Genomic DNA, 56,549 nt, shown 5'->3' on the forward strand with positions numbered 1-56,549 from the left:
GGCTGGGACGAGATCATCGTGTATCCCGCCGGATTCCGCATCCCGCGCAAGCGGATGGACGAGGACGGCGTGATGCACGAATACCTGGAGGACGCCGCCGGCGAGGCCTGGGATGGCGGCCCTCTGGTGCTGTCCTGGGAGGACACCCAGTTGTCCGAAGGCGGCTTCAACGTGGTGATCCACGAATTCGCGCACAAACTCGACCTGCAGGCGGGCGCTGCCGACGGCATGCCATCGCTGGCCGCGCATGGCGATCTCAAGCCGCGCGATTGGCGCCGCATCCTGGACGACAGCCTGGACCGCTTCATCGCCGCTCTGGACGCGGTGGAGGCCTCCATTCCCCACGACGTCGATCCGGAAAGCGCCGAGGCCGACGCCTGGTATGGCCAGTTGCCGCTCGATCCTTACGCCGCCACCGACGAGGCCGAGTTCTTCGCCGTCAGCTCGGAACACTTCTTCGTCGACCCCCGCCCCATGGCCCAGGCCTTGCCCGAGTGGTTCGGCCTGCTGCGGGCCTATTACCGCCAGGACCCGCTGGAGCGCTATCGATGAAACGGCTGCTGATCGTATGGCATTCCCGCACCGGCGCGGCCTGCCAGATGGCAGCGGCCGCCGCGCGGGGCGCGGCCACGGCCGCCGCGCTGCTGGAGCAAGCCGACGATCTGGCCGTGGATCTGCGCCGCGCCGGCGATGTCCAGGCGAACGAGGTCCTGGCCGGCGACGGCTTCCTGTTCTGCGCGCCCGAGAACCTGGCCAGCCTGAGCGGCGAAATGAAGGAATTCTTCGACCGCTGCTATTACGACGTGCTCGACCGCATTCCGGGCCGGCCTTACGCCTGCCTGGTCAGCGCCGGCAGCGATGGCGCCGGCGCGGCGCGCCAGGTGGAACGCATCTGCACCGGTTGGCGCCTGCGGGCCGTGGCGCCGGCGCTGATCGTCAATCTGGGCGCGCAGACGCCGTCGCAGATCGCCGCCCCCAAGACCGTTGCGCCAGCCGACCTGACACGGTGCGAAGAGGCCGGCGGCCTGCTGGCGGGCCTGCTGCTGACGGCAGGTTAGCAGCAGGCCCGGCGGCCAGTACGCAGGACGGGACGCGGCGACCCCAGAAATAAAAAAGCCCTCCGGCAAGCCGGAGGGCTTTCGTCATGCCCGCGCCAATCAGGCGACGGCGGCGGTGACGACGATCTCGACCTTGAAGTCGGGATTGGCCAGGCGGGCCTCGACGGTCGCGCGCGGGGGCGAGTTGCCGTCGGCGACCCAGGCGTCCCAGGCCTTGTTCATGCCATCGAATTCCTTCATGTTGGCCACGTAGATCTGGGCCATCAGGATCTTGGTCTTGTCGCTGCCGGCTTCGGCCAGCAGGCGGTCGATGGTGGCGAGCACTTGCTCGGTCTGGCCGGTGATGTCCAGCGTGGCATCGTCCGGCACCTGGCCCGCCAGGTACGCGACGCCGTTGTAGACGGCCATGTCCGACAGGCGCTTGGCGACGTGGAAGCGCTTGATGCTGCTCATGAATATTCCCCTAATGACGAGTTGACGGGTTGGAACAATATGAAGAATGACGAACTTTACCCTGCCCGGCTTGCGCCAAGCGTCTTTCCGGCGTGACCGGCGCTAGGCGGGCGGTAGCTGGAAGACCTGGCGCAGATAGGCAAGATAAGCCGGATCGTCGCACATGGTCTTTTCGGGCGCATCCGACACCTTGGCCACCGGCTGGCCATTGCAGCGAACCATCTTCATGACGATCTGCAGCGGCTCGTGGCCGAGGTCGTTGGTCAGGTTGGTGCCGATGCCGAATGACACCTTGCAGCGTCCGGCGAACTGGCGCGCCAGTTCGATGGCGCGCGGGAAGGTCAAGGAATCCGAGAACACCAGCGTCTTGGCGCGCGGGTCGACGCGGTTCTTGCGGTAGTGCTCGAGCAGCCGCTCGCCCCAGACGAAGGGATCGCCCGAGTCGTGGCGCGCGCCGTCGAACAGCTTGCAGAAATACATGTCGAAGTCGCGCAGGAAGGCGTCCATGCCATAGACGTCCGACAGCGCGATGCCAAGGTCGCCGCGGTATTCCTTGGCCCACACTTCCAGCGCGAACACCTGCGAATCGCGCAGCCGCGGGCCAAGCGCCTGGCAGGCCTGCAGGTATTCGTGGCCCATGGTGCCCAGCGGCAGCACCTCGTGCTGCTTGGCCAGCAGCACGTTGCTGGTGCCGGCGAAGTGCGGCCCCATCTGCGCCTTCATGGTCGAGACGATCTCTTCGTGCCAGACCTTGGAAAAGCGACGGCGGGTGCCGTATTCGGCCACGCGGAAATCGGCCAGCGCCGGGTCGTCCAGCACCAGGTGCATCTTGGATTGCAGGCGCTTGCGGCCCTCGGCCCAGTCCGGGCTCTTGCGCGTGTTGCGGAAGTAGACCTCGTTGACGATGGCCAGCACCGGGATCTCGAAGAGAATGGTGTGCAGCCAGGGGCCCTTGACCTCGATGCTGATCTCGCCCGGCCCCTCGCCTTCCTGGATGCTGATGCAGCGCTCGGGCAAATGGAACAGTTCCAGGAAGTCGACGAAGTCGCTTTTGATGAAACGCAAGCCGCCCAGATATTTAAGTTCGTCCTCGGTGAAGCGCAGCTGGCATAGCTGGTGCACTTCTTCGCGGATTTCGTCCAGGTAGGGGCGCAAATTGACCCCGGGCGTCCGGCATTTGTAACGGTACTCGACCTGGGCAGCGGGAAACTGATGCAGCACCACCTGCATCATGCTGAATTTGTACAGGTCGGTGTCGAGCAGCGAGGTGATTATCATGATTGCGCGTATCGTTTCGCGACACCATAGCATAGCGGGCCCGGCCCACCCCCCATTGCGCCACGATGTCAACAGGGTATTGGCGGCGTATCGGCCTCGCATTGGGTAAAATCCGCCCAACAAGACACAAATGCCGCCTGCCCGGAGTTCCTCAGAATGACCCACGTAGTCACCGAAAACTGTATCAAGTGCAAATACACCGATTGCGTCGACGTATGCCCGGTGGACTGTTTTCGTGAGGGTCCCAACTTCCTGGTGATCGACCCCGACGAATGCATCGACTGTGCCGTGTGCATCCCCGAATGCCCGGCCAACGCCATCTACGCCGAGGAAGACGTGCCGCAGGACCAGCTCAACTTCATCGCCCTGAACGCCGAGCTGTCGCCCGAGTTCGCCAGCATCAGCCGCGCCAAGAAGCCGCTGCCCGACGCCGACGAATGGAACGGCAAGCAGGACAAGCTGCAATACCTGGAAAAATGATCCGCGAGCGCGCGGCCGTCCCCGGCCCGCGCCGTGCGATGCGCCGATGACAGACGACTCCAAATACACGCGCCAGACCGTCACCCACGTCCATACCTGGGTGCCCAACAAGCTGTTCTCGGTGCGCACCACGCGCGATGATGCGTATGCCTTCCTGCCGGGCCAGTTCGCACGCGTCGGCCTGCCGGATGCCGACGATCCCGCCGGACCGCCCACCCTGTGGCGCGCCTACTCGATGGTCTCGGCCCCGCACCAGCCCTGGCTGGAGTTCTATTCCATCGTCGTGCCCGAGGGGCTGTTCAGCCCGCGCATGGCGCGGCTGCAACCCGGCGACGCCCTGTACGTCGAAAAAGCCCCCTACGGCTTCCTGACGCTGGAACGCTTCGCCCCCGGTGGCGACCTGTGGCTGCTGGCCTCCGGCACGGGGCTGTCGGCCTACCTGTCGATCCTGCGCGACCCGGCCGTGTGGCGCGCCTATCGCCGCATCGTCCTGGTGCACGGCGTGCGCACCGCGGCGGAGCTGGCCTACCGCGAGGAAATCGAAAGCTGGCGCCATGACCCGTCCCTGGCCGAGCTGTTCGCGGCCGAACCGGACAAGCTGACGTACCTGCCGATCGCCACCCGCGAGGCGCTGCCCGGCATGCCGCAGGCGCGCCTGACCACCCTGCTCGCCGACGGCGGCCTGGAACGCCTGGCGGGCCTGCCGCTGGACCCGGAGCAGGCAAAGATCATGCTTTGCGGCAATCCGGACATGCTCGCCGATGCCCGCAAGCTCCTGGGCGAGCGCGGCTTCAAGCCGGGCCGCCGCGGCATCCCCGGCAACCTCGCGGTGGAAAACTACTGGTGATCGCGCGCCGGTCCCGGCCCGCCCCCCGGCCCATCCGGCCTACGGCGAAAATCCCCCTTTTTCACGCTGCCGGCGCCACCCGATTCCGCCCTAAACTGGTGCGCAAGGGATGACGGGTCGCATTTTTGCAACAAAAATTCCGGTTTTCCGACGCTTTCGTCAGACAAATTGGAAATACCGTTACTCCCCGGCGCAATAATCGGGGCACACGCACGACCCAGAAGGACTTCCCCAATGCTGTACCAATTGCACGAAATGCAGCGCGCCTTCCTGACTCCGTTCGCTGCATTCACGGACGCCGGTTCCCAGCTGTTCTCCAGTCCCTACAGCCCGCTCGCCTACACCCCGATCTCGCGCCAGATGGCCGCCGGCTACGAGTTGATGACGCGTATCGGCAAGGAATACCAGAAACCGGCATGGAACCTGCCCGCCACGCAGATCGGCGGCAAGTCGGTCCGAGTCACCGAAACGGTCGTGCTGGACAAGCCCTTTTGCCGCCTGGTGCACTTCCACCGCGACGTGCGCCAGGCCCCGCAGGACGATCCCAAGGTGCTGCTGGTGGCGCCGCTGTCGGGCCATCACGCCACGCTGCTGCGCGACACCGTGCGCGCCTTGCTGCCCGGCCACGACGTCTATGTCACCGACTGGATCGACGCGCGCATGGTGCCACTGTCGGCCGGGCCATTCCACCTGAACGACTATGTGCGCTACGTGCAGGACTTCATCCGCCACCTGGGGCCGGACGTGCACGTCATCTCCGTCTGCCAGCCGACCGTGCCGGTGCTGGCCGCCGTGTCGCTGATGGCCTCGGCCAACGATCCCTGCCAGCCGCGCAGCATGGTCATGATGGGCGGCCCGATCGATCCGCGCCAGTCGCCCACGCAGGTGAACCGCCTGGCCACCACCAAGCCCTATTCGTGGTTCGAAAGCCAGGTCATCCACCCGGTGCCGCCGCGCTACCCGGGGTCGGGCCGCAAGGTCTACCCGGGCTTTCTGCAGCACGCCGGCTTCATGGCCATGAATCCCGACCGCCACATGAAGTCGCACTACGACTTCTACCTGGACCTGCTGCGCGGCGACGACAGCGACGCCGAGGCCCACCGCCGCTTCTACGACGAATACAACGCCGTGCTGGACATGCCGGCCGAGTTCTACCTGGACACCATCCGCATGGTGTTCCAGGAGTTCGCCCTGCCCAACGGCACCTGGGAAGTCGACGGCCAGCTTGTGCGTCCGGCCGACATCAAGAAGGTCGCGCTGTTCACCATCGAAGGCGAGCTGGACGATATCTCCGGCCAGGGCCAGACGCGCGCGGCCATCAAGCTGTGCAAGAACATCCCGGCCGATCGCAAGATGCATTACACCGCCCCCAACTGCGGCCACTACGGGATTTTCTCGGGCCGCCGCTGGCGCGAAATGATCTGTCCTAAAATTGCGGAGTTCATCCGGCAATCGGCTTAGGGCCGCGCGTCCCGCCGAACCGTAGTCCACGGGGCCCGAGCGGCCCCGTTTGTTTTTCCGCCCGCGCGGCCACGCCCGGTTTCGCGCCCGCGCGGCGCCTTACGTTTTTCATTGTTCGCCATGTCCTGTCGTTCTCTCGCCGACCGCGTCGACGCCCTGCTGCCGCAGACGCAATGCACCAAGTGCGGCTATGACGGCTGCCGGCCCTATGCCGACGCCATCGCCGATGGCTCCGCCCCGATCAACCGCTGCCCGCCAGGCGGCGACGAAGGCATCGCCGCGCTGGCCTCGCTGCTGGAGACCGCCGTGTTGCCGCTGGACCGCAGTCGCGGCGAGCCCGGCCCCTTGCTGGTGGCCCGCATCGACGAAGCGCATTGCATCGGTTGCACCCTGTGCATCCAGGCCTGTCCGGTCGATGCCATCGTCGGCGCCAACAAGCACATGCACACCGTGCTGCCCGACTGGTGCACCGGCTGCGACCTGTGCGTGGCGCCCTGTCCGGTCGATTGCATCCAGATGGTGCCCGCCGGCCGCGCCTGGAGCGCCGCGGACGCCAGCGCCGGGCGCCAGCGCCACCAGCGTCATCAGGCGCGCCTGGAACGTCTGGCCGCGGACAACGCCCGCCTGATGGCCCCGGAGGCCGCGGCCCAGCCCGCCCCCCCCCTTACCGCCGACACGCAGAGCGAAGACCGCAAGCGCGCCGCCATCGAATCCGCGCTGGCCCGTGCCCGCGCCCGCCGCACCACGCCGCGCCCATGAACGCCGCCAAACGCCGAGAGATCTTCGCCCGCCTGCAGGCGGCCAATCCCCATCCCACCACCGAACTCGAATACGAGACGCCGTTCCAGTTGTTGATCGCGGTGTTGCTGTCGGCGCAGGCGACCGACAAGTCGGTGAACATCGCCACGCGCAAGTTCTTTCCCCGCTACGGCACGCCACAGGCCTTGCTGGCGCTGGGCGAGGAAGGCCTGGCGGACTACATCAAGACGATCGGCCTGTACCGCACCAAGGCCAAGAACGCGATCGCCACATGCCGCCTCCTGATCGAACGGCACGGCGGCGAAGTGCCGCAAACCCGCGAAGCGCTGGAGGCGCTGCCCGGTGTCGGCCGCAAGACGGCCAACGTGGTTTTGAACACCGCCTTCGGCCAGCCCACCATGGCGGTCGACACACACATTTTCCGCGTCGCCAACCGCACCGGTATCGCCCCGGGCAGGAACGTGCTGGAAGTCGAACTGAAACTGGAGAAATTCGTGCCGCGCGAATATATGCAGGATGCGCACCACTGGCTGATTTTGCAGGGCCGTTATGTGTGCGTGGCGCGCAAACCCAAATGCCCGCAATGCGGCATTTCCGATCTCTGCGAATACAAAGATAAAACCCCGGCGTGAGCTGGGCGTCACGCACGCCGCATTTCTGCGGAATCCTCGTGCGCCGCGGCGGCCAAACCGGGTTTTCCCGATGCCGGCAACGATGACGGATCGATGACGGCCAATATGGATTTGCTGCAACGCGTTGCGTCTGGCCATAGGGTTTTCGCCCAGCCGCCATGCGAATTGTCCGCCATTTGACAATTCACCTTTCCGCACCGCAAAACCTATGACAAACCCTCATGGAATTTTGATTCAGAGGTGCGCATACTCGCCGGCAACTCTTATAGAAAACCGTGCGATTTCGCCGGCTTTCCTTACCCCGCGGGGGGCTCTGCGCATAACGCCGGGCAGGGTCCAAATAAATACAACGCCGGTGCAGCGGACATGGACGACACGATCCTGGAGACAAAAGGCCTCACCAAGGAATTCCGCGGTTTTGTCGCGGTCAATGGGGTCGATTTGCGTATCAAGCGAGGCGAGATTCATGCCTTGATCGGGCCGAACGGCGCGGGCAAGACCACATGCTTCAACCTGCTGACCAAGTTTCTTTCTCCCACCTCGGGAACCATCAAGTTCAATGGCATCGACATCACCGGTGAGCGTCCGGCGCAGATCGCGCGGCGCGGGGTGATCCGTTCGTTCCAGATCTCGGCGGTGTTTCCGCACCTGACCGTGCTCGAGAACGTGCGCATCGGCCTGCAACGCAAGACCGGGCTGTCGTTCCACTTCTGGCAGAGCGACAAGCGCCTGGCCGCGCTGAACGCGCCGGCGCTGGAACTGCTCGAGCAAGTCGACCTGGGCGCGTTCGCCAACGAAACCACGGTCAACCTGCCCTACGGCCGCAAACGCGCGCTCGAAATCGCCACCACGCTGGCGATGGAACCCGAGTTGATGCTGCTGGACGAGCCCACGCAGGGCATGGGCCACGAGGACGTGGACCGCGTCACGCAACTGATCAAGCGCGTCAGCGCCGGCCGCACCATCCTGATGGTGGAACACAACATGAACGTCGTGTCCTCCATCGCCAACACCATCACCGTGCTGGCGCGCGGCGCCGTGCTGGCCGAGGGCACCTATGCCGAAGTGTCCCGCCACCCCGCCGTGATGCAAGCCTACATGGGCACCACCGACGGCGAACTGCAAGGAGCGCACGCATGAGCACCCCGGCACTGGAAATCTCGGGCCTGCAGGCCTGGTACGGGGAATCGCATATCCTGCATGGCGTGGATATGCGCGTGGGCCAGGGCGAGGTCGTCACGCTGCTGGGCCGCAACGGCGCCGGCCGCACCACCACGCTGCGGGCCATTCTTGGCCTGACCGGCTCGCGCAAGGGTTCGGTGCGCATCCATGGCACCGAAGCCATCGACCTGCCCACCTACAAGATCGCCCACCTCGGCGTGGGCTATTGCCCCGAGGAACGCGGCATCTTCGCCAGCCTGTCGTGCGAAGAGAACCTGCTGCTGCCCCCCGTGGTCGGATCGCTCGGCGGCGGCATGTCGCTGGCCGAGATCTACGACATGTTCCCCAATCTGCAGGAACGCCGGCACTCGCCCGGTACGCGTCTGTCGGGCGGCGAACAACAGATGCTGGCCGTGGCGCGCATCCTGCGCACTGGCGCCAACCTGCTGCTGCTGGACGAGATATCCGAGGGCCTGGCGCCGGTCATCGTACAGGCGCTGGCCCGCATGATCACCGCGCTCAAGCAGCGCGGCTACACCATCGTCATGGTGGAACAGAATTTCCGCTTCGCGGCGCCGCTGGCCGATCGCTTCTACGTCATGGAGCACGGCCAGATCGTCGAACATTTCGAAGCCGCAGAACTTTCAGAGAAACAGGACACGCTCAACGAACTGCTGGGCGTCTAAAGCAACCTGTCACCCGCCGGGTTCCCGGCATCCCATACACCAAAGGGAAGAGGAGTCATCCCATGAAGCTGCACACCATCACTGCTGCACTGGCCATGGCGGGCCTGGGATTCGCCGGGGCACCCGCCCAGGCACAAGGAATCTCCGACGATGTCATCCGCATCGGATTCATCACCGACATGTCCGGCGTCTACTCCGACATCGACGGCAAGGCCGGCCTCGAAGCCATCCGCATGGCGATCGAGGATTTCGGCGGCTCGGTCAACGGCAAGAAGATCGAAGTGCTGTCCGCCGACCACCAGAACAAGGCCGACGTGGCCTCGGCCCGCGCCCGTGAATGGTTCGACCAGCAGAAAGTCGACGTGATCATCGGCGGCACCAACTCGGCCACCAGCCTGGCCATGGCCGCGGTGGCGGCGGAAAAGAAAAAGCCCTTCATCGCCATCGGCGCCGGCGCTTCCGACCTGACCAACTCCCAATGCACGCCCTACACCGTGCACTATGCCTACGATACCGTGGCGCTGGCGCGCGGGACCGGCTCGGCGGTGGTGAAGGACGGCGGCAAGACCTGGTTCTTCCTGACCGCGGACTATGCCTTCGGCCACGCGCTCGAGCGCGACACGATGGCGGTGGTCAAGGCGGCCGGCGGCGAAGTCAAGGGCCAGGTGCGCGCTCCGCTGGGCGCCTCCGACTTCTCCTCGTTCCTGCTGCAGGCGCAAGCCTCCAAGGCGCAGATCCTGGGTCTGGCCAATGCCGGCGGCGACACCATCAACTCGATCAAGGCCGCCAACGAATTCGGCGTCACCAAGACGATGAAGATGGCGGGCCTGCTGGTGTTCATCAACGACATCCACTCGCTCGGCCTGGAAGCCACCAAGGGCATGTACCTGACCGACGGCTGGTACTGGGACCAATCCGATGCCTCGCGCGCCTGGTCCAAGAAGTTCGAAGCCAAGGTCGGCCGCAAGCCGTCCATGCTGCAGGCCGCCGATTATTCCTCGGTCACGTTCTACCTGAACGGCGTGAAGGCCACCGGCAGCGACGATGCCGACGCCCTCATGAAGTGGATGAAGTCGAACAAGATCAACGACTTCTTCACCCAGGGCGGCTATGTGCGCGAAGACGGCCGCATGATCCATGACATGTACCTGATGCAGGTCAAGACGCCGGCCGAATCCAAGGCGCCGTGGGACTACTACAAGGTCGTCGCCACGCTGCCGGGCGACGAGGTCTACACCAAGCTGTCCGAGTCGACCTGCAAGCTGGTCAAGAAGTAATTCCCGTCGATGCGACCCATTGATGCGCCCCGGCCCGCGCGGCCGGGTCGCATCCTGAATTTGCCCGCTTCCCTTCGTACGCGCAGGATTTTCACAAGATGACTGATATTTTCGGCATCCCCATACAGGCCTTGTTCGGCCAGTTGCTGCTGGGACTGGTCAATGGTTCCTTCTATGCCATGCTGTCGCTCGGCCTGGCCGTTATCTTCGGACTGCTGAACGTCATCAACTTCGCGCACGGCGCACTCTACATGCTGGGCGCCTTCGTCGCCTGGATGGGGCTGTCGTACCTGGGGTTGAACTACTGGATCATGCTGATCCTGGCGCCGATAGTGGTCGGCCTGTTCGGCATCCTCATCGAGAAGCTGCTGCTCAAGCACCTTTACAAGCTCGACCACCTTTACGGATTGCTGCTGACTTTCGGCCTGACGCTGCTGATCGAAGGCCTGTTCCGCAGTTTTTACGGCGTTTCAGGCCAGCCTTACCCCACCCCCGACGCGCTGCGCGGCGCCACCAACCTGGGCTTCATGGTGCTGCCCAACTATCGCGGCTGGGTGGTGGTGGCATCGGTGATCGTGTGCATGTCGACCTGGTTCGTGATCGAGCGCACACGGCTTGGCGCCCTGCTGCGCGCCGGCACCGAGAACCCCAAGCTGGTCGAGGCCTTCGGCGTCAACGTGCCGCGGATGATTACGCTGACCTACGGCTTCGGGGTGGCGCTGGCCGGTTTTGCCGGCGTGCTGGCGGCCCCCGTGCTGCAGATTTCGCCGCTGATGGGCTCCAACCTCATCATCGTGGTGTTCGCGGTCGTCGTGATCGGCGGCATGGGCTCGATCCTGGGCGCTATTGTCACCGGGCTGGGCCTGGGCGTGATCGAAGGCCTGACCAAGGTGTTCTGGCCCGAGGCGTCCAGCACGGTCGTCTTCATCATCATGGCCATTGTCCTGTTGCTCCGCCCGGCCGGGCTGTTCGGAAAAGAGAAATGAATCGTCAATTCCTGGGCTATGCGGTCCTGGCCGTCGTGGTGGCCATTCTTCCTTTCGTCGGGGTGTATCCGATCTTCGTCATGAAGATCATGTGCTATGCCCTGTTCGCCTGCGCCTTCAACCTGCTGCTGGGCTTCACCGGCCTGCTGTCGTTCGGCCACGCGGCGTTCCTGGGCAGTGCCGCCTATGCCGCCGGGCACGCATTGAAGGTCTGGGGCGTGCCGACGGAGATCGGCCTGTTGTTCGGCGTCGCGGTAGCCGCGCTGCTGGGCCTGGCCATGGGCGCGCTGGCGATCCGCCGCAGCGGCATCTACTTCGCGATGATCACGCTGGCCCTGGCGCAGATGGTGTTTTTCTTCTTCCTGCAAGCCCACTTCACCGGTGGCGAGGACGGCCTGCAGAGCGTGCCGCGCGGCACCCTGCTGGGTATCGTCGACCTGTCCGACGACCTGAACCTGTATTACCTGGTGATGGGTGTGTTCGCGATCGGCTACTTCATCATCTGGCGCACGGTGAATTCGCCGTTCGGCCAAGTGCTGCAGGCGCTGCGCGAAAACGAACCACGCGCAATCTCGCTCGGCTACGACGTGGACCGCTTCAAGCTGCTGGCATTCGTGCTCTCGGCCGCCATCGCCGGCCTGGCCGGCGCCACCAAGACGCTGGTATTCGTTTCGGCCACGCTGTCGGACGCCACCTGGCAGATGTCGGGCCTGGTGATCCTGATGACGCTGATCGGCGGCCTGGGCACGCTGACCGGGCCGATACTGGGCGCCTTCATCGTGGTGCTGCTGGAAAACAAAGTCGGCGACTTCGGCCAGATGATGGCCAGCCTGACCGGCATGGACTGGTTCCTGCGCCTGGGCGAATCGGTCACGATCGTGATCGGCCTGATCTTCGTCATCTGCGTGCTGGCGTTCCGCCGCGGCATCGTCGGCGAGATCGGCGCGCTGATCGAGAAACGGCGCGCCACCGCGCGCGCCTGACGCGCGGCCCGGCGCCGCCTTCCCGACCACAGGGCCGCTCGATGCGGCCCTGCCCACATGGCGCGTGCGCGCCGCGCCCTTACAATGGCCTGCACGCAATCCGAAAGGTGCTCCACCATGCGCATCAAGCCCTTGTCCGCCGCCGTCCATGGCGTCCTGGCGCTGTCCGCCATCCTGTTCGCGCCCACGGCCGCCCATGCCGCCAAGCCCGTCTGTGAAATCGACCGCCCGGTGCGCTTCAGCGGCCTGAACTGGGAATCGAACCTGGTGCTGGCCGGTATCGAACGCTACGTGATGGAGCACGGCTATGGCTGCAAGACCAGCGTCGAAATCGGCGAAACCCTGCCGATGCTGGCCGCGCTGCAGCGCGGCGACGTCGACGTCACGCCCGAGGTCTGGCCCGGCCAGATCGAGGTCGCCTGGAACAAGGCCCTGGCCACCGGCCGCGTGCAGGGCCTGGGCCACGTCTACGATGCCGGCGAAGGCTGGTATGTGCCGCGCTACACGGTGCAGCGCCATCCGGACCTGAAGACGGCCGCGGACCTGGCGCGCTTCAAGCAAGTCTTCGCCGACCCCGAAGAGCCGGGCCGCGGCCGCATCTACGGCTGCCCGGCGGGCTGGGCCTGCGGCACGCTCAACGACAACCTGCTGCGCGCCCTGGGGCTGGAACGCGACTACAGCCTCTTCGCCCCCGGCTCTGGCGCCGCGCAGAAGGCCGCCATCTTGTCGGCCTACAAACGCCAGCGCGACATCGTGTTCTATTACTGGACGCCGACCGCGCTGGTTGGCGCGCTCGACCTGGTCAAGCTGGAACTGCCGGCGTTCGACCAGGCCGCCTACACCTGCCTGACCGACCCCAAATGCGCCAAGCCAGTGGCCACCGCATTCAAGCCCAACCCCGTAGTCACCGGCGTGAGCACCGCCTTCGCCAAGGAAGCGCCGCAGCTGGCGGCGTTCCTGGCCAGGCTAGCCATCCCCAGCGACGCCATCGACGCCACGCTCGGCTGGCTCGAGACCGAAGGCAAGGAACCCGAGGATGCGGCCCGCTACTTCCTCAAGCAGTACGGCCCGGTCTGGCGCCAATGGATGCCGGCCGAGGCGGCCGAACGGGTGCAGGCGGCGCTGGACAAGGAGTGAGGCGGCCCGCGCCTCATGTATCCTGACGTTTCGGCGCCGCTCTCGCGCCCACCCGACACTCCCGAAGGAAAGCCATCATGGATGCCTTGTTCTGGCACAACGGTCACTGGACCACCGAAAACCCCAAACTGCTCGGCCCCGCCGACCACGCCTTCTGGATGGCCAGCATGGTCTTCGACGGCGCGCGTGCGTTCCGCGGCCTGACGCCCGACCTGGACCTGCACTGCCAGCGCGTGGTGCGCTCGGCCGAAAAAATGCTGATGAAGCCGCAGATCACCGGGCAGGAGATCCAGGCGCTGTGCCTGCAGGCCGTGGCCAAATTTCCCGAAGGCAGCGAGCTCTACATCAAGCCGATGTTCTTCTGCGCCGACGGCTTTCTGCTGCCCGACGCCGACAAGACCCAATTCGTGCTGCACGTCTTCAAGGTGCCGATGCCGGGCGAGCAGGGCTTTGCCGCCTGCTTCTCCAGCTTCGCGCGTTCGTGGCCCAACATGGCGCCGACCGACGCCAAGGCCTCGTGCCTGTACCCCAACGGCCAGCGCGCCATCCGCGAGGCGATGGACAAGGGCTTCGACAATGCCATCATGCTGGACGGCGCCGGCAACGTCGCCGAGTTCGCCTCCAGCAACCTGTGGATCGCCAAGGACGGCGTGGTCTCGACCCCGGTGGACAACGGCACCTTCCTGAACGGCATCACGCGCCGCCGCGTGCTGACGCTGCTCAAGGCCGATGGTGTGGAAGTCCAGGAACGCAGCCTGACGCGCGCCGACATCGAAGCCGCCGACGAAGTGTTCTCCTCCGGCAACTATGGCAAGGTGGTGCACGTGAACCGCGTCGAGGACCGCAAGCTGGAATACGGCCCGTTCGCCCGCCGCGCGCACAAGCTGTACATGGACTACGCCGAAAGCACCCGCAAGTAAGCGCGCCCCGCGGCGCATGGAACGCACCGCCCTGGCCGGGGCGGCGCCGCACGGCAAGGACAGACCCAGCATGCAATCCCGACGCGAATTCCTGCGCGGTGGCGCCGCGATCGCAGGCGCCGGCAGCGCCCTGGCGCTGCTGCCCGCCTCGATCCGCCGTGCGCTGGCGATTCCCGCCAGCCGCCGCACCGGCACCATCGAGGATGTCGAGCACATCGTCATCTTCATGCAGGAAAACCGTTCGTTCGACCACTACTTCGGCGGCCTGGCCGGGGTACGCGGCTTCGGCGACCGCTTCCCCATCCCGGTGCCGGCCAGCCCCGACTTCGAGCGCCGCACGGTCTGGGCGCAATACAACGGCCGCCCCGACGAAGGCGGACCACGCAGCGTGCTGCCGTTCCGGCTGGACACCCGCGCGGCCTATGAAGCCATGCGCGTGGCCAGCACCCCGCACACCTGGCCCAACGCCCAGGACGCCTGGGACGCCGGCCGCATGGGCCAATGGCCGGCCGCCAAGAAGAACCATTCGATGGCGTACTACACCGAAGCGGACATGCCGTTCCAGTACGCCATGGCACGCGCCTTCACGGTGTGCGATGCCTATCACTGCTCGTTCACCGGCGGCACCAATACCAACCGCCTGTTCCTCTGGAGCGGCAGCAACGACGGCCTGGGCCGCGGCCATGGCCCGGCGCTGGGCAACACCTACAACAAGCTGGGCGGCGGCGATCCGGCCGGCGCCTACACCTGGACCACCTATCCCGAGCGGCTGGAGCGCGCCGGCATCCGCTGGCGCATCTACCAGGACATGGCGGACAACTACTCGCTCAACCCGACCGCCGGCTTCAAGGCCTACCGCGACGCTTACCATGACCTGCCGGGCTCGCTGGCCGCGCTCAAGGACAAGGCGCTGACCACCCGCGGCCTGGACCTGCTGCGCCGGGACGTGCTGGACGGCACGCTGCCGCAGGTATCGTGGATCTGTGCCACCAAGGCCGGCTCCGAGCATCCCAGCCCCTCCAGCCCGGCACAGGGCGCGGACTACACGGCCCGTGTGCTGGACGCGCTGACCGCCAACCCCGAAGTCTGGAGCAGGACCGTCCTCTTGCTGATGTTCGACGAGAACGACGGCTTCTTCGACCACATGCCGCCGCCTGCCCCGCCTTCGCGCGGCCGCGATGAGCGGCTGGCCGGCGCATCGACGGTGGACACCACCGGCGAATACCACGAGATCGTCACCGGCACCGAAAAGGACGATACGGCCGCGCACCTGCACGGCGTCTACGGTCTGGGCCCGCGCGTGCCGATGTACGTGCTGTCGCCCTGGACCAAGGGCGGCTGGGTCAACTCGGAAGTATTCGACCACACCTCGGTGCTGCGCTTCATCGAGCGCCGCTTCGGCGTCGCCGAACCCAACATTTCGCCGTGGCGCCGCGCGGTCTGCGGCGACCTGACCTCGATCTTCGATTTCGCCACGCCCGATGAGGCCAACCTGATCCGCGGCCTGCCCGACACCGCCGCGCGCGCGGCGCAGGCCGCCGCCCTGCCCGGCACCATCACGCCGCCCGCGCCCGAACGGCCGGCGCTGGCGCGCCAGCAGGCCGGCATCCGGCCGTCGCGCGCGCTGCCCTATGCGCTATCGGTGCAGGCCAGCGCCGGCAAGGAAAGCATCGCGCTGCGCATGGACAACAGCGGCGCCGCCGCGGCCGTTCTGCACGTTTACGACCGCCTGCGCCTGGAGGACGGCCCGCGCCGCTACACCATCGAGGCTGGCAAGCACCTGGAAGACAACTGGCCGGTGATGGGAGACGACGGCCGCCACGACCTGTGGGTGCTTGGCCCCAATGGCTTTCATCGCCACATCGCGGGCCGGCTGCACGCGGATGGCGAGCCGCTGTCGGTCGAGGCCATCTGCGATCCCGCCGGGCCGACCTTGCGCCTGAAGCTGCGCAACCCGGGCGCATTGCCGCGCGGCTTCCAGGTCGAAGCCAACGCCTACGGCTACGCCGGCCACCACGAACCGGCGCTGGCACCCGGCGTCGGCGCCACCCTGGCCTGGGACCTGGCCGCCAGCGGCGGCTGGTACGACTTCAGCGTGCGCGCCGACGACGCGCCCGGCTTCATCCGCCGCCTGGCCGGACGCATCGAAACCGGCGCCCCTTCCACCTCCGACCCCGCGATGGGCCAGGAACTAATTTTGCATTGGACGCTGCCTGCATGAAACCGCCCGCCCCTTATGAAAACGCCGTGACCTTCCAGTTCGGCGATTCGCCCGAACTGGCCGACGAGCTGCTGGCACTGGTGCTGTCCGGCGCCAAGACCGCGACCTGCGGCGCGCTGCGCGACTTCGACGAGAAGGAACCGGTGCCCGAGCCGGGCCGGCGCGACGTGGTGCTGGACGGTCGCGGCCGCCCGGCCTGCGCCATCGAAACCATCAGTATCGTGATCCAGCGCTTCGACGAAGTGGACGAAGCCTTCGCCCTGGCCGAGGGCGAAGGCCCCTACGAGGCCTGGCGGTCCGGACACATCGATTATTTCGACCGCAATGGCGGCTACGCGCCGGACATGCTGCTGGTGTGCGAGCGCTTCCGGGTGATAGACGTGTTTGAACGCGAGGCGGGCTGACGCGCCCGCCTCGCGGCGTGGATCAGGCCTCGACCTGCTCCGCGCCCTTGCCCAGGCCGAGATAGCTCTCGATCACCTTGGGATCGCCGGCCAGCTCGCGCGCCGGGCCGTGCAGGATGACTTCGCCGGTCTCTAGCACGTAGCCGTAGTCGGCCACCTGCAGCGCCGCGCGCGCGTTCTGTTCCACCAGCAGGATCGCCACGCCGGTCTCGCGCAGGCGCGCGATGATGTGGAAGATCTCGCGCACGATGCGCGGCGCCAGGCCCAGGCTGGGCTCGTCCAGCATCAGCAGCGCCGGCTTGGCCATCAGCGCGCGGCCGACCGCCAGCATCTGGCGCTCGCCGCCCGACAGCGTGCCGGCCTGCTGGGCACGGCGCTCGCGCAGGCGCGGGAACAGGTCGAAGACTTCGTCTAGCGTGCCGCGCCAGCCGCTTTCGCGGGCGCGGTAGCGGCGGAAACCGCCCAGCAGCAGGTTGTCTTCGACCGACATGCTGCCGAACAGCTCGCGCCGCTCGGGCACCAGCGACATGCCGGCGGCGACGCGGCGCTCGACCGGCCAGCCCGACACATCGGTGCCCGCGTACTGCACGGAGCCGGCCGCGTGGCCGGTCTGCGGCAGCGCGCCCATCATGGCGTTCAGCATGGTGGACTTGCCGGCGCCGTTGGCGCCGATCACGGTGACGATGCTGCCGGCCGGAACCGTCAGCGTGGCGCCGGCCAGCGCGCCGACCTTGCCGTAACGCGCCGACAGGTTGCTGACTTCGAGAACGGGTCTGGACGTCGTCATTGCACGCCTCCCGTGGCGACCGGCTTGGCCTGGTCGGCTTCGGGCAGATCGTCGTCGATGCCGCCCAGGTAGGCTTCCAGCACCGCCGGGTTCTGTTGCACCTCGGCCGGCACGCCTTCGGCCAGCTTGGTGCCGAAATCCATCACCACCAGGTGGTTGGTCAGGCGCATCACAAAATCCATGTCGTGTTCCACCAGCAGAATGCTCATACCCTCGGCGCGCAACTGTTCCAGCACGCGCGCCAGGTCCTGCTTTTCCTTGTAGCGCAGGCCGGCGGCCGGCTCGTCCAGCAACAGCAGCACCGGATCGCTGGCCAGGGCCCGCGCGATTTCCAGGATGCGTTGCTGGCCCAGCGCCAGGTTGCCCGCCTGCTCGTAGAGATATTCGCCCAGGCCGACGCGCTTGATCTGCTCGGCGGCCTCGTGCAGCAACTGTGCTTCGCGTGCTCGGTCGGTGTGCAGGGCGCCCGCCCACACGCCCACGTCGGAACGCAGGTGCGCGCCCAACGCGACGTTTTCCAGCACTGTCATGCCGGGCAACAATTGCACGTGCTGGAAGGTGCGGCCCACGCCCAGCCGGGCGATCTCGCGCGCCGAACGGCTGTCGATGCGCTCGCCCATGAACGTGACCTGGCCGCGCGTGACCGGCAGCACGCCGCTGATCAGGTTGAATGTCGTGCTCTTGCCAGCGCCATTGGGGCCGATCAGGCCCATGATCTCGCCGGAGCGGACCTTGAAGCTGATGTCGTTGACCGCCACCAGGCCGCCGAATTCCTTGCGGATGGCATCCACCTCCAGCACCACCTGCCCGGCCTGGGGACGCGCGCGCAGCGGCAACGCCGGCGCCGGCTTGGGCGGCGCAAGGTTGCGGCGCGTGCCGTCGGCGCCGGTGAGGTTGCCCCACCAGCCCGCCAGGATCGGCCAGAGGCCGTTGCGGGCGTACTGCAACATCAGGATCAACAGCACGCCGAAGACGATCATCTCGAAGTTGGCGTTGGTGTCCAGCAGCTTGGGCAGCAGGTTCTGCAGTTGGTCTTTCAGCACCAGGATGACGCTGGAACCGAGCAAGGCGCCCCAGACATAGCCGGCGCCGCCGACCACGGCCATGAACAGGTATTCGATGCCATAGTTCAGGCCGAAGGGACTGGGACTGACCGCGCGCTGCATGTGGGCATAGAGCCAGCCCGACACGCAGGCGAGCAAGGCCGCCCAGACGAAGATCACGACCTTGTAGGCCGCCGTGTTCACGCCCATCGACTCGGCCATGCCGGCGCCGCTCTTGAGGGCGCGGATGGCGCGGCCGGGACGCGAATTCAGCAGGTTGCGCGTCGCCCACAACGCCAGCAGCACGAATACCCAGATCAGGTAGTAGATATGGCGGCCGCTGGCCAGCGAGACCCCGAAGATGCTGATGGGCTCGATGCCGGCGATGCCGTCATGCTTGCCCAGCCAGTCGATATTGCCGAACAGGAAATACAGCGACAGTCCCCAGGCGATGGTGCCCAGCGGCAGGTAGTGCCCCGACAGGCGCAGCGTGATCGCGCCCAGCAGATAGGCCACCACCGCGGTCAGGATCAGTCCGGCTGGCAGCGCCAGCCAGGGCGAGACATCGTGCTGCGTGGTCAGGTAGGCCGTGGTGTATGCGCCCAGGCCGACGAACGCCGCCTGGCCGAACGAGGTCAGGCCGCCGACGCCGGTCAACAGCACCAGGCCCAGCACCACCAGGCTGGCCAGCCCGATGTAATTCAATTGCGTCACCCAGAACTCGGGCGTGACCGGCAACAGCGGCAGCCCAGCCAGGACGACGATGAAGATGGCAAGCAGAATGCGGTTCATGGCGGTTACTCCTCTTCGTCCACGTGATGGGTGCTGAACGAACGCCAGACCAGAACCGGGATAATCAGGGTGAAGACGATCACTTCCTTGTAGGCGCTGGCCCAGAAGGACGAGAAAGATTCCAGCACGCCCACCAGCAGCGAACCGGCGGCCGCCACGGGGTAGCTCGCCAGGCCGCCGATGATGGCGCCGACGAAGCCCTTCAGGCCGATCAGGAAGCCGGTGTCGTAGTAGACCGTGGTGATGGGCGCGATCAGCATTCCCGACATGGCGCCGATGGCGGTCGCCAGCGTGAACGTCAGGCTGCCCGACATGGTGGTGCTGATGCCGACCAGGCGGGCGCCGCGGCGGTTGACCGCCGTGGCGCGCAGCGCGCGGCCATACAGCGTCTTGCCGAAGAACAGCCACAGCGCGATGATCAGCAGCGCGCAGGTCGCGACCACGAACAGGCTCTGTGCCGACCAGGTGGTGAAGCCCAGGTCGACCTGGCCGCTCACGAACGCCGGGGTGCGCCAGCCTTCGGCGCCGAAGAACACCAGGGCCAGGCCGGTCAGCGCGAAGTGCACCGCCACCGACACGATCAGCAGCACCAGGACGGTGGCCTCGGCCAGCGGCTGATAGACGATGCGATAGACCATCGGACCCATCGGGATCACCAGCAGCAGCGTCAGCAGCATGTTGAGCCACAGGGAATTGCCGGCGGCGGTGTAGGTGACTGTCAGCCAGAGCAGCGCCAGCGGCACGGCGAAACAGGTCAACACGGCCTTGGGCAGGCCTGCCGCGCTGCGGGTCCGCAGCGCGCGCAGCAATTCGAGCACCAGGCAGACCACGCCCAGCAGCGGCAGGAGATAGGCGGTGCCGGGCACCTTGCCGTCCACCAGCATCGCGAGTGTCAGGGCGCCGAACGCCACGAACTCGCCCTGGGGAATGAAAATGACGCGCGTAACGGCGAACACCAGCACCAGCGCCATGCCCAGCAGGGCATAGATGGCGCCGTTGACGATACCGTCTTGCAGCAGAATCAGCGCAATTGAGGAATCCATCTAACAACCTTATTGATTCTTGGTGTTCCGACCCCGCCCGGAACACTGATACGACACACCGGCCGGAGAGGCCGGTGCGAAGCATGGGGCGCCCTCACGGGCGCCCGTGGATCGGGCAATCCAGGGAAATTACAGGTTGGGCTGGTAGACCCACTTGCCGCCCTCGACCTTGACGATGACGCGCGAACGCTCGTCAAAGCCGGCGTGGTCGGTCGGCGACATGTTGAACACGCCCTGCGACGCGGCCAGGTCCTTGATGTTTTCCAGGGCGTCGCGCATGGCGGCGCGGAACTCCGGCGTGCCCGGCTTGGCGCCGGTCTTCAAGGCCACCGGCAAGGCCGCCACCACCAGTTGGCCGGCGTCCCACATGTGGCCGCCGAAGGTGTTGGTCGAACCGGCGCCATTGGCCTTCTCGTAGGTCGCGACGTAGGCCAGGGCCGACTTCTTGACCGGGTTGCTGTCGGGCAGTTGGGCCGCGACCAGCAGCGGGCCGGCCGGCAGGTACATGCCGTCGCAGTCCTTGCCGCAGACGCGCAGCACGTCGTTGTTGGCGGCGCCGTGGGTCTGGTAGATGGTGCCGCCGTAGTTGCGGGCCTTCAGTTCCTTTTGCGGCAGGGCCGACGGGGTGCCGGCGCCGGCGATCAGGATGGCGTCGGGCTTGGCGCCGATCAGCTTGAGCACCTGGCCCGTCACGCTGGTGTCGGTACGGCTGTATTTCTCGATGGAGACGATCTCGATGCCCTTGGCCTTGGCGGCCTTCTGCATGACGTCGAGCCAGCCGTCGCCGTAGGCGTCGGCGAAGCCGATGAAGCCCAGCGTCTTGATCTTGGACTTGGCCATGGCATCGGCCAGCGCGCCGGCCATCAGGGCGTCGTTCTGTGGCGTCTTGAAGACCCAGCGGCGCTTGTCGTCCACGGGCTCGACGATCTTGGCGCTGGCGGCCACGCTGATCATTGGCACCTTGGCTTCGGCGGCCACGTCCACCATGGCCAGCGAGCCCGGCGTGACCGAGGTGCCGATCAGCACGTCGACCTTGTCGTCCGTCGCCAGCTTGCGCGAATTCTTGACGGCCTGGGTCGTGTCGGTGGCGTCGTCCAGGACGATCCATTCGATCTTCTGGCCAGCCACTTCCTTGGGCAACAGCGCGACGGTGTTGCGCTCGGGGATGCCGAGCGATGCGGCGGGGCCGGTGCTGGACACCGTCACACCCACCTTGACCTGGGCACTGGCCAGCAGCGGCAGGGTCAGGGCAACGGCGGCGGCGGCCGCGGACAAGCCGAAGTGCTTGCGCATGTTTTGTCTCCTGTGGTGGCTCTTGGATGCCCCGGACGAGGCGGAAGCGAGCCTAGTTAAAGTTATACAGAAAAAAATATTATAGGGTTAAAACAGTATCAGATGACCTGACGCAACTACGGTAAATCCCTGATGTGCTACGGAAACCCATTTCAGCAAACGCATTCGTTAATGGCGAACTTGTACTTGAAACCCCGGCAGGCGTCAGTTGGGGGATTCCCTTGCCCGGGGTCAGCGGCCACGCATGGGCCAGACCCGTTCGACGCGCGTCGCCACCCAGGCCGCCAGCACGGCCTTGATCAGGTCGCCCGGGACGAACACCAGCACCGCCAGCGCGGCCTTGGACAGCCCCATCTTGGTGACCGCCGCCAGCCAGGGCACCCCGCAGGCGTAGACCACCAGGATGCCGCCAACGATGCAGGCAACGGCGTTGCCCGCCAGTTGCCGGCCGAAGCCCGCCGTCGCGCCCGCCAGGCGCCGCGCCAGCCAGCCGGTGATGAACGCGCCGGCCACCAGACCCACCAGGAATCCGCCGGTGGGCCCGAAGAACGCCCCCAGGCCGCCGCGCCCGCCCGGCAGCACCGGCAGGCCGATTGCCGCCAGCGCCAGGTACAGCAGGCAGGCCAGCGCGCTGCGGCCTGGCCCCAGCATGGCGCCGGCCAGCATGGCCCCCAGCGTCTGTAGCGTGATCGGCACCGGGATGCCCGGCAGCGGAATCGGCGGAATCAGGCTCAGCACCACGATCAGCGCGGCGAACAGCGCCACCAGCACAGTGTTGTTGGATTTCATTGCAATGCCCTTTCTATTAAGTGAGACCGGGAATCGGGGAAGGCCGGGAAACTATGGGCTGCGGGCGTCGATGGCCTCGGCCACTTCCTGCGCCCGCTTCAGCGTCAGCACCACCAGTGGCACGATCAGTGCCACCGGATTGGCGCCCAGTCCGCGCGCCGCCTGGGCCTCGCGGATCTCGTGGAAATTGCGCCAGATCTCGGGCACGAAGCGCAACGCCAGCGCCAGCGCCAGCGACACCCTGCCAGCGTCCAGCAGGCCGATGCGCTGCAAGGGCATCAGCACCCGCTCGCACACTGCGATCAGATCGGAGCTGCGGGTCGACAGCGTCACCGCCAGCGCCAGCCCGATCATCGCGGCGATCCGCAAGAGCACCGCCAGCGCCTCGCCCCAGCCCTGGAACCAGGCCGTGAACGCGCCGACCGCAAGCAGTACCCAGACCAGGCCGCGCACCTGGCGCCAGACGCCACCAGGCGACGCGCCGGCGCACCACAGCAACAGGCTGGCGACCGCGCAGGCGCCTGCCAGGATAATAGGATCACGCACCAGGAACAGCCCGGCGCCGGCCGCGGCCAGCGCCAGCAGCTTCAGCCCGGCGGGCAGCCGGTGCAGCGGCGAGTCGCCGGGAATATACAGGGGCTCGATCACGCGCAGTTGTCCCGGTACCAGCGCAGCGCGGCGGCCGGCGTATCGTCGGCGGCAATGGCGCCGTCCTGAACCACCAGCACCCGCTCGAAGTCTTCCAGCAACGCCAGGTCGTGGCTGACCACGATGGCGTCCTGCGGCATCGCGGCGATGGCGTCGCGCACCCGGTTGCGGTTGCGCAGGTCGAGTTGGGTGGTGGGCTCGTCGAACACCACCAGCCCGGGCCGCATCACCAGGACCGCCGCCAGCGCGACCAATTGGCGCTCGCCGCCGGACAGGGTGTGGCTGGTGCGGTCCGCCAGGTGACCCACTCCCAGGGCGGCCAGCGCGGCCTCGATACGGGCCTCGCGCCGGGCGCGGTCGGGTTCCAGGTGTTTCAGGCCGAAGGCCAGATCCTCGCGGACGATCGGAAAAACGATCTGGTTCTCGGGATTCTGGAACACGAATCCGACCTGGCGGCGCACCGCCTTCAAATCGTGCCGGGTATCCAGGCCGCCGACCCGCACGCTACCGGCAGTGGGCAGCACCAGACCGTTGACCAGCCGCGCCAGCGTGCTCTTGCCTGCCCCGTTCGGGCCGACGATGCCAATCCGGCGTCCGCCCAGGGCCACGCTCACCCCGCGCAACACTGTGGCCTGGGGCGTCGCTACAATCGCCTGGTCAAACTCGATTAACATGGGGCGGGATTATGCCCGAACCATTTTGGGCATCGGGACTCCAAGAGCTGATATGGACAAAGTACGCAAAACCGACGCCGAATGGCGGGCCCAGCTGTCCCCGGAAGAATACGTGGTCACCCGAGAAAAGGGTACCGAACGCGCATTCACCGGGCGCTACTGGAACACCTTCACCCCGGGCATCTACCGCTGCGTGGGCTGTGGCACGGCGCTGTTCGCGTCGGACACCAAGTTCGACGCCGGCTGTGGCTGGCCCAGCTATTTCCAGGCGCTCGACCCCGAATTGGTGCGCGAAGAGCGCGACACCTCCCATGGCATGGTGCGCACCGAAGTACTGTGCAACGTCTGTGATTCGCATCTGGGCCACGTCTTTCCCGACGGCCCCGAGCCCACCGGCCTGCGCTACTGCATCAATTCCCTGTCGATGACGTTCGAACCCACCGAAGAATGAAGAAGTTCCTGTTCGACCTCTTTCCGCTGTTTCTTTTTTTCCTGGCCTACCGCTTCACGGACATCTTCGTGGCCACGGGCGTGGCCATGGCGGCGGCGGTGCTGCAGATCGTCTGGCTCAAGGTCACCGGCCGCGCCACCGAGGCCATGCACTGGATCAACCTGACCGTGATCCTGGTGTTCGGCGGCGCCACCATCTGGCTGCACAGCGATGTGTTCATCAAATGGAAGCCGACCGTGCTGTACTGGCTGTTCGGCGGCGCCCTGGTGTTCGCCCGCCTGCTGTTCGGCCGCAACCTGATCCGCCGCCTGATGGAAAAGCAGATCCAGTTGCCGGATACCGCCTGGGACAGGCTCAACCTTATCTGGGCCGCCTTCTTCCTGCTGGCCGGCGCGATCAACCTGTACGTGGCGTTCTCGGGACACTTCACCGAATCCCAATGGGTCAGTTTCAAGGCCTTCGGCCTGATGGGGCTGATGATCGTCTTCGTCATCGGCCAGTCGATCTGGCTGGGCAAGCACATCCAGGCCGAAGACAGCCCCGGCGCCCCGCCCAAACCCTGACCCGCCCGCGGCCGGGCCCCGACGCCCGCCCCCTCCCTTGCACGGCGCGCGCCGCGTGCCGGAACTTTACGATTGACACCATGTCAGAGAGCACCGACCGCATCACCCTTATCCGGGAGCGCCTGGCCGCCCTGGAACCGGTTTCCCTGGACATCCAGGACGACTCGCATTTGCATGCCGGTCACGAAGGCAGTAAAAACGGCGCCGGCCATTATCGCGTCCATATCGTGGCGTCCTGTTTTGCAGGACTGAACCCCGTGGCGCGACATCGGCTGGTGTATCATCATTTGCAAGATTTGATCCCCTATCCGATTCATGCGCTTGCGCTCGACGCCCAGGCTCCCAAATAGAAAGTAAAAGGATATTCATGAAACGCATCATCATGCTGGCCGCCGCCTGCGTCATCGCCGTGCCCGCTTTTGCCCAGAACGTCGCCACCGTCAATGGCAAGGCCATCCCGCAGAAGAGCCTGGATCAATTCGTCAAGCTGCTGGTCAGCCAGGGCGCCACCGATTCGCCGCAACTGCGCGAGCAGGTCAAGCAAGAGATGATCAACCGCCAGGTCTTCGTGCAGGCCGCCGAGTCCGCCGGCATCGCCAAGCAGGCCGACGTCCAGACCGAGATCGAACTGGCCCGCCAAGGCATCCTCGTGCGCGCCCTGATGGCCGACTACCTGGCCAAGCACCCGGTATCGGATGCCAAGGTCACGGCCGAATACGAGAAGATCAAGAAGGAACAGGCTGGCAAGATGGAATACAAGGTCCGTCACATCCTGGTCGAAGACGAAAAGACCGCCAACGACCTGCTGGCACAGCTCAAGAACAACAAGGGCAAGTTCGAGGAACTGGCCAAGAAGAACTCGAAGGACCCCGGCAGCGCCGAAAAGGGTGGCGACCTGGGTTGGGCGCCTCCCACCAACTACGTCCAGCCGTTCGCCCAGGCCGTGACCCAGCTCAAGAAGGGCCAACTGGTCGACAAGCCGGTCCAGACCCAGTTCGGCTGGCACATCATCATGGTCGACGACACCCGTCCGGTCGAATTCCCGCCGCTGGACCAGGTCCGCACGCAACTGGAAGAAATGCTGCGCCAGCAAACCCTGGCCGACTACCAGAAGCAACTGCGCGAAAAGGCCAAGATCCAGTAATCCTGCGTCTTTCCACGAAAACTGCCCGCCCCGAGCGGGCAGTTTTTTTTCGTCTGAACAAATGGCCGCGAGGTAACCGGCGCCGCTCCGACATTAACAAAGGCCGCGCACCAAAGGCGGGCGGCCTGTTCGACAGTGCCAGGGCGGCGCGAGCCAGGCGCGATCAGGACGTGCCCAGAAGTTCCTTGAGGCCGTCCTCGTCCAGCACCGTGACACCCAGTTCCTGGGCCTTGGTGAGTTTGCTGCCGGCGTCCTCGCCGGCCACCAGGTAGGCGGTTTTCTTGGAGACCGAGCCGCTGACCTTGCCGCCCGCGGCCTGGATGCGCATGGAGGCTTCCTCGCGCGTCCAGTTCGGCAGCGTACCGGTCAGCACGAAGGTCTTGCCCGCCAGCGTGGTGTCCTGGGGCACGGCCTCGGCCACCGGATGCACGCCCTGCGCCTTGAGCTGTTCGATCACATCGCGATTGTGCTGCTCGGCGAAAAAGCGGCGGATCGAGCCCGCCACTACCGGTCCCACGTCCGGCACCGACGATAGCGCATCCTCATCGGCGTCCATGGTGGCTTCGATGCTGCCGAAATGCCGGGCGACATCGCGCGCGGTGGTCTCGCCCACGTGGCGGATGCCAAGCGCAAACAGCAAGCGCCCCAGCGCGGGCGCGCGCGCCTTATCGATGGCTTCGACCAGGTTGTCGGCCGACTTCTGGCCCATGCGATCGAGCCCGACCAGTTCGAGCGGGCGCAGGCTGAACAGATCGGCCAGCGTTTTGACGCGGCCGCTGTCCACCAGTTGCTCCACCAGTTTCTCGCCCAGGCCCTCGATATCCAGGGCCTTGCGGCTGGCGGCATGCAACAAGGTCTGCTTGCGCTGCGCCGCGCAGAACAGGCCGCCGGTGCAGCGGGCGATGGTTTCATCTTCCAGGCGCTCGATCGCCGAGCCGCAGACCGGGCAGGCCTTGGGCATGACGAACTCGCGCGCGTCCACGGGGCGTTTTTCGAGCACTGCGCTCACGACCTCCGGAATCACGTCGCCCGCGCGGCGCACGATGACCGTGTCGCCGATGCGCACGTCCTTGCGGCGGATTTCATCCTCGTTGTGCAGCGTGGCGTTGGTGACGGTCACGCCGCCCACGAACACCGGCTTGAGCCGGGCGACCGGGGTGATGGCGCCGGTACGGCCGACCTGCACCTCGATGTCCAGCAGCGTGGTGGTGGCCTCTTCGGCCGGGAATTTGTGCGCCAGCGCGAAACGCGGCGCGCGCGCCACGAAGCCCAGCAGCTTCTGCGCCGGCAGCGAGTCCACCTTGTAGACCACGCCGTCGATGTCGTAGGGCAGTTCGGGCCGCAGGGCGCCCACCTTGGCGTAGAACGCCATCAACCCCTCGGCGCCGGTGGCGCGGTGGTTGTGCTTCACATTCACCGGCAGGCCCAGCGATGCCAGCCAGTCGAGCATGGCGCCATGCGATTTCTCGGGCAGGGTCGAGGCATCCGCAGCGCCGGCCGACGCTTCGTCGAACAGCCCGCTCTGCGCGCCCGGCAGGCCGTGCACCTCGCCCCAGCCATAGGCGAAGAAGCGCAGCGGCCGCTTGGCGGTGATGCGCGGGTCGAGCTGGCGCAGGCTGCCAGCGGCGGCGTTGCGCGGGTTGACGAAGACCTTTTCGTCGCGCTTGGCCTGGGCCGCGTTGAGTTTCTCGAAATCGGCGCGGTTCATCAGCACTTCGCCGCGCACCTCCAGCACCTTGGGCGCCGGGCCGCTCAGTTGCAGCGGGATCGCCTTGATCGTGCGGATGTTGGAGGTGACGTCCTCGCCGGTCTGGCCGTCGCCGCGCGTGGCAGCCTGGACCAGCCGGCCGTCCTCGTAGCGCAGGCTGATCGCCAGGCCGTCGAGCTTCAGTTCACAGAAATATTCCGCCTGCTGCGCCGGGCCCAGCAGGCCGGCGCCGCGCAGCGTGTCGGTAACGCGGCGGTCGAACGCCACCACGTCCTCTTCGTCGAAGGCGTTGCCCAGCGACAGCATCGGCACCGCATGGCGCACGCTGCCGAAGGCCGCAACCGGCGCCGCCCCCACCCGCTGGGTCGGCGACTCGGGCGTGACCAGTTCGGGATGCGCGGCCTCCAGATCCTGCAATTCGCGCATCAAGCGGTCGTATTCGGCATCCGAGACGGAAGGATCGTCGTAGACGTAATAGCGGACGTTGTGCTGCTCGATTTCCGCGCGCAGGCGCGCCGCGGTTTCCGCCGCGGGGGTCCCTCCGGCCTTGCTCATTATGCAAACACCCGCTGGGCCCGTTCGCTGCCAGCGGGCAGGCCGGCCTGCTCGAGCTGGCCGAACAACACTTGCAGGCGCTCGTCGATGACGCTTTCCGAGCCCTCGGCCAGCGGTTTGCCCTGGTCGTCGACCAGGTCGGCGCGCAGGCGCCCCGCCAGTTCACGGCCCACGTCGACCATGCGGCCGAAGGCGCGGCTGTCGGCCGGGCTGCAGGGCACGTCCAGCAGCAGGTACAGGCGCTCGATGCCACCCATGCCGGCGTCGAAAGCGGCGCCATCGGCGCGCGCCAGCGTGAATCGGGCCACGCCGTTTTCGGCTGGCCAGGCCAGACGGCTGCCGTCGGCGACGAAGCCGGTGTCGCGGGCCACGCTCAGCACTTCGGCGGCCGGCTGGGCCGTGCCCAGCAGCAGGGTCAGGCCGACCTGGGTATCCAGGGCCGCGCAAGTGTCGTCCAGGCGCGCGGCCTGTTCCAGGACCGCCTGCTGGTCGGGGCCCTCGATGGTAGCGTCGAAGCGCTCGGCCATGTCCTGGGCGCGGGCCCAGGCCTGCGACCATTCGATGGCGGTCAGCGGGCCGCTGCGGTTGGCCAGCAACACGGCCAGTTGCATCGAGGCATACGACTCGCCGGCATGCACGCGCGCGCGGTGGCGGCGCTGGTCGGTCTCGGCGAACACGCGCATGGGCTTGCGGCCCACCTGGCGCAGGCTCTGCAGGTAGGGCAACAGATCGGCGCCGCGCACCGGCTCGGCGAAATTGACCTCGATGACCACTTCGCAGGCGGGGTCGGGTTCCTCGGCGTCGTCGGCATCGCTGCCCGGGTCGACCGGCCTGGCCTGCTCGGGGTGCGCCTTGGGCGTATCGCCCATGCCCGGCTCGCGGCGCGCGGGCGCGCCAGCGGCCGGCGCCGCGCCCGCCCCCAGCAGCGGGTCCTGCTCGGTGGTGGGGAAATGGGTTTGCATCTTGCGGCGGACACGGCGGTCCTGCCACCAGTTGAAGCCCAGCACCAGCAGTATCAGCAAGACGCCCAGGGCAATCAGCCCGATCTGCAAATCACTCATGTGTAAATCCCGCGCCATGAAGCCGGCGCCGTTCTGAATATTGGGTTTATGCCGCTTCGGAGGCCATCATCTGGACGGCCGAATCTATGTCTACCGCAACGATACGCGAAACCCCCTGCTCTTGCATGGTCACGCCCACCAGTTGCTTGGCCATCTGCATTGCGATCTTGTTGTGCGAGATGAACAGGAACTGGGTCTGCTCGCTCATGTTGGCGACCAGGTTGGCGTAGCGTTCGGTGTTGGCGTCGTCCAGCGGCGCGTCCACCTCGTCCAGCAGGCAGAACGGCGCCGGATTCAGCTTGAACAGCGCGAACACCAGCGCGGTGGCCGTCAGCGCCTTCTCGCCGCCCGACAGCAGGTGGATCGTGCTGTTGCGCTTGCCCGGGGGCTGCGCCATGACCTGCACACCGGCATCGAGGATTTCCTCGCCGGTCATGGTCAGCTTGGCCTCGCCGCCGCCGAACAGCTTGGGGAACAGCTCGCCGAAGTGGCCATTGACGACGTTGAAGGTCTCTTGCAGCAGGTCGCGGGTTTCGCGATCGATCTTGCGGATCGCGTCTTCCAGGGTTTCGATGGCGGTCATCAGGTCAGCATGCTGGTCGTCCAGGAACCCCTTGCGCTCGCGTGAAGTGTTCAGTTCGTCCAGCGCCGCCAGGTTGACCGAGCCTAGCGACTCGATCTGGCGCGAGATGCGGGTGACTTCCGATTGCAGCCAGTTGGCGCGGCGCCATTCGTCGGGCTGGTTGGCCAGGTCCCGGGCCAGGGCCTCGCGGTCGACCTCGCGGGCATCGAGCTGCTCGGTGAATTGTTCCTCGGCCAGGCGCGCAGCCTGTTCCTGCAATTGCAATTCGGTGATGCGGGCACGGCGCGGCTCGAGCGTGCGCTCCTGCTGCAGGCGGTCTTCGTCGGCGCCGCGCAGCAGCGCCGCCAGGTTTTCCATTTCCTGCCGCGCGCGCGCCAGCGCTTCTTCGCGCTCGGCACGCACTTCCAGGGCGTCCTGCAGGCCAGCCTGTGACGCCGAGGCGTCCAGATCGGCCAGATCGGCCATCAGTTGTTCGAGTTCGACACTGCCGCGCTGGCTCTGGTCGGCCGCCAGTTGCTGGTTGCGCTGCAGGTCGGTGATACGTACCTGGATGCCGCGCTCGGCGAACTCGGCTTCCTGGGCCGCGCGCTCGAGCTCGCGCAGGCGGGCGCGGGCGGCTTCGGCCTGGGCAGCCAGGGTCTCGCCGTCCATTTCGGCGTCTGCGAATCGCGATTGATGCTCGGCCAGCTCTTCGTCCAGCGCCTCGAAGCGGGCCTCGGCCTCTTCGCGGGTGGCGCGCAGGTCTTCCTCGTGCGCCGAAATCTCTTCGAGGTCCTGGCGCAGGCGCGCGGCGTGTTGGCCGGACTGCTCGGCCTGTTGCTGCAGGCGCGAATGCTCGAGCTGGATATCGTGCACCCGGCGGGTCACTTCGGCGACACGCTGGCGGGCCGGCGCGATCGCCTGGCTCACCTGCTGCCAGGCCACTTCAGCGCGCGCCACGGCAGCGCGGGCCTGGTCGGCGATCAGTTGCTGGGCCTTGATCTCGCGCTGCAGGTTCTCGATTTCCTGCTGGCGCGCCAGCAGGCCGGCCTGTTCCGAATCCGGGGCGTAGAAGCGCACGCTGTGCGCATCCACCAGGTGGCCGGCCTTGACCACGCAGGCGGCGCCGGCCGGCAGCGTGGCGCGGGTGGCCAGGGCCTGGGCCAGGTCGGTGGCGGTGTAGATGCCGGCCAGCCAGTCATTGAGCAGCGTGCGCAAGTCGGGATCGGTGATGCGCAGCAAGCTGGCCAGCGGCGTCAGTCCGGCGGGAGCCGCCGGGGCCGGAGCGGCGACCGGCAATTGGTAGAAGGCCAGGCGGGCGGGCGGCGGATCCTCGGAGAACGCGCGGGCCCAATCCAGGCTGCGCACTTCAAGGGAAGCCATGCGCTCGCGCAGGGCGGCCTCCAGGGCGGTTTCCCAGCCCGGTTCGATGTGCAGCTTCTGCCACAGGCGCGACAGGCCCGCCAGCTCGTGCTTGGCCAGCCAGGGCTCTAGCGCGCCCTGCTTCTGCACGTCATCTTGCAACTTGACCAGGGCCGACAGGCGTGCCTCCAGGCGCGCCAGATTCTGCGCATCGGTCTGGGCGGCCGCCTGGGCCCGGCTGCGCTCGGCGTCGGCATCCGGCACCTTGCCTTCGAGGGCCGCCAGTTCTTCCTGCGCCTGCTCGAGCTGGTCTTCGCCGGCCAGGCGATCGCCGGCCAGTTGTTCCAGGCGTTCCGGATCGGGGCTGTGCAGTTCGCGCAGTTCCTGCTGCAAGCGCTCGCGGCGCTGTTCCAGGGCCTGCATCTGGCGGTCGGCATCGCGCTGGGTCTGCGCCACCAGGGCCAGGTTCTGCTCCACGCGGGCCAGCGCGGCGCGCATCTCGTCACGGCCGGCGGCGGCTTCGCGCACGCGCTGCTCGACCGCCGGCAACGCGGCCTGGGCGTCCTCGGCGGTGGCGCGCGCCTCTTCGGTGCGGGCCGCGCCAGCCGCCAGGTCTTCTTCGGCCTGCGCGATCTGTTCGGCGCAATGCTCGCGCTGGCTGGTCCATTCGGCGATCTGCTGCTGCAACTGGTCGCGGCGCGCCTGCAGGCGATTGCGCGAGTCCACCACGTGGCGGATCTCGGCCTCCAGGCGGCTGACCTGGGCGTTGGCCTCGTACAGCGCGCCCTGGGCGGTATGGACCGCGTCGCTGGCGGCGTAATGGGCCTGGCGCCGCGATTCGAGCGCGGCCTCGCCTGCGCGCAGGCCGGCGATGGCGGCTTCCAGCTCGTTCTGGGCCTGGGCCATTTCCTGCGCCTTGCGGGCGCGCTCTTCGCGCGCGCCGGTTTCCTTCAGGAACCACAGCGCATGCTGCTTCTTTTCGCCGTCGGCCTGCAGCTCGCGGTAGCGGGTGGCGACCTCGGCCTGGGCCTCCAGCTTTTCCAACTGGCTGTTCAGTTCGCGCAGGATGTCTTCGACCCGGGTCAGGTTCTCGCGCGTGTCGGACAGGCGGTTTTCAGTTTCGCGGCGGCGCTCCTTATAGCGCGACACGCCGGCCGCCTCTTCCAGGAACACCCGCAGTTCCTCGGGACGCGCCTCGATCAGGCGGTTGATCATGCCCTGGCCGATGATGGCGTAGCCGCGCGCGCCCAGGCCGGTGCCCAGGAAGATGTCGTGGATGTCGCGGCGCCGGACCTGCTGGTTGTTGACGAAATAGCTGCTGGTGCCGTCGCGCGTCAGCACGCGGCGCACGGCGATCTCGGCGTAGGTGCTCCATTGCCCCGCGGCGCGGCCTTCGCTGTTGTCGAATACCATTTCGACCGACGCCCGGGCCGCCGGCTTGCGGTTGCCTGAACCGTTGAAAATCACGTCCTGCATGGACTCGCCGCGCAACTCCGAGGCCTTGGCCTCGCCCAGCACCCAGCGCACCGCATCGATGATGTTCGATTTGCCGCAGCCATTGGGTCCCACCACGCCCACCAGTTGGCTGGGCACGGGAATCACGGTGGGATCGACGAAGGACTTGAAGCCGGCGAGTTTGAGCTGAGTAAGACGCACAGTACGATGACGACGGGGTGGGTTGAACGAAAGGCGTTAACGGACCTGCCGCACACATTGCAAACCGGCCCACGGAGGGCCGGCTTGCGGATGGGTCGTATGATACCGCAGGCAGTCTGTCCCCAAACGTGAACAACGGTCAAGCCGGGGACTGCCCTCCCCCTCGCGCCCCACCGGATGACCTGCCGCAACCCGCGGGCAAATGCTGAATAGCCCTACCCGCGCCACGGGCTATACTCGCTGACACTTTTTCGCAAGACGCATAATTTTCATGCAGACCGACCGGGCTCAGGTCAAAGTACGGGGACATTCTTGAAACGAGGTTTCTATCTGGTCATGGCCGCGCAGGCCTTCTCGTCATTGGCGGACAACGCACTGTTCATCGCCGCGATCGCCCTGATCCAGGAACTGCACGGCCCCGACTGGCTGGCCCCGATCATGAAATGGTCCTTCGCCCTGGCCTACGTGGTACTGGCGGCGTTCGTCGGCGCCATCGCCGACTCCTATCCCAAGGGCCGCGTGATGTTCTCGACCAATGCCCTGAAGGTCGCCGGCTGCCTGCTGATGTTCTCGTATGCCAGCCTCGGCATCGCCTCCCAATACCAGACCTACCTGGTCTGCGCCGCCTACGGCGTGGTGGGCATCGGCGCGGCGGCCTACTCGCCGGCAAAATATGGCATCGTCACGGAAATGCTGCCCCCCACCATGCTGGTCAAGGGCAACAGCTGGATCGAGGGCCTGACCGTCTTCTCCATCATCCTGGGCACCGTGCTGGGCGGCTTGCTGATCTCCACTACTGTCTCGACCGCGCTGCTGCAGCATTCCTTCATCGGCAAGCTGGTGCATACGCCGGCCGAGGCCGCCATCCTGGTCATCGCCTTCGTCTACCTGCTGGCGGCGCTGTGCAACCTGCTGATCCCGCACACCCACGTGCGCTATCCGCCGCAGCAGAAGAACCCGGTCAAGCTGGTGCGCACCTTCTGGGGCTACGTCCGCGTGCTCTGGAAGGACAAGCTGGGCCAGATCTCCCTGGCCGTCACCACCCTGTTCTGGGGCGCCGGCGCGACGCTGCAACTGATCGTCATCGAATGGGGCCGCAGCCATCTGGGCTACCAGTTGGACAAGGCCTCGATGCTGATGGGCGTGGCCGCCCTGGGCACGGTGGTGGGATCGATCCTGGCCGGCCGCATCCCGCTGCGCCGCGCCCTGTCGGTGCTGCCGGTCGGGGCCGCGATGGGCCTGGTGGTGCTGCTGATGCCGATGGTCTATTCGCCCTGGAGCGTCTACCTGCTGCTGCTGATCACCGGCGGGCTGGCCGGCTTCTTCGTGGTGCCCATGAACGCCCTGCTACAGCACCGCGGCCACGTACTGCTGTCGGCCGGCCATTCGATCGCGGTGCAGAACTTCAACGAGCAGCTCAACATCCTGCTGATGGTGGCCATGTACACCCTGCTGCTGTGGCTGCAGTTGCCGATCAACATCATCATCGTGATTTTCGGCACCGTGGTGGCCGTGCTGATGGTGGTGTTCATGCGCTGGAGCCGGCGCAACCTGGCCGCCAACCCCGAGCTGCACGACCAGATCGGCCAGGAAGGCCACGGCCACGCGCTGGACCCGCACACCCACTGACCGCCCCCGCCGGGCCGCGCCGGCGGCGCCGGGAGGCGCGCCGCGGCCTACAACTCGCGGGACGCCAGCTTCAGGTCTTGCCAGGCGCGCGCCTTTTCGACCGGGCTGCGCAACAGGTAGGCCGGGTGATAGCTTACGATCACCGGAATCTCGCGCCCTTCCTCAGTCTTCATCTGGTGCACCCGGCCCCGCAGGTTGCCGATGGTCGCGTCCGTGCCCAGCAGCGTCTGGGCCGCGAACCGGCCCAGCACCAGGATGCGCTCCGGCCTGAGCAGCGCGATCTGGCGCATCAGATAAGGGCTGCAAGCCGCGATTTCCTCGGGCTTGGGATTGCGGTTGCCGGGCGGCCGGCACTTGATGACGTTGGCGATGAACACATCTCGCTCGCGGCTCATGCCCACCGCCGACAGCATCGCATCCAGCAATTGCCCGGAGCGGCCGACGAAGGGCTGGCCCTGCCGGTCTTCCTGTTCGCCCGGCGCCTCGCCCACCACCAGCCAGCGAGTGGGCTGGCCGCCATGGCCGAACACGGCATGGCGACGGCCGCCGCACAGGCCGCAGGCGGTACATGCCACCACCTGTTCGCGCAGTTCGTCCAGGGTGGCGTTCTTGACCGCTTCGGCCACCGGAATCGCCGCCGGGGCGGCATCGGTGGACACCTCGGCCTTGGGCGCCGGCTTGGGCGGAGGGCCGTTGCGCAGGGCCGGGCCGGGGCCAGCCGGGCGGACCGCCGGGGCCGGCGACGGCGTAGCGGCATCACGGGCCGGCGACGGCCCGACGCTGGCGGGCATCGCCGGAGCCGGGGATTCCTGTTTGGAAACAGGCACTTGAGGCGTGACCGCGGGCGCGCCCTGCGGCTGGGGCGCGGGCCGCAGCCACAGGCGCTCCATGCCCAGCTCGCGCAGCCAAAGGCGCTGCAGCGGATTGACGCGGGGCGCGGCCGATGCCGGCGCGGAATGGTGGGCCGTCACGCCGCCGCTCCCTGGGGCGTGGCCACGGCGGACGCGTCCAGGCGCTTCTGCATCACCAGCGCGTCCTCGCGCCCGCCCTTTTCGGCCGGATAATAGCCCCGCCGCAGGCCGATCTGCAGATAGCCGCGAGCCTTGTAGAAAGCGACCGCCGGGGTATTGGACGGGCGCACCTCGAGCAGCACGCCATCCAGGCTGCGCTCGCGCGCCTGCTGCTCGCACCAGTCCAGCAGCAGGCTGCCCAGCCCCTGGCGATGCAGGTCGCGCGTCACGGCGATCACCAGCAGATGGGCCACGTCGGGCGCAAACATCAAGATACAAAACCCGGCCAGACGGCCATCGCGCCGCAACGTCCAGGCGCCATAGCCCGCCGCCAGCGCATCGGCGAAATTGCCCCGGGTCCAGGGAAAGGCCTGGACATTGGCTTCCAGCGCCACCACCTCATCCAGGTCGGCGTCGGTCAGCGCCTGCGGCACCAGCGGCGCCAGCTTCGAGCGCGCCTTGGGGTTGCCGCCCTCGCCACGTTGGCGCTCGGCGGTGGTGAAAGCGACCTTGTCGCGTACGTACAGAGGCGCGGCCTGCTCCGGCGGCAGGGCCTCGCCGCGCTGCCAGGCCTGGCGGGCCAGCCGCGCCACACTGGCCGCCTCGGGCCGCTGCGCCTGGAGGGCGCGGCGCCAGCCGGCGGCAACGGGCATGTCGGCGGCGTAGGCGTCCCAGGCATCGCCCGCCAGCAGCGGGGTCAATGCGCGACCGGCCGCGCGCGACCAGGCGGGCAGATGATGGGCCGTCCAGGGCGCCACTTCGGCCGCCGCGATCAGCAGCGGAGCCTGCAGGGTGTCCCAGGCGGGCTCGCCCGTGGGGCCGGTGCCCTGGCGGTAGACCGCCAGATAGACCTCATTCATGCGGGCGTCCAGCGCCACCACGATGGCCTCGTCCGGCGAGCCGCCCGCCTGGACGGCCACGGCCTGGTGCGAAACCACCGGCAGCACCGGGATGCCCAGGCCCATGGCCATGCCCTGGGCCACGCCGCAGGCCACGCGCAGGCCGGTAAAGCCGCCCGGCCCCTGGCCGAACGCCACCGCCTGCAGGGCGCCGGGCGCCAGGCCGGCCTCGGCCAGCAGCTCGTTGGCCATTGGCAAGAGGCGTTCCGCGTGCTCCTGGGAGCCCTCGTGTTCGCGCACGGCGACCTCCAGCCTTCCTTCGGAGGCGCGCAAAAGGGCCACGCCGCACCGCGACGAAGAGGTTTCCAGAGCCAGCAGGTTTAGTTCCATAGGTGCAGATTGTACGAAATACCGGGGCAGTTCCCCCGTATGTAAGGGGGATTTCAACCATGGTTCGCAATGTGTAATATCTTGTGAACGCCCACTAGCCGCTGGTTCTCGTCACTGTTACATTTCCGGCCATGAACACGCAAAACACCACCCCCACCCGAAAAATCCTCGTCGTCGACGATGATCCGCGCTTGCGCGATCTGCTGCGCCGGTATCTGTCCGAGCAGGGATTCAACGTTTTCGTTGCCGAAGACGCCAAAGAGATGGGCAAACTCTGGCAACGTGAGCATTTCGACCTGCTCGTGCTGGATCTGATGCTGCCTGGCGAGGATGGCCTGTCCATCTGTCGCAGGCTGCGCGGTGGCCACGACAATACCCCCATCATCATGCTGACGGCCAAGGCGGAGGAAATCGACCGCATCGTCGGCCTGGAGATGGGCGCGGACGACTACCTGTCCAAGCCTTTCAATCCCCGTGAGCTGCTGGCCCGGATCAATGCGATCCTGCGCCGTCGCGGCACCGAGGAACATCCCGGCGCTCCCAGCCAGGAAAACGAATCGATCGCCTTCGGCCCCTACGTGCTGAACCTGTCGACCCGCACCCTCACCCGCAATGGCGAGCAAGTGCCCATCACCACCGGCGAATTCTCGGTGCTCAAGGTGTTTGCGCGCCATCCGAAGATTCCCCTGTCGCGCGACAAGCTCATGGAACTGGCCCGCGGCCGCGAATACGAAGCCTTCGACCGCAGCCTCGACGTGCAGATCTCGCGCCTGCGCAAGCTGATCGAGCCGAACCCGTCCAAGCCCGTATTCATCCAGACCGTCTGGGGCCTCGGATACGTGTTTGTACCGGACGGTGGTAGTTGATCGACACGCCCGCCCCGGGCAGGAGCGCAGCTTCGTGCCCCGCTTGCGCAGAACCTTCAGGAACCTGACTTCACGTCTGCGGCTCGGCTTGTTCGGCCGCACGTTCCTGCTGCTGGCCGCGCTGATGCTGGTCAGCCTGGGGGCGTGGCTACAAGTCTTCTTCAGCATGGAGCTGGGACCGCGCGCCAACCAGATGGCGCAGCGGGTGATCACGGCCGTCAATATCACGCGCACCGCGCTGATCTACTCGCACAACGGCGAACGCAGCAAGCTCCTGCTCGACCTGGCCACCAATGAAGGCATCCAGGTCTATCCGCGCGAAGTCACCGACTTCGCCGAAGCCCTGCCCGACGACGATTACTGGCAACGCGTGGCGCAGCACATCCGCACGCGCTTCGGCCCGGAAACCCAGATCGCCTGGGGCGTGAACCAGGTGCCGGGCTTCTGGGTCAGTTTCCAGATCGAGAAAGACCTATATTGGCTGGTGTTCGAACGCGAGCAAATCGGACTGACCGGCGGCATCGAATGGCTGGGATGGGGCGCCACGGCGCTACTGCTGTCCCTGGTGGGCGCGGCGGTCAGCGTCGGTTTCGTCAACCGGCCGCTGTCGCGGTTGGCGCGCGCGGCCCAGGTGCTGTCGCGCGGCGAGACCCCGGCGCCCCTGCCCGAGCAGGGCCCGCTGGAAATCCGCGACCTGAACGCCTCGTTCAACCGCATGGCCAAGGATCTGCGGCAGGCCGAGGCCGACCGCGAGCTGATGCTGGCGGGCATTTCCCATGACCTGCGAACGCCGCTGGCGCGCATGCGCCTGGAAATCGAGCTGAGCGGCGTGTCGGAAGACGCGCGCCAGGCCATCGACGAGGACCTCGGCCAGATCGACCACAGTATCGGGCAGTTGATGGAGTACGCCCGGCCCGCCGGCACCCTGCCGCAACTGGCGACCGACATTTCCGCGGTACTGGCCGAACTGTATGAACGCGAGCGCAGCCACACGGCGTCGCTGGGAGGCGAACTTGACGCCACCCTGGAACCCGGCCTGCGCGCCCGCATCACGGCGCTGGACCTGAAGCGCATCGTCAGCAACCTGATCGAGAACGCGCGCCGCTACGGCCGCTCGCCCGACGGCATGGCCCACCTGGTCATGACATTGCAAGCCGAGGGCGGCATGATCGTCATCGAGGTATCCGACCGCGGCCCCGGCATCGCCCCCGAGGACGTCGACCGGCTGCTGCGTCCCTTTTCCCGGGGAGAGGCTGCCCGCACTGGCGTCAGCGGCGCCGGCCTGGGCCTGGCGATCGTCGAGCGCCTGCTCAAGCACGTCGGCGGCGCCCTGCGCTTGCTGCCGCGCGAGGGCGGCGGACTGACCGCCCGCATAGAGTTGCCCAAAGCGAAGTTTAGGAATTATCAATTAGACAACGATAATCCATAGCGTAGAATTTATGGATTGAGGCACCGCCTTAATTCCACCAACAACTACTGGGAGTAAACATGAAAACTGTTGGCGACAAACTCGAGCCCTTCAAGGTTACCGGCGTCAAGCCCGGCTTCAACCAGCACGAAGAAAACGGCGTCTCGGCTTTCGAAGACATCACCGAGAGCTCGTTCCCCGGCAAGTGGAAGGTGATCTACTTCTACCCCAAGGACTTCACGTTCGTGTGCCCGACCGAAATCGTCGGCTTCAACAAGCTGGCCAAGGATTTCGAAGACCGCGACGCCGTCCTGCTGGGTGGCTCGAGCGACAACGAATTCGTCAAGCTGGCCTGGCGCCGTGAGCACCCGGACCTGAACAAGCTGGGTCACTACCAATTCGGCGACACCACTGGCGCCCTGATCGACCAGCTGGGCGTGCGCGAGAAGGGTGCTGGCGTTGCCCTGCGCGCCACCTTCATCGTCGACCCGGACAACACCATCCAGCACGTTTCGGTGAACAACCTGAACGTCGGCCGTAACCCGGAAGAAGTCCTGCGTCTGCTCGACGGCCTGCAAACCGACGAGCTGTGCCCGTGCAACCGTACGGTTGGCGGCGCCACGCTGTAATTTCCAGCCCGGCCGGGGACCTGTCCACAGGTCCTTCGCCGGGCTTTAACTGCGCTAGATTATAGGTAAAAACTATGGAATTTCTGACGACCATTAAGGAACAACTGCCGGATTGGGCCAAGGACATCCGCCTGAATCTGGACGCCGTGATCGCCCGCTCGACCCTCGCCCCGGAAGACGCCGTCGGCGCCGCCCTGTCGGCCGCCTACGCCGCGCGCAGCCCGGCGCTGGTCGAAGCCTTCAAGAGCGGCCTGTCGGAAGCCGACGCCAATGCCGCGCTGACCGCTTCGGCGCTCATGGGCATGAACAACACCTGGTACCCGTACGTCGAAATGACCGGCGATGCCCAGTTGAAAAGCCTGCCTGCGCAATTGCGCATGAATGCCTACGCCACCCATGGCGGCGTGGAAAAGAAGCGCTTCGAACTGTTCGCCCTGGTGGCCTCCATCATCGGCAAGTGCCACTTCTGCGTGGCCTCGCACTACGAGAACCTGAAGAAGGATGGCCTGTCGACGGAACAGTTGCGCGACGCCGGCCGCATCGCCTCGGTGGTCAACGCCGCCGCCCTGGCGCTGGCCGCCCAGGGCAAGTAAGCCCGCCGCGACCGGCCCCTGCCGCGGGGCCATGAACAAAGCCCGCTTGCTCACGCAAGCGGGCTTTTTTACGGAAGGCGATCCCTGCCGCCCCGCCTTCGCTATTGCCCCTGGGATTTGACGGGGTTGGTCGGCAGGCCGTTGGCCACCCATGCCTCCATACCGCCGCGATACCAGTAAACGGGCCAGCCCATCATGCCGGCGCGCAGCGCCGCGTTGTACGAGGAGCGGTCGTTCATGCCGGCGCCGACGATGATCAGGGGCACGTTGTGCTCTTTTTCGGTACCGGTCTTCTTGTGCAGCCAGCCATCGAACGCCTCCTGCATCTGGTCGGTGATGCTGCCGTCCGAGCCGGCATCGCTCAGCGGGAAGGCGCCGGGGATGGTTTCGCGCAGGCCGCTGGTGTCGATCACCAGGAAATTCTTGTTCTTCTCGTCGGTCAGCAAGGCCACCACGTCCTTGGTGGTGACCACCTTGGCGCGCGGATGGCTGTTCGGCGTCGGGCCTTTGTAGGGGGCCGAGAACAGTAGCGTCGTCGGCGGCACGCCGCTATCGCGCAGTTCGTCGAAACCGCCGCTGGGCGCGCGTTGCGGCTGGCCGGCGGGCGCCTGCTGGCGGGGCTGCTGCGGCGGCGCCTGTCGCGGGGCCGCCCCGCCCTGCTTGGGTTCGCCGCCGACGGTGCCCATTTCGATATCGGAAATCATCACCGCGATGTTCTCGATCAGCTCATAGCACATCGTGATCGAGCCTTCGCGCGGGCTGTACCAGGCGTTGAGCTTGCCGCAATCCTTGAAGACCACGTTCACCGGCCGCGGCAGGACGTAGGTCTGGCCCAGCAGCTTGATGTTGTTGGCAATGGCTTCGGACAGGTTATTGGCGAACAGATTGCCGATGCGCCGCGACGACGGCTCGAACGTCACGTTCACCGGCGCGCCGGGCGCGTTCGCCGGCTGCTGGCCGTCGGGCGACCAGGCGCCGACGCGGGTATGCGGCGCCAGGATGCGGCGCCAGGCCCGGTTCTGCTTGGTGAACTCATCGGCGCAACGCGCCTTGGTACGATCCTCGAACCCCACCTGGTCGACCAGCGAGGCGAACACCCCCGGATTGCCGCCATACATGATGCACAGCATGTTGCGAAAGCGCTTGAGGTCGCCTGTGTGTTCGTCTTGCCAGGGCGAATTGCCGGCCCCCTTGGCCTCGGCCAGCTTGCCGCTGTAGTACCACTGCAGGGCCGCGTATTTGGCCGCGCCCTGGGCCATGGCATTGGTGTCCTTGTCGCTCGACGGATACATGGTCGGCTCGACGATCTGCAGCGCCGAATAGATATCGACCGCGTCTTCCTCCGCGCCGGTCGACGGCAGCTCCAGTTCGCCGATCAGCGCGTGGCCGAACTCATGCATGAAGATGCTGCGCATGATGCCGATGTAGACCGCCACGATGCGCAGCGAATCGCCGCCGAAGCGCGGGTACGGGCCCGCGCCCGGCAAGCCGCTGTTGCTGCCTGAATCCGGCGCGGCCTGGGGCGCGCGCGGTTGCGATGGCGGCGCTCCGCCGCCCTGGGCCGGCTTGCCACCTTGGGCGGGAGCGATGTTCGAATTGATGGCGAAGTCGGCGATACCGAAGGTACCGACGTCGTAGGCCATGATGCCGAGTTCGGAACCCAACGCGGGTTCGTTCTCGATGTCGCCGATCTTCTGGCCATTGACGATGAAACGGGCCGCGCCCGGCACCTCGACCACCTTGATGCGGTCGGAGCCATCCAGCTTGGCCACATTGGCCACATTGGCGATATCGCGGCGCTTATCGCCGTCCAGACAAAACAGGATGGTCTGCTTGGCGGCCGTGAGCTCCAGCAGGCACAAGCCCTTGCGCGCGCGGTTGGTCAGCGCCAGGCCGATAGATGCCTTGGGATTCTTTGAATTCAGGACCACATTCACGTCGGTGATGCGGCCGGTCTCCGGCGGCTGCCCGACATTCAGGTAAAGCGTCTGCTCGCTGCCGGCCAAGGTCTTGTTGCGCAGCGTGAACCAACCATCCTCGACACCGGCGGTCCAGCCTTGCAACATCTGCGTGCGGACGCTGCCCGAGAGCGGGCCGAGCTGCTGCTCGAATTCTGCATGTGCAGGCGAAGCAACGGCGACGAGAGCCAACAAGGCAGCGCCACGTACATGCATCTTAGTGTCCCTATTATCCAGGCGTTAAGTAGCGGCAGAATATTCCAGTTCAAATTCACCTGCAAGACGAAAACACCGGTGTTTTCGGCCCCCGCGGGCCAAAGGACGCGGGAACCCCGCTCAACCGCAGCAGCCGCGCGGTTCCCGCCCTGTTTTGCGGTTTGTTAATTTGTTATGGACATGTATCCGCGCGCCGAAAACAACATCGACACGCAAAAAAATGGCGCGGAGAATACCGCGCCATCGATACCGGCAGGCCGGTTGGCCACTTTTCAGGCGCGCGCCAGCAACGCCACCACCGTGGCGCAAATGCCTTCCTTGCGGCCCAGGTAGCCCAGGCCTTCGTTGGTCTTGGCCTTGATGTTGACCTCGGTCTCGGCCAGACCGGTATCGGCGGCGATGTTTCTCACCATGGCCGGCGCGTGCGGGCCGATCTTGGGAGCCTGCGCATGCACGGTGGCATCGATGTTGACCGGCGCCCACCCTGCCTGGCGCACGCGCGCCATCGCCTCGCGCAACAGCACGCGGCTGTCGGCGCCCTTGAAAGCCGGGTCGGTATCGGGAAAATGGCGGCCGATGTCGCCCAGGCCGGCCGCGCCCAGCAGCGCGTCAGTGATGGCGTGCAGCAGCACGTCGGCATCCGAATGGCCCAGCAGGCCGTGGCTGTGCGGAATGGTCACGCCGCCGATGATCAGCGGCCGGCCCTCGACCAGCGCATGCACGTCAAAGCCCTGTCCGACACGGAAAGGAATATTCATAGCCATTTTTCCATCAGTTCGAAATCGTCCGGCCAGGTCACCTTGAAATTGCGCATGGCGCCGGGCACCAGCAGGGGCGCAAAGCCCGCGGCCTCGATCGCCGAGGCCTCGTCGGTGACGGCGACGCCGTTGACCGCGGCGGCTGTGAGCGCATCGCGCAGCACGCCGGCGCGGAACATCTGCGGCGTCTGCGCGAGCCACAGGCCGTTGCGGTCCAGGGTGCGCTCGACCCGCTCGCGGCCGGCCTTGACGGTATCGGCCACGGGCAGCGCCAGCAAACCGCCGACCGCGTCGGCGAGGCAGGCGTCGATCAGGCGCGCCAGGGCCGCCGCCGGCAGGCCGGGACGGGCCGCGTCATGCACCAGCACCCAGGTATCGTCTGCCACGCCGCTCTCGGCCAGGGCGCCGGCCACGGTGTCGGCGCGCGTGGCGCCGCCGCAGGCCCGCCACACGGTGCGTGGCAGGCCGGCCACGGCCTGGTCGATCCAGCCGTCGCCCGGCGTCACCGCCACCCGCACCTGCGACACGCGGTCGTCGGCGAGCAGCGCGGCCACGGCGTGGCGCAGCATGGGCTGTCCGGCCAACGGACGGTATTGCTTGGGCACGCTCTCGACGCCGGGATGGCTGGCGCGGGCGCCGACGCCGGCGGCGGGAACGATTGCGATGATTGAGTCAGACATGGTGCGGTGATTTTATAATCTTCCGCTTGATGCCTGCTCCCAGCCTGATGCCCGCTCCCACCTCCTCCGCCACGGCAGCGCCGCCCGTCCCCGCGACCGCCCCCACTCTCGCCGCGCTCAAGCCCGGCACGCGCTATGCGCAACCCCGGCCACCCGGCTCGGGCGACGCCTGGCTGCTGGCCGACCTGGCGCGGCAGGCCGGCGCGCCGCTGGTGGTGCTGACCGCCGAGCCGCTGGAAGCCCAGCGCCTGGCCGAGGAAATCGCGCTGTTCGCGCCCGGCCTGCGCGTGCGCCAGCTGCCCGACTGGGAAACGCTGCCGTACGACGCCTTCTCGCCGCACCAGGACCTGATCTCCGAGCGCCTGCACACCCTGCATTCGTTGATGATGAAGACGGTGGACGTGCTGACGGTGCCGGTCACCACGGCGCTGTACCGGTTGGCGCCACCGTCGTTCCTGGCCGCCTACACCTTTTCCTTCAAACAGAAGGACAAGCTCAACGAGGCGGCGCTGCGCGCGCAATTGACGCTGGCCAACTACAACCACGTCACGCAGGTCACCGCGCCCGGCGAGTTCTGTCTGCGCGGCGGCCTGATCGACCTGTTCCCGATGGGATCGGCGCTGCCTTACCGGCTGGACCTGTTCGACGACGAGATCGAGACCATTCGCAGCTTCGACGTCGACACCCAGCGCAGCCTGTATCCGGTGCGCGAAGTGCAACTGCTGCCGGGCCGCGAATTTCCCATGGACGAGGACTCGCGCAACCGCTTCCGCGCGCGTTTCCGCGAAGTGTTCGAAGGCGACCCGTCGCGCGCCCTGCCCTACAAGGACATCGGCAACGGCATCCCCTTTGCCGGGGTCGAGTACTACCTGCCGCTGTTCTTCGACGAGACCGCGACGCTGTTCGACTACCTGGCCGACAACGCCATCACCGTCACCGTCGGCGACATCGACGACGCCATGATGCGCTTTCACCAGGACACCGGCAGCCGCTACGGCTTCCTGAAAAGCGACCGCGAGCGTCCGGTGCTGCCGCCGTCGGCGCTGTTCCTGGATGAGCAGACGCTGTACGCCCGCCTTAAGGATTTCCGCCGCCTGGCGCTGGCCGCGGGCCAGCCCCATCCCGACTTCCGCGCCGCGCCAGACGTGAGCGTGGCGCGCCGCGCCGAAGACCCGATCGCCAAGTTGCGCACGCATGTCGGCAAGCCGCAAGGCCGTGTGCTGCTGTGCGCCGACTCGGCCGGCCGCCGCGAGACGCTGGTGCAGATGCTGAACGAGTTCGGCGTCACCCCCGACGCGCAGCCGGACAGCATCGAAGCCTTCCTGGCTTCAGACGCCCACTTCGGCATCGTCGCCGCGCCCCTGGCCACCGGCTTCGAGTTGCCGCAGGCCAACCTGGCCTTCCTGACCGAGAACGACCTCTATCCGGGGCTGGCCAGCACCGGGCGGCGCGGCAAGCGCGACCAGGAGCGTGCCAGCAACGTCGAAGCGATGGTGCGCGACCTGTCCGAACTGCGCGCCGGCGACCCGGTGGTGCACGCGCAGCATGGCATCGGCCGCTACCACGGCTTGGTCAACATGGACATGGGCGAAGGCGAGATGGAGTTCCTGCATCTCGAGTACGCCAACGGCAGCACGCTGTATGTGCCGGTGTCGCAATTGCACGTGATCGCCCGCTACAGCGGCGCCGATCCGGAAGCCGCGCCGCTGCACCAGCTCGGCTCGGGCCAGTGGGACAAGGCGCGCCGCAAGGCCGCCAAGCAGGTGCGCGACACCGCCGCGGAACTGCTGGCGCTGTACGCCCAGCGCGCCGCGCGCGAGGGCTTCGCCTTCAACCTGCCGCTCAACGACTACCAGGCCTTCGCCGAAGGCTTCGGCTTCGAGGAGACCGCCGACCAGGCCGCCGCCATCGAGGCCGTGATCGCCGACATGACCTCGGGCCGGCCGATGGACCGCCTGGTGTGCGGCGACGTCGGCTTCGGCAAGACCGAGGTGGCGCTGCGCGCCGCGTTCCTGGCGGTGGCCAACGGCAAGCAGGTCGCCCTGCTCTGCCCCACCACGCTGCTGGCCGAACAGCACGCGCAGACTTTCTCCGACCGCTTCGCCGACTGGCCGGTGCGGGTGGTGGAACTGTCGCGTTTCCGCTCGGCCAAGGAAGTGTCCGCGGCCATCGAGGGCATCAACGACGGCCGTGTCGACATCGTCATCGGCACCCACAAGATCCTGTCCAAGGACGTGAAGTTCAAGCGCCTCGGGCTGGTCATCATCGACGAGGAACACCGCTTCGGCGTGCGCCAGAAGGAGGCGCTCAAGGCGCTGCGCGCCGAGGTCGACGTGCTGACGCTGACGGCCACGCCGATCCCGCGCACGCTCGGCATGTCGCTCGAAGGCATCCGCGATTTCTCGGTCATCGCCACCGCGCCGCAAAAGCGCCTGGCAATCAAGACCTTCGTGCGGCGCGAGGACGGCAGCACGCTGCGCGAGGCGCTGCTGCGCGAACTCAAGCGCGGCGGCCAGTGCTACTTCCTGCACAACGAGGTCGAGACCATCCACAACCGCCGCGCGCGCCTCGAAGAGCTGGTGCCCGAGGCCCGCATCGCGGTGGCCCACGGCCAGATGCCCGAGCGCGACCTGGAACAGGTGATGAAGGGCTTCTACCAGCAGCGCTACAACGTGCTGTTGTGCACCACCATCATCGAAACCGGCATCGACGTGCCCAGCGCCAACACCATCGTGATCCACCGCGCCGACCGTTTCGGCCTGGCGCAGCTGCACCAGTTGCGCGGCCGCGTCGGCCGCTCGCACCACCAGGCCTATGCCTACCTGCTGACGCCGGGCGAAGACGCCATCACCAGCAACGCCAAGAAGCGGCTGGAGGCGATCCAGGCCATGGAGGAACTGGGTTCGGGCTTCTACCTGGCCATGCACGACCTGGAGATCCGCGGCACCGGCGAAGTGCTGGGCGATTCGCAGTCCGGCAATATCCAGGAAGTCGGCTTCTCGATGTACAACGAGATGCTGAACGAAGCGGTGCGCGCCCTGCGCGCCGGCGAGGAGCCGGACCTGGACGCCCCCTTCAACCTGGCCTGCGAGGTCAACCTGCATGCGCCGGCGCTGCTGCCGTCCGACTACTGCGCCGACGTGCACGCGCGCCTGAGCGTCTACAAGCGCCTGGCCCACGCCGCCGACGAGGACGACCTGATCCAGATCCAGGAGGAACTGATCGACCGCTTCGGCAAGCTGCCCGAAGCAGCGCAAACGCTGCTGACCACGCACCGCCTGCGCCTGGCCGCGCAACCGCTGGGCATCGTCAAAATCGACGCCAGCGAAAGCCAGGCGCTGCTGCAGTTTGGCCCCAAGACCAGCGTCGATCCCGCCAAGATCATCGAACTGGTGCAGCGCCAACGCCACATCAAACTCGCAGGACAGGATAAATTGCGGGTTGAGATCAAGGCCGCGCAGATCGCCGCCCGCGCCGATGCCGTGCGCGCCGTGCTGCGCGCCTTGAAGTAACCCGATCCGACCTTCTCACTTTTATGACTATCCACCACCTCGTCGTCCAATCCCCCGGCCTGACGGTCGAACACGCCGAACAGCTCGCCGCCCTGGCGCAGGCGCAAGGCGTGGCCCGCATCAGCGCCACCGCCGCCCGCCTGCTCGACGTGCAGCACGACGACGCCACCCGCGCCGACGTGGTGGCCTGGGCCGAGCGCCATGGCGTCGACACCGCCTTCGTGCCAGCCGGCCTGAAGCTGTCGCACTGCAAGGTGCTGGCCATGGACATGGACTCGACGCTCATCAACATCGAGTGCATCGACGAAATCGCCGGCGTGGCCGGCGTCAAGGACAAGGTCTCGGAGATCACCGAGGCCGCGATGCGCGGCGAGATCAAGGACTTCGCCGAAAGCCTGCGCCGCCGCGTGGCGCTGCTCCAGGACGTGCCGGCCGAAGCGCTGGAACAGGTCTACACCGAGAAGCTGCGCCTGAACCCGGGCGCCGAACGGCTGATCACCACCGCCCAGGCGGCTGGCATCAAGGTGCTGCTGGTGTCCGGCGGCTTCACCTTCTTTACCGACCGCCTGCGCGAACGCCTGAAGCTGGACAGCGCCCACGCCAACACGCTGGAAATCGACAACGGCGTGCTGACTGGCCGCGTGCTGGGCGACATCCTGGACGCCGACGCCAAGGCCGTCTACCTGCGCGAGTTCGCCCGCACCCACGGCGCCACCAAGGAACAGGTCATCGCCATGGGCGACGGCGCCAACGACCTGAAGATGCTGGGCGCCGCCGGCTTCCCGGTGGCCTACCACGCCAAGCCGCTGGTGCGGCAGCAGACGCGCTACGCGCTGAATGTTTCCGGCCTGGACGGCGTGCTGAACTGGTTCGAAGGCTGATCGCCGCACAGCCGCGGCACCCCGGAAAGCCACCGCGAAGGTGGCTTTCCTGTCTGCCAGCGTCGATCAGTAGCGCATTCTCACCGACAGCAGCGCCGCCCTGCCCGTGCCGAGCGCGGCGTGGTTACTCGGCCGGGCCCGCGTGTAGAAGGTCCGATCGAACAGGTTCAGCACGTTGAGTTGCACCGACAGACTGGGATTCACGCTGTATTTCGCCATCGCGTCGAAGCGCCAATACGACGGCACCCAGCGCGCCCTGGGCGCCCCGTTGGCATCGAAGCTCGCATCCGCATTGCCATACGCCTTGGCGACATAGTAGGCGCCGCCGCCCAGCGTCAGTTGGGGCAGAACTTTGTAGGAAGACCACAGGCTGAACGCGTTGCGCGGCGTATTCGGCAGGTCCTGCCCCACAGCGCCAATGTCTCGGCGGCCGCCACGGATCAGCTTGCTGTCCATGAAGATATAGCCACCATAGACGTTCCAGGCCGGCGTGATGGCCCCCGAGAAACCCAGCTCGAGTCCACGCACACGTGTCTGGCCGACCTGTTCGTACTCGTTCGGCAACACCTCGACGTTGGTGTTCCTACGCGTATCCTGGAACACCGCGCCCGAGAGCGTCAGGCGTTCGCCGAACATCTGCCATTTGACGCCAGCCTCCACCGAACGGCTCTTTTCCGGACCCGCGGCCTCATCTCGGCCTCTCCTCAAGATGTCGGATGCCGTGGTGCCGGCGACAGCGGACGGCGTGGACGCCGTACCGTAAGTTGCATAGATCGTGCCTTCCGGTACGGGCTTGTAGACCAGGCCCAACTGGTAGTTCAGCAGATTGTCTGTGCGGCTGTAGTGTTCCGTTGCCGAGGGCCGGCCGCTGGTGCGGTAGTTATCCCAGCGCAGGCCCGCACTGGCCTGCCATTGCGCGCCGAACTTGATGGTGTCGAAGGCATACAGCGCCATCGTGTCGGTGGCATAAGGAGCCGGCAAACCGCGGGCGGTGCGGCAAGGGTAGGGCACGTTCGGATCGGGGTTACGCAACGAGGTGTGCGCCAGCGTGTCCGGGCATGCCGTGACCCCATCCGATACCAGAACCTGGTCGTTGTTCCGCGCCATGGTTTGTTTGACGGTACTGTATTCGAAACCCAGGTCGAACGCGTGATTGATCCCGCCAGTATTGAACTCGCCGCTCAAGTCGGTCTGGTTGGTGAATGCCTTGGTGACGAAGTACCTGCCATATGCCGGCCTGTCCACCACTCCCGTGGGGAGATTTGCCAGCGTGAGATTGGGCTGCGTGGCGAGATAATCGGCGGTTTCATGGCCATATCGCAGCACGTTGCGCAACTTGAGCCTGTCGGAAAAATCGTGCTGGAAGTCGAGAGTGGCCAAATCATCGCGAGTCTTCATGAAATCGCGCCCGGCCAGGCCGTAGAAGTTCTTGCGGCTGATGCCGAGAGTCTCCGTGACCGGCAGACCCACTTGAGGGTCGTACGGAATGGAATAATCCGGCATGCTGTCATTCTGGTAGTGGTAGTAACTGAGCGTGATGCGGGTCGGCGTGCCCATGCCCAGCGTCAGTGACGGCGCCACGCCCCACCGCTCGAAATTCACCGCCTTGTCGCGGCCCGGCACGTCGCCTTTGGCGCCCATGACGTTCAAGCGGAAAGCCGATTTTTCGCCCAATCGCCAGTTGCTGTCGATGGTTGCTCGGTAGTTGCGATCGGTGCCGATCTGGCCGGTAGCCTCGATGGCATCCTTGGCCTTGGGGGCCTTGCTGACCATATTGATGCTGCCACCCGCGCCGCCGCGGCCGGCATAGACCGAATCGGGCCCCTTGATGATCTCGACCTGCTCCAGGTTGAAGGTGTCGCGCGCCTGCATGCTGACGTCGCGCACCCCATCGAGGAACAAGCTGCTGGCGGCGTTCTGACCTCGGATGATGGGCAGGTCGCCGCCCGCGCGTCCGCCTTCGCCAGCGGCGAAGGTAATGCCCGGCGAGTTCTGCAGCACATCCTGGAGGGAGCTCGCCGCCTGATCGGACATGACCTGTTTGGGTACCACTTGCACCGAGCGAGGCGTGTCCAGCAGGGGCGCGGTCATCTTCGGTGACTGCGCGCTGTCCGGTTGATAGGGCGAATCCTCGCCCTCGACCTGGACCGGCGCCAATTGGGTGACACCGTTCGCACCGGACTGCGCCATCGCATAGGGACTGATGAACAGCGCGGGTACCGCGACGGCCGCGGCCAACGAACCGGCCAATGTATTCAACGCGTACGAATCTTCCAGTCTCACGACCCATCTCTCCAATACACGAATGGAAACCATTCTCGTTTATGACAGGCTGCGATTCTGGACTGGAAAATGGAGCCAACTCCGGTTGCAGGGGGAAATAGGACGTGGTCACGCGGAAGCGCGCGAACCTGATGGGAATTCACCACGAAAGCCGTATTCGACGGTAACGTTGGCGCCAAAGAAAAACGCCCCGGGCGGGGCGTCTGCGTGGATTGTGCTAGCGGGCGAATCGCTCATGTCCGCAGCCGCGGATGCCTCTTGAACAGATAGCGGTACACGAAACCGGGATAGGCCAGCACCAGGTACAGGCTCAGCGTGATGGCGTAGAACTCCCAGGTCTGCGAGAAGCGGTTGCCCAGCACGGACTCGAAGGCGAAACCGAGCGCGCCGACGATCATATAGAACACCAGCACCTCGACCAGGCGCAGCCAGAACGGCTTGACGGCATCCGCCCCGCCCCGCTTCCACGGCAGCACGGCGAACACGCGCTCCGTCAGGAAGGGCAGGTTCGCGCTGACCAGGGCCAGCGCGATCAGGAGCCATACCGCCAGGGTCTGGTTCATGGCCCGACAGGCTTACAGGCTGAGCGAGCTGCGGATGGCCTGCACGCACAGGGCCATCAGGCCGCCGGGCAACAGGCCCAGCACCAGGATCAGCAGGCCGTTGACCGACAGCACGCCGCGTTGGCCGCAAGTGGCCGACATCGGGGCGGCATCGGCCGCCGGCTCGTCGAAGTACACGACCTTGACCACGCGCAGGTAGTAGAACGCGCCGATCAGCGAGAACACCACCGCGATCACGGCCAGCGTGACGTGGCCGGCGCTGACCAGCGCCTGCAGCACCGCCAGCTTGGCGTAGAAGCCCACCAGCGGCGGAATGCCGGCCAGCGAGAACATCAGCAGCAGCACGATGGCGGCATGCCACGGGCTGCGGCGGTTCAGGCCCTTCAGGTCGTCGATCTGCTCGCACTCGAAGCCCTGGCGCGACAGCAGCAGCACGATGCCAAAGCTGGCCAGCGTGGTCAGCACGTAGGTCAGCATGTAGAACAGCGAGGCGCCGTAGGCGGCCGAGGCCAGTTCCGGCTTGCCGGCCACCGAGCCCGACATCAAGCCCAGCAGCACGAAGCCCATGTGCGAGATGGTCGAGTAGGCCAGCATGCGCTTGAAGTTGGTCTGCGCGATGGCGGTCAGGTTGCCGATCGCCAGCGACAGCACCGCCAGGATCATCAGCATCGGCTGCCAGTCGGCCGCCAGACCGTGCAGGCCGTCGACCAGCAGGCGCAGCGTGATGGCGAAGGCCGCCAGCTTGGGCGCGCCGCCCAGGATCAGCGTGACCGCGGTCGGCGAACCCTGGTAGACGTCCGGCACCCACATGTGGAACGGCACGGCGCCGAGCTTGAACGCCAGGCCCGAAACCAGGAACACGATGCCGAACACCAGGGCCAGCTTCTCGGCCTTGCCGGCGGCGATGACCTTGGAGACTTCGGCCAGGTCGAGATGACCGGTGGCGCCGTAGACCATCGACATGCCGTACAGCAGGAAGCCCGAGGCCAGCGCGCCCAGCACGAAGTACTTCATGGCGGCTTCGGTGGCGACGACGTTGTCGCGACGCAGCGCGATCAACGCGTACAGCGCCAGCGACATCAGCTCCAGGCCCAGGTAGATCGAGATCAGGTTGCCCGACGAGATCATCACCATCTGGCCCAGCAGGGCGAACAGCGTCAGCACGTACAGTTCGCCGCCGCGCATCATGTCGCGCAGCTGGGCGTAGACGCGGCCGTAGACCAGCGTCACCGCCACCGCGATATACGAGGCGATCTTGAGCAGGTGCGACAGCTCGTCGGTGACGTACAGGCCATTGAAGGTCGAACCCGTGACGCCGTTCTTCCACTGCAGCGCCGACACCACGGTCAGCACGCCCAGCGCCAGCATGGTCAGCAGGAACGTCGGCTTGCGCTCGGGGTGATTGCTGACCGCGTCGACGAGCAGGATAGCCAGGCCGAAAACCAGCAGGAGGATTTCCGGTGTCGCCAGGGCGAAATCGATTTGGGATTGCATCATTGTCTTGTCTTACAGTTTCGAGACGGCAACGTGTTGCAGCAGGGCCTCGACCGACACGTGCATCACGTCGGTGAAGGGCTTGGGATAGATCCCCATGTACAGCACGGCGATCGCCATCACGCCAAGAATCACGAATTCGCGGCGGTTGATATCGGTCAGCTCGCGGACGTGGTCGTTGGCGACGTCGCCCAGGACCACGCGCTTGACCATCCACAGCGAATACGAGGCGCCCAGGATCAGCGCGGTGGCCGCCAGCAGGCCGATCCAGAAGTTGTGCTCGACCGCGCCCATGATCACCATGAACTCGCCGACGAAACCGCTGGTGGCCGGCAGGCCGCTGTTGGCCATCGAGAACAGGATGAAGAACGTGGCGAAGCGCGGCATCACGTTGACCACGCCGCCGTAGTCGGCGATGCGGCGCGAGTGCATGCGGTCATAGAGCACGCCGATACACATGAACATGGCGCCCGAGACGAAGCCGTGGGAGATCATCTGCACAATGGCGCCTTCGACGCCGGCCGTGTTGAAGATGAAGAAACCCAGGGTGACGAAGCCCATGTGGGCGACCGACGAATAGGCCACCAGCTTCTTCATGTCGTCCTGCACGATCGCGACCAGGCCGATGTAGATCACGGCGATCAGCGACAGCGTGATCATCAGGCCGGCCAGGCTGTGCGAGGCGTCGGGCGCGATCGGCAGCGAGAAGCGCAGGAAACCGTAGGCGCCCAGCTTCAGCATGATCGCGGCCAGCACGATGGAGCCGCCCGTGGGCGCCTCGACGTGGGCGTCCGGCAGCCAGGTGTGCACCGGCCACATCGGCACCTTGACGGCAAACGCCGCCAGCAGCGCCACGAAGATCAGGATCTGCGGGGTGTAGCCCAGCTTGGTCTGCTGCCAGGTCAGGATGTCGAACGAACCGCCCGAGGCGTTCCACAGGTAGACGAAGGCCACCAGCGTCAGCAGCGAGCCCATCAGGGTGTAGAGGAAGAACTTGAAGGCGGCGTACACCCGGTTCGGTCCGCCCCAGACGCCGATGATGATGTACATCGGGATCAGCGTGGCTTCGAAGAACACGTAGAACAGCATGCCGTCCAGCGCGCAGAACACGCCCACCATCAGACCCGACAGGATCAGGAAGGCGGCCATGTACTGGGACACGCGGCTGGTGATGACTTCCCAGCCGGCCAGCACCACGATGATGGTGATGAACGCGGTCAGAAGCACGAACCACAGCGAAATGCCGTCCACGCCCAGGTGGTAGTTGACGTTGAAGGCTTCGATCCAGGAGGTCTTCTCGACGAACTGCATGGCAGCCGTCTTGGAGTCGAACCCGGTGTACAGCGGGATCGTGACGAGGAAGCCGGCGATCGAGCCGACCAGCGACAGGCCGCGCGTCAGACCGGGACGGTCGTCACGGCCCACCGCCAGCACCAGCAGGCCGAATACGATCGGGACAAAGATCGCAAGCGTGAGCCAGGGGAAAGTGTTGGATGCCATCTCGCTTGCCATCATTGGGGAATCAGCACAAAGAAAGTCACCAGCGCCATGATGCCGATGATCATCGCGAACGCGTAGTGATAGATGAAGCCGGACTGCAGGTGGCGGCTGATCGCCGACACCCAGCCCACCACGCGGGCGCTGCCGTTGATCAGCAGGCCGTCGATGATGCCGCGGTCGCCGGTCTGCCACAGGCCACGGCCCAGGCAGCGCAGGCCGCGGGCGATGATCTGCTCGTTGACCCAGTCGACGTAGTACTTGTTCTCAAGCACCTTGTTCACGCCCGACAGGCTCGACTTGATCGCGGCCGGGACCTTCGGGTTGATCAGATAGCAGTACCAGGCGATGACCGCGCCGGCCACGACCAGCCAGAACGGCAGGGTCTGGAAGGCGTGCAGGCCGAAGGCGACCCAGCCGTGCCATTCTTCGTGCAGTTCGTGCATGGCCGGATGCTGCGGCAGCACCGTGATCACGCCGTTGAAGAACTTGCCGAACAGCATCGGATCCACCGCCCAGGCGCCGATCAGCACCGACGGAATCGCCAGCAGGATCAGCGGCAGGGTCACGACCCAGGGCGACTCGTGCGGCTTGCCGCCGTGGTGGCCGTGGCCATGGTCGTCGTGACCGTGGTCGTCGTGACCGTGGTCGTCATGGCCGTGCGCGTCGTGGCCGTGGCCATGACCGTGGTCGCTGGTGTCGAAGCGTTCCTTGCCATGGAAAACCAGGAAGTACACGCGGAACGAGTACAGCGAGGTCACGAACACGCCGATCAGCGTGGCGTAGTAGGCGAAGCTGGCGCCCCAGACGTGGGCGGCGCCGGCCGCTTCGATGATGTGTTCCTTCGAGTAGAAACCCGAGAAGAACGGCGTGCCGACCAGGGCCAGCGTGCCCAAGAGGAAGGTGATCCAGGTGATGGGCATGTACTTGCGCAGGCCGCCCATGTTGCGGATGTCCTGGTCGTGATGCATGCCGATGATGACCGAGCCCGCGCCCAGGAACAGCAGCGCCTTGAAGAACGCGTGCGTCATCAGGTGGAAGATCGCCACCGAGTAGGCCGAGGCGCCCAGCGCGACGGTCATGTAGCCCAGCTGCGACAGCGTCGAATACGCCACCACGCGCTTGATGTCGTTCTGGATGATGCCCAGGATGCCCAGGAACAGCGCGCCGATGGCGCCGATCACGATGATGAACGACAGCGCGGTGTCCGACAGCTCGAACAGCGGCGAGAAGCGCGCGACCATGAAGATGCCGGCCGTCACCATGGTGGCGGCGTGGATCAGCGCGGAGATCGGGGTCGGGCCTTCCATCGAGTCGGGCAGCCAGGCGTGCAGGGGCACCTGCGCCGACTTGCCCATGGCGCCGATGAACAGGCAGATGCAGGCCACGGTCAGCAGCATCCAGTCCGAACCGGGCAGCGTCAGCTTGGACAGCTTGTCTGCCTGGGCGAACACTTCACCGTAGTGCATGGTGCCGGCGTAGGCGAACAGCAGGCCGATGCCGAGGACGAAACCGAAGTCGCCGACGCGGTTGATCAGGAACGCCTTCATGTTGGCGAAGATCGCGGTCGGGCGGGTATACCAGAAACCGATCAGCAGGTACGACACCAGACCCACGGCTTCCCAGCCGAAGAACAGCTGCACCATGTTGTTCGACATCACCAGCATCAGCATGGAGAACGTGAACAGCGAGATGTACGAGAAGAAGCGCTGGTAACCGGGGTCGTCGGCCATGTAGCCGATGGTGTAGATGTGCACCATCAGCGACACCGAGGTCACCACGACCATCATCATGGCCGACAGCGGATCGATCAGGAAGCCGATTTCCAGCTTGGTCTGGCCGATCAGGCTCCAGGTGTAGACCGCGCCATCAAAGCGCAGGCCGTTGAGCACGTCGCCCAGCACCACCACCGAACCGATGGCGGAGATGAGCACGCCCAGGATGGTGATGACGTGCGAGGCGCGGCGGCCGATCGGACGGCCCAGGAACCCGGTGCCGAAAAGGCCCGCGAGGATTGCTCCGGCCAGCGGCGCCAGCGCGATGAGCAGGTAGAGATTGGGTGAGCTAGACATTTTCTTCCAATACCCCGTCAGCCCTTCAGGCGATCGAGTTCGTCAACGTTGATCGTGTTCAGGTTGCGGAACAGCAGCACCAGGATAGCCAGGCCGATCGCCGCTTCGGCGGCGGCCACGGTCAGGATGAAGAACACGAACACCTGGCCGGCGGTGTCGCCGAACCAGCTGGAGAACGCCACGAAGTTCATGTTGACGGCCAGGAGCACCAGCTCGATGGACATCAGCAGGATGATCAGGTTGCGGCGGTTCAGGAAGATGCCGAAGATCCCGATGGCGAACAGGATCGCCCCCAGGATCAGGTAATGGGCCAGCGTCAGCGTCATTGTTTTTCTCCTTGGGGCGCGGCGGGCGCGGCGGTGCCGTTCTGAGCCTGGGCGCGCTCGCTCTGGGCGGG

51 protein-coding genes (2 of these 51 only partly in view) are annotated in these 56,549 nt (G+C 66.4%); 27 read left to right on the forward strand and 24 right to left on the reverse strand.

The annotated features are described in order from the left end of the window. Together AC6LKG_RS06040 and AC6LKG_RS06045 are read left to right on the forward strand one after the other, a co-directional pair. Nucleotides 1-552, forward strand: partial view of a M90 family metallopeptidase gene (locus AC6LKG_RS06040; RefSeq protein ID WP_498163504.1) — the 3' portion only. It extends 282 nt beyond the left edge of the window; the window shows 552 of its 834 coding nt (coding positions 283-834); its start codon lies beyond the left edge, outside the window; its stop codon occupies nucleotides 550-552. Continuing rightward, on the forward strand, nucleotides 549-1,058 hold the full coding sequence (locus AC6LKG_RS06045; RefSeq protein ID WP_498163505.1) for an NAD(P)H-dependent oxidoreductase: 510 nt from the start codon (nucleotides 549-551) through the stop codon (nucleotides 1,056-1,058). Before AC6LKG_RS06040 ends, AC6LKG_RS06045 begins: the two co-directional genes overlap by 4 nt. Nucleotides 1,059-1,157: 99 nt before the next feature. Here the strand turns inward: AC6LKG_RS06045 and AC6LKG_RS06050 are convergent, their stop codons facing one another. Further along, nucleotides 1,158-1,511, reverse strand: coding sequence for a RidA family protein (locus tag AC6LKG_RS06050; protein WP_175133076.1), 354 nt, complete (start codon nucleotides 1,509-1,511; stop codon nucleotides 1,158-1,160). A gap of 102 nt (nucleotides 1,512-1,613) precedes the next feature. Beyond that, nucleotides 1,614-2,789 (reverse strand): nicotinate phosphoribosyltransferase, encoded by a 1,176-nt coding sequence (gene pncB / locus AC6LKG_RS06055; protein ID WP_498163506.1) that lies wholly within the window; start codon nucleotides 2,787-2,789, stop codon nucleotides 1,614-1,616. A 156-nt stretch (nucleotides 2,790-2,945) separates the two neighbouring features. Between pncB and fdxA the strand changes: the two genes are divergently transcribed. The 14 genes from fdxA (at nucleotide 2,946) to AC6LKG_RS06125 (ending at nucleotide 16,743) form a co-directional block, all read left to right on the forward strand. Then, nucleotides 2,946-3,269 carry a ferredoxin FdxA gene (gene fdxA, locus AC6LKG_RS06060; RefSeq protein ID WP_006389264.1) on the forward strand — a complete coding sequence of 108 codons (324 nt, stop codon included), beginning with the start codon at nucleotides 2,946-2,948 and terminating at the stop codon, nucleotides 3,267-3,269. A gap of 46 nt (nucleotides 3,270-3,315) precedes the next feature. Beyond that, entirely contained in the window at nucleotides 3,316-4,116 is an 801-nt protein-coding gene (locus AC6LKG_RS06065) for a ferredoxin--NADP reductase (protein ID WP_498163507.1), read from the forward strand. A gap of 234 nt (nucleotides 4,117-4,350) precedes the next feature. Beyond that, nucleotides 4,351-5,577, forward strand: a complete 1,227-nt coding sequence (locus AC6LKG_RS06070; RefSeq protein WP_498163508.1) for a polyhydroxyalkanoate depolymerase — start codon at nucleotides 4,351-4,353, stop codon at nucleotides 5,575-5,577. Nucleotides 5,578-5,697: 120 nt separating this feature from the next. Then, a complete protein-coding gene (gene rsxB, locus AC6LKG_RS06075; protein WP_498163509.1) occupies nucleotides 5,698-6,336 on the forward strand; it encodes an electron transport complex subunit RsxB in 639 nt (212 codons plus the stop codon). Then, nucleotides 6,333-6,968, forward strand: coding sequence for an endonuclease III (nth, locus tag AC6LKG_RS06080; RefSeq protein WP_498163510.1), 636 nt, complete (start codon nucleotides 6,333-6,335; stop codon nucleotides 6,966-6,968). Before rsxB ends, nth begins: the two co-directional genes overlap by 4 nt. 366 nt (nucleotides 6,969-7,334) lie before the next feature. Further along, complete coding sequence (locus AC6LKG_RS06085) at nucleotides 7,335-8,108, forward strand: ABC transporter ATP-binding protein (RefSeq protein ID WP_498163511.1); 774 nt, start codon at nucleotides 7,335-7,337, stop codon at nucleotides 8,106-8,108. Continuing rightward, complete coding sequence (locus AC6LKG_RS06090; RefSeq protein ID WP_006389258.1) at nucleotides 8,105-8,815, forward strand: ABC transporter ATP-binding protein; 711 nt, start codon at nucleotides 8,105-8,107, stop codon at nucleotides 8,813-8,815. Before AC6LKG_RS06085 ends, AC6LKG_RS06090 begins: the two co-directional genes overlap by 4 nt. Before the next feature lie 62 nt (nucleotides 8,816-8,877). After that, complete coding sequence (locus tag AC6LKG_RS06095; RefSeq protein WP_498163512.1) at nucleotides 8,878-10,092, forward strand: ABC transporter substrate-binding protein; 1,215 nt, start codon at nucleotides 8,878-8,880, stop codon at nucleotides 10,090-10,092. 98 nt (nucleotides 10,093-10,190) lie between these two features. Then, nucleotides 10,191-11,078 (forward strand): branched-chain amino acid ABC transporter permease, encoded by an 888-nt coding sequence (locus AC6LKG_RS06100; protein WP_498163513.1) that lies wholly within the window; start codon nucleotides 10,191-10,193, stop codon nucleotides 11,076-11,078. Then, on the forward strand, nucleotides 11,075-12,061 hold the full coding sequence (locus AC6LKG_RS06105) for a branched-chain amino acid ABC transporter permease (protein WP_498163514.1): 987 nt from the start codon (nucleotides 11,075-11,077) through the stop codon (nucleotides 12,059-12,061). Before AC6LKG_RS06100 ends, AC6LKG_RS06105 begins: the two co-directional genes overlap by 4 nt. Before the next feature lie 117 nt (nucleotides 12,062-12,178). Beyond that, complete coding sequence (locus AC6LKG_RS06110) at nucleotides 12,179-13,198, forward strand: ABC transporter substrate-binding protein (protein WP_498163515.1); 1,020 nt, start codon at nucleotides 12,179-12,181, stop codon at nucleotides 13,196-13,198. 77 nt (nucleotides 13,199-13,275) lie between these two features. Continuing rightward, complete coding sequence (locus tag AC6LKG_RS06115) at nucleotides 13,276-14,118, forward strand: branched-chain amino acid aminotransferase (protein ID WP_498163516.1); 843 nt, start codon at nucleotides 13,276-13,278, stop codon at nucleotides 14,116-14,118. Between the two features lie 70 nt (nucleotides 14,119-14,188). Beyond that, a complete protein-coding gene (locus AC6LKG_RS06120; RefSeq protein WP_498163517.1) occupies nucleotides 14,189-16,339 on the forward strand; it encodes a phosphocholine-specific phospholipase C in 2,151 nt (716 codons plus the stop codon). Further along, on the forward strand, nucleotides 16,336-16,743 hold the full coding sequence (locus tag AC6LKG_RS06125) for an ASCH domain-containing protein (RefSeq protein WP_498163518.1): 408 nt from the start codon (nucleotides 16,336-16,338) through the stop codon (nucleotides 16,741-16,743). The genes AC6LKG_RS06120 and AC6LKG_RS06125 overlap by 4 nt, the downstream gene beginning before the upstream one ends. A 22-nt stretch (nucleotides 16,744-16,765) precedes the next feature. Here the strand turns inward: AC6LKG_RS06125 and AC6LKG_RS06130 are convergent, their stop codons facing one another. From AC6LKG_RS06130 to AC6LKG_RS06160, 7 genes are all read right to left on the reverse strand, one after another. Beyond that, nucleotides 16,766-17,530 (reverse strand): ABC transporter ATP-binding protein, encoded by a 765-nt coding sequence (locus AC6LKG_RS06130; protein ID WP_498163519.1) that lies wholly within the window; start codon nucleotides 17,528-17,530, stop codon nucleotides 16,766-16,768. Then, nucleotides 17,527-19,365 carry a branched-chain amino acid ABC transporter ATP-binding protein/permease gene (locus AC6LKG_RS06135; RefSeq protein WP_498163520.1) on the reverse strand — a complete coding sequence of 613 codons (1,839 nt, stop codon included), beginning with the start codon at nucleotides 19,363-19,365 and terminating at the stop codon, nucleotides 17,527-17,529. The genes AC6LKG_RS06130 and AC6LKG_RS06135 overlap by 4 nt, the downstream gene beginning before the upstream one ends. A 5-nt stretch (nucleotides 19,366-19,370) precedes the next feature. After that, nucleotides 19,371-20,408 carry a branched-chain amino acid ABC transporter permease gene (locus tag AC6LKG_RS06140; RefSeq protein WP_498163521.1) on the reverse strand — a complete coding sequence of 346 codons (1,038 nt, stop codon included), beginning with the start codon at nucleotides 20,406-20,408 and terminating at the stop codon, nucleotides 19,371-19,373. Nucleotides 20,409-20,537: 129 nt separating this feature from the next. Next, a complete protein-coding gene (locus tag AC6LKG_RS06145; protein WP_498163522.1) occupies nucleotides 20,538-21,701 on the reverse strand; it encodes an ABC transporter substrate-binding protein in 1,164 nt (387 codons plus the stop codon). A 231-nt stretch (nucleotides 21,702-21,932) separates the two neighbouring features. Then, a complete protein-coding gene (locus tag AC6LKG_RS06150; RefSeq protein WP_498163523.1) occupies nucleotides 21,933-22,490 on the reverse strand; it encodes a biotin transporter BioY in 558 nt (185 codons plus the stop codon). A gap of 51 nt (nucleotides 22,491-22,541) precedes the next feature. Next, nucleotides 22,542-23,138, reverse strand: a complete 597-nt coding sequence (locus AC6LKG_RS06155) for an energy-coupling factor transporter transmembrane component T family protein (RefSeq protein WP_498163524.1) — start codon at nucleotides 23,136-23,138, stop codon at nucleotides 22,542-22,544. Beyond that, nucleotides 23,135-23,812, reverse strand: coding sequence for an energy-coupling factor ABC transporter ATP-binding protein (locus AC6LKG_RS06160; protein WP_498163525.1), 678 nt, complete (start codon nucleotides 23,810-23,812; stop codon nucleotides 23,135-23,137). The genes AC6LKG_RS06155 and AC6LKG_RS06160 overlap by 4 nt, the downstream gene beginning before the upstream one ends. 52 nt (nucleotides 23,813-23,864) lie before the next feature. On the opposite strand from AC6LKG_RS06160, the gene msrB reads away from it, so the two are divergent. The 4 genes from msrB (at nucleotide 23,865) to AC6LKG_RS06180 (ending at nucleotide 25,970) form a co-directional block, all read left to right on the forward strand. Then, nucleotides 23,865-24,263 (forward strand): peptide-methionine (R)-S-oxide reductase MsrB, encoded by a 399-nt coding sequence (gene msrB, locus AC6LKG_RS06165; protein WP_498163526.1) that lies wholly within the window; start codon nucleotides 23,865-23,867, stop codon nucleotides 24,261-24,263. Beyond that, nucleotides 24,260-24,826, forward strand: coding sequence for a septation protein A (locus AC6LKG_RS06170; protein ID WP_498163527.1), 567 nt, complete (start codon nucleotides 24,260-24,262; stop codon nucleotides 24,824-24,826). Before msrB ends, AC6LKG_RS06170 begins: the two co-directional genes overlap by 4 nt. Before the next feature lie 80 nt (nucleotides 24,827-24,906). Further along, entirely contained in the window at nucleotides 24,907-25,176 is a 270-nt protein-coding gene (locus AC6LKG_RS06175) for a BolA family protein (RefSeq protein WP_498163528.1), read from the forward strand. Nucleotides 25,177-25,193: 17 nt separating this feature from the next. Further along, complete coding sequence (locus tag AC6LKG_RS06180) at nucleotides 25,194-25,970, forward strand: peptidylprolyl isomerase (protein WP_498163529.1); 777 nt, start codon at nucleotides 25,194-25,196, stop codon at nucleotides 25,968-25,970. Nucleotides 25,971-26,133: 163 nt separating this feature from the next. On the opposite strand, the gene ligA is transcribed toward AC6LKG_RS06180, so the two are convergent. The 3 genes from ligA to smc are packed head-to-tail and all read right to left on the reverse strand — an operon-like array spanning nucleotide 26,134 to nucleotide 32,874. Continuing rightward, a complete protein-coding gene (gene ligA, locus AC6LKG_RS06185; RefSeq protein WP_498163530.1) occupies nucleotides 26,134-28,233 on the reverse strand; it encodes an NAD-dependent DNA ligase LigA in 2,100 nt (699 codons plus the stop codon). Further along, nucleotides 28,233-29,294, reverse strand: coding sequence for a cell division protein ZipA C-terminal FtsZ-binding domain-containing protein (locus AC6LKG_RS06190; protein ID WP_498163531.1), 1,062 nt, complete (start codon nucleotides 29,292-29,294; stop codon nucleotides 28,233-28,235). The genes ligA and AC6LKG_RS06190 overlap by 1 nt, the downstream gene beginning before the upstream one ends. Before the next feature lie 46 nt (nucleotides 29,295-29,340). Continuing rightward, a complete protein-coding gene (gene smc, locus AC6LKG_RS06195) occupies nucleotides 29,341-32,874 on the reverse strand; it encodes a chromosome segregation protein SMC (protein ID WP_498163532.1) in 3,534 nt (1,177 codons plus the stop codon). Between the two features lie 312 nt (nucleotides 32,875-33,186). Between smc and lplT the strand changes: the two genes are divergently transcribed. Continuing rightward, complete coding sequence (lplT, locus tag AC6LKG_RS06200) at nucleotides 33,187-34,503, forward strand: lysophospholipid transporter LplT (protein WP_498163533.1); 1,317 nt, start codon at nucleotides 33,187-33,189, stop codon at nucleotides 34,501-34,503. Nucleotides 34,504-34,550: 47 nt separating this feature from the next. On the opposite strand, the gene AC6LKG_RS06205 is transcribed toward lplT, so the two are convergent. Then, nucleotides 34,551-35,474 (reverse strand): uracil-DNA glycosylase, encoded by a 924-nt coding sequence (locus AC6LKG_RS06205; RefSeq protein ID WP_498163534.1) that lies wholly within the window; start codon nucleotides 35,472-35,474, stop codon nucleotides 34,551-34,553. Continuing rightward, complete coding sequence (gene tsaB / locus AC6LKG_RS06210; protein ID WP_498163535.1) at nucleotides 35,471-36,742, reverse strand: tRNA (adenosine(37)-N6)-threonylcarbamoyltransferase complex dimerization subunit type 1 TsaB; 1,272 nt, start codon at nucleotides 36,740-36,742, stop codon at nucleotides 35,471-35,473. Before tsaB ends, AC6LKG_RS06205 begins: the two co-directional genes overlap by 4 nt. 131 nt (nucleotides 36,743-36,873) lie before the next feature. Here tsaB and risA point away from each other — a divergent pair, with 131 nt between their 5' ends. The 4 genes from risA to AC6LKG_RS06230 all read left to right on the forward strand — a co-directional run bounded on the left by risA (nucleotide 36,874) and on the right by AC6LKG_RS06230 (nucleotide 40,238). Next, nucleotides 36,874-37,608 carry a response regulator transcription factor RisA gene (risA, locus tag AC6LKG_RS06215; protein WP_003813882.1) on the forward strand — a complete coding sequence of 245 codons (735 nt, stop codon included), beginning with the start codon at nucleotides 36,874-36,876 and terminating at the stop codon, nucleotides 37,606-37,608. Nucleotides 37,609-37,642: 34 nt separating this feature from the next. After that, entirely contained in the window at nucleotides 37,643-39,037 is a 1,395-nt protein-coding gene (gene risS, locus AC6LKG_RS06220; RefSeq protein ID WP_498163536.1) for a sensor histidine kinase RisS, read from the forward strand. Between the two features lie 59 nt (nucleotides 39,038-39,096). Further along, the gene (locus AC6LKG_RS06225; protein ID WP_006389231.1) at nucleotides 39,097-39,645 is read left to right on the forward strand and encodes a peroxiredoxin; all 549 of its coding nucleotides are present in this window, start codon (nucleotides 39,097-39,099) and stop codon (nucleotides 39,643-39,645) included. A 74-nt stretch (nucleotides 39,646-39,719) separates the two neighbouring features. Further along, nucleotides 39,720-40,238 (forward strand): carboxymuconolactone decarboxylase family protein, encoded by a 519-nt coding sequence (locus AC6LKG_RS06230; protein ID WP_498163537.1) that lies wholly within the window; start codon nucleotides 39,720-39,722, stop codon nucleotides 40,236-40,238. Nucleotides 40,239-40,339: 101 nt separating this feature from the next. On the opposite strand, the gene AC6LKG_RS06235 is transcribed toward AC6LKG_RS06230, so the two are convergent. From AC6LKG_RS06235 to ispD, 3 genes are all read right to left on the reverse strand, one after another. Further along, nucleotides 40,340-42,391 carry a DUF4344 domain-containing metallopeptidase gene (locus tag AC6LKG_RS06235; protein ID WP_498163538.1) on the reverse strand — a complete coding sequence of 684 codons (2,052 nt, stop codon included), beginning with the start codon at nucleotides 42,389-42,391 and terminating at the stop codon, nucleotides 40,340-40,342. Between the two features lie 293 nt (nucleotides 42,392-42,684). Then, the gene (ispF, locus tag AC6LKG_RS06240; RefSeq protein WP_498163539.1) at nucleotides 42,685-43,170 is read right to left on the reverse strand and encodes a 2-C-methyl-D-erythritol 2,4-cyclodiphosphate synthase; all 486 of its coding nucleotides are present in this window, start codon (nucleotides 43,168-43,170) and stop codon (nucleotides 42,685-42,687) included. Next, complete coding sequence (gene ispD, locus AC6LKG_RS06245; protein ID WP_498163540.1) at nucleotides 43,167-43,850, reverse strand: 2-C-methyl-D-erythritol 4-phosphate cytidylyltransferase; 684 nt, start codon at nucleotides 43,848-43,850, stop codon at nucleotides 43,167-43,169. The genes ispF and ispD overlap by 4 nt, the downstream gene beginning before the upstream one ends. 29 nt (nucleotides 43,851-43,879) lie before the next feature. On the opposite strand from ispD, the gene mfd reads away from it, so the two are divergent. Continuing rightward, entirely contained in the window at nucleotides 43,880-47,362 is a 3,483-nt protein-coding gene (gene mfd, locus AC6LKG_RS06250) for a transcription-repair coupling factor (protein ID WP_498163541.1), read from the forward strand. A 23-nt stretch (nucleotides 47,363-47,385) separates the two neighbouring features. Next, nucleotides 47,386-48,243: a phosphoserine phosphatase SerB gene (serB, locus tag AC6LKG_RS06255; RefSeq protein ID WP_498163542.1), complete on the forward strand. Its 858-nt coding sequence runs from the start codon at nucleotides 47,386-47,388 to the stop codon at nucleotides 48,241-48,243. Nucleotides 48,244-48,309: 66 nt separating this feature from the next. Here serB and AC6LKG_RS06260 read toward each other — a convergent pair whose 3' ends face one another. From AC6LKG_RS06260 to AC6LKG_RS06290, 7 genes are all read right to left on the reverse strand, one after another. Next, complete coding sequence (locus AC6LKG_RS06260) at nucleotides 48,310-50,559, reverse strand: TonB-dependent receptor (protein WP_498163543.1); 2,250 nt, start codon at nucleotides 50,557-50,559, stop codon at nucleotides 48,310-48,312. A 200-nt stretch (nucleotides 50,560-50,759) separates the two neighbouring features. Beyond that, the gene (locus AC6LKG_RS06265; protein WP_498163544.1) at nucleotides 50,760-51,089 is read right to left on the reverse strand and encodes a DUF2818 family protein; all 330 of its coding nucleotides are present in this window, start codon (nucleotides 51,087-51,089) and stop codon (nucleotides 50,760-50,762) included. Nucleotides 51,090-51,101: 12 nt separating this feature from the next. After that, the gene (gene nuoN / locus AC6LKG_RS06270; protein ID WP_498163545.1) at nucleotides 51,102-52,586 is read right to left on the reverse strand and encodes an NADH-quinone oxidoreductase subunit NuoN; all 1,485 of its coding nucleotides are present in this window, start codon (nucleotides 52,584-52,586) and stop codon (nucleotides 51,102-51,104) included. A 9-nt stretch (nucleotides 52,587-52,595) separates the two neighbouring features. Then, entirely contained in the window at nucleotides 52,596-54,098 is a 1,503-nt protein-coding gene (locus tag AC6LKG_RS06275; RefSeq protein WP_155864728.1) for an NADH-quinone oxidoreductase subunit M, read from the reverse strand. Continuing rightward, nucleotides 54,095-56,152, reverse strand: coding sequence for an NADH-quinone oxidoreductase subunit L (nuoL, locus tag AC6LKG_RS06280; protein WP_421426457.1), 2,058 nt, complete (start codon nucleotides 56,150-56,152; stop codon nucleotides 54,095-54,097). The genes AC6LKG_RS06275 and nuoL overlap by 4 nt, the downstream gene beginning before the upstream one ends. A gap of 17 nt (nucleotides 56,153-56,169) precedes the next feature. Next, a complete protein-coding gene (gene nuoK, locus AC6LKG_RS06285) occupies nucleotides 56,170-56,478 on the reverse strand; it encodes an NADH-quinone oxidoreductase subunit NuoK (protein WP_006217969.1) in 309 nt (102 codons plus the stop codon). Further along, nucleotides 56,475-56,549, reverse strand: the 3' end of a protein-coding gene (locus tag AC6LKG_RS06290) for an NADH-quinone oxidoreductase subunit J (RefSeq protein ID WP_236754990.1). The gene runs 576 nt beyond the window's last position; the window shows 75 of its 651 coding nt (coding positions 577-651); its start codon lies beyond the right edge, outside the window — the gene reads right to left on this strand; its stop codon occupies nucleotides 56,475-56,477. The genes nuoK and AC6LKG_RS06290 overlap by 4 nt, the downstream gene beginning before the upstream one ends.

The sequence above is a fragment of the Achromobacter sp. 46006 genome, assembly GCF_059761975.1.

Coding starts and splice junctions, on each gene's coding strand:
- AC6LKG_RS06045 (WP_498163505.1), top strand. CDS start 549: ATGAAACGGCTGCTGATCGTATGGCATTCCCGCACCGGCGCGGCCTGC.
- AC6LKG_RS06050 (WP_175133076.1), bottom strand. CDS start 1,511: ATGAGCAGCATCAAGCGCTTCCACGTCGCCAAGCGCCTGTCGGACATG.
- pncB (WP_498163506.1), bottom strand. CDS start 2,789: ATGATAATCACCTCGCTGCTCGACACCGACCTGTACAAATTCAGCATG.
- fdxA (WP_006389264.1), top strand. CDS start 2,946: ATGACCCACGTAGTCACCGAAAACTGTATCAAGTGCAAATACACCGAT.
- AC6LKG_RS06065 (WP_498163507.1), top strand. CDS start 3,316: ATGACAGACGACTCCAAATACACGCGCCAGACCGTCACCCACGTCCAT.
- AC6LKG_RS06070 (WP_498163508.1), top strand. CDS start 4,351: ATGCTGTACCAATTGCACGAAATGCAGCGCGCCTTCCTGACTCCGTTC.
- rsxB (WP_498163509.1), top strand. CDS start 5,698: ATGTCCTGTCGTTCTCTCGCCGACCGCGTCGACGCCCTGCTGCCGCAG.
- nth (WP_498163510.1), top strand. CDS start 6,333: ATGAACGCCGCCAAACGCCGAGAGATCTTCGCCCGCCTGCAGGCGGCC.
- AC6LKG_RS06085 (WP_498163511.1), top strand. CDS start 7,335: ATGGACGACACGATCCTGGAGACAAAAGGCCTCACCAAGGAATTCCGC.
- AC6LKG_RS06090 (WP_006389258.1), top strand. CDS start 8,105: ATGAGCACCCCGGCACTGGAAATCTCGGGCCTGCAGGCCTGGTACGGG.
- AC6LKG_RS06095 (WP_498163512.1), top strand. CDS start 8,878: ATGAAGCTGCACACCATCACTGCTGCACTGGCCATGGCGGGCCTGGGA.
- AC6LKG_RS06100 (WP_498163513.1), top strand. CDS start 10,191: ATGACTGATATTTTCGGCATCCCCATACAGGCCTTGTTCGGCCAGTTG.
- AC6LKG_RS06105 (WP_498163514.1), top strand. CDS start 11,075: ATGAATCGTCAATTCCTGGGCTATGCGGTCCTGGCCGTCGTGGTGGCC.
- AC6LKG_RS06110 (WP_498163515.1), top strand. CDS start 12,179: ATGCGCATCAAGCCCTTGTCCGCCGCCGTCCATGGCGTCCTGGCGCTG.
- AC6LKG_RS06115 (WP_498163516.1), top strand. CDS start 13,276: ATGGATGCCTTGTTCTGGCACAACGGTCACTGGACCACCGAAAACCCC.
- AC6LKG_RS06120 (WP_498163517.1), top strand. CDS start 14,189: ATGCAATCCCGACGCGAATTCCTGCGCGGTGGCGCCGCGATCGCAGGC.
- AC6LKG_RS06125 (WP_498163518.1), top strand. CDS start 16,336: ATGAAACCGCCCGCCCCTTATGAAAACGCCGTGACCTTCCAGTTCGGC.
- AC6LKG_RS06130 (WP_498163519.1), bottom strand. CDS start 17,530: ATGACGACGTCCAGACCCGTTCTCGAAGTCAGCAACCTGTCGGCGCGT.
- AC6LKG_RS06135 (WP_498163520.1), bottom strand. CDS start 19,365: ATGAACCGCATTCTGCTTGCCATCTTCATCGTCGTCCTGGCTGGGCTG.
- AC6LKG_RS06140 (WP_498163521.1), bottom strand. CDS start 20,408: ATGGATTCCTCAATTGCGCTGATTCTGCTGCAAGACGGTATCGTCAAC.
- AC6LKG_RS06145 (WP_498163522.1), bottom strand. CDS start 21,701: ATGCGCAAGCACTTCGGCTTGTCCGCGGCCGCCGCCGCCGTTGCCCTG.
- AC6LKG_RS06150 (WP_498163523.1), bottom strand. CDS start 22,490: ATGAAATCCAACAACACTGTGCTGGTGGCGCTGTTCGCCGCGCTGATC.
- AC6LKG_RS06160 (WP_498163525.1), bottom strand. CDS start 23,812: ATGTTAATCGAGTTTGACCAGGCGATTGTAGCGACGCCCCAGGCCACA.
- msrB (WP_498163526.1), top strand. CDS start 23,865: ATGGACAAAGTACGCAAAACCGACGCCGAATGGCGGGCCCAGCTGTCC.
- AC6LKG_RS06170 (WP_498163527.1), top strand. CDS start 24,260: ATGAAGAAGTTCCTGTTCGACCTCTTTCCGCTGTTTCTTTTTTTCCTG.
- AC6LKG_RS06175 (WP_498163528.1), top strand. CDS start 24,907: ATGTCAGAGAGCACCGACCGCATCACCCTTATCCGGGAGCGCCTGGCC.
- AC6LKG_RS06180 (WP_498163529.1), top strand. CDS start 25,194: ATGAAACGCATCATCATGCTGGCCGCCGCCTGCGTCATCGCCGTGCCC.
- ligA (WP_498163530.1), bottom strand. CDS start 28,233: ATGAGCAAGGCCGGAGGGACCCCCGCGGCGGAAACCGCGGCGCGCCTG.
- AC6LKG_RS06190 (WP_498163531.1), bottom strand. CDS start 29,294: ATGAGTGATTTGCAGATCGGGCTGATTGCCCTGGGCGTCTTGCTGATA.
- tsaB (WP_498163535.1), bottom strand. CDS start 36,742: ATGGAACTAAACCTGCTGGCTCTGGAAACCTCTTCGTCGCGGTGCGGC.
- risA (WP_003813882.1), top strand. CDS start 36,874: ATGAACACGCAAAACACCACCCCCACCCGAAAAATCCTCGTCGTCGAC.
- AC6LKG_RS06225 (WP_006389231.1), top strand. CDS start 39,097: ATGAAAACTGTTGGCGACAAACTCGAGCCCTTCAAGGTTACCGGCGTC.
- AC6LKG_RS06230 (WP_498163537.1), top strand. CDS start 39,720: ATGGAATTTCTGACGACCATTAAGGAACAACTGCCGGATTGGGCCAAG.
- ispF (WP_498163539.1), bottom strand. CDS start 43,170: ATGAATATTCCTTTCCGTGTCGGACAGGGCTTTGACGTGCATGCGCTG.
- ispD (WP_498163540.1), bottom strand. CDS start 43,850: ATGTCTGACTCAATCATCGCAATCGTTCCCGCCGCCGGCGTCGGCGCC.
- mfd (WP_498163541.1), top strand. CDS start 43,880: ATGCCTGCTCCCAGCCTGATGCCCGCTCCCACCTCCTCCGCCACGGCA.
- serB (WP_498163542.1), top strand. CDS start 47,386: ATGACTATCCACCACCTCGTCGTCCAATCCCCCGGCCTGACGGTCGAA.
- AC6LKG_RS06260 (WP_498163543.1), bottom strand. CDS start 50,559: ATGGTTTCCATTCGTGTATTGGAGAGATGGGTCGTGAGACTGGAAGAT.
- AC6LKG_RS06265 (WP_498163544.1), bottom strand. CDS start 51,089: ATGAACCAGACCCTGGCGGTATGGCTCCTGATCGCGCTGGCCCTGGTC.
- nuoN (WP_498163545.1), bottom strand. CDS start 52,586: ATGATGCAATCCCAAATCGATTTCGCCCTGGCGACACCGGAAATCCTC.
- AC6LKG_RS06275 (WP_155864728.1), bottom strand. CDS start 54,098: ATGATGGCAAGCGAGATGGCATCCAACACTTTCCCCTGGCTCACGCTT.
- nuoL (WP_421426457.1), bottom strand. CDS start 56,152: ATGTCTAGCTCACCCAATCTCTACCTGCTCATCGCGCTGGCGCCGCTG.
- nuoK (WP_006217969.1), bottom strand. CDS start 56,478: ATGACGCTGACGCTGGCCCATTACCTGATCCTGGGGGCGATCCTGTTC.